A 57,671-nucleotide genomic window follows, 5' to 3' on the forward strand; every position below is an offset into this window, starting at 1 on the left:
ACAGCGCAGCAGCGGCGGTTTCGGCCAAATCAGCCGTACGTGGTGTCGGGTGACCGTGATCGGTTGCTGTGGCTCCCATTCTGCGAAAGAATGCACGCCGTGCACGATGCGCTTCGAGGTACCCCAGCCAAGAGCCCGTATCGCAGCCGGTGAGATCACCCAGCCGGGCCAGGTTCGCGGCGAAATCCTCGCTGTCAGGATCAATCACTGCATCGGGCCGGTAGGTCGGCACCACCCTGCCCTTCCATCCGCTTTCGCGCGCCATAGCATGCCAGCGCAGATCATCCAGCGCGGAATCGGTGGTGGCAATCACCTCTATGCCGAACCGGTCATAAAGTTCGCGCGGGCGATAATGCGGGCTCGCGAGTTGCTCGGCGATGGCATCATAATGCGCGTCGGCATTGGCCGGCGAAAGTCGCTCGGCAAGGCCGAACACGGTGGAGAGCGCATGGTCCAGCCAAAGCCGTGAGGGTGTGCCTTGGAAAAGGTGGTAATTGGCGGCAAAGCATCGCCATATCGTGCGAGGATCGCGCTCCGCCCCTTCCCCAATGCCCAGTTCCTCATAGCGCACCCCTTGGCTGACCAACATCCGCACGACATAGTGATCTGGAACGATGAACAGGTCGGCCGGATTGGAAAAGGCGGGATTCTCCCCCCACCAGCGCGGATCGGTGTGTCCATGTGGAGAGATTATCGGCCTATCTGCCACCGCGGCGTAAAGGCCGCGCGCAATGGCTTTTGTTGCGGGATCGGGGGGCAGCAAACGGTCGGGATGCAACAGCATGTCAGTGCCCGCCCATCATCAAATTGGGCAAAAACATAACGATATCCGGGAAGCAGATCATGATCGCCACGACCCCAAGCACCGCAGCGGCCAACGGAATGAGTTCGACGGTGTAATCCTTGTAGGAGCACTTGAGAATGCCGCAGACCGTGAACATCGATACCCCCACCGGCGGTGTCATCCCCCCGAAGGTGACCAGCGTCATCATGATCAATCCGAAGTGCACGGGATCGACGCCGGCAGCCGTGATGACCGGCACCAGGATCGGCGTCAGCAGCATAACAATCACCGTTGCCTCGACGAGCATGCCGAAGAACAGCAGAAATGCCGAGATGGTAAACAAGAGTGCGATCTTTGAGGAAAAGAGACCAAGCGTCAGTTCTGCGAGGGTCTGTGGGACGCGTTCGAAAGTGATGACATAACCGAACGCGCCCGAAAGCAAGATGATGAACATGATCATGCCGATATCGCGCACCGACATGATCAGTGCATCGATAACAGCGGCGAAGCTTAGTTCGCGATAGATCAGCATACCGACAATCAAAGCGTAAGCCACCGCAAAGGCGCCGGCTTCGGACGGCGTGAAAATACCGAAGCGAATGCCCACGATCAGCCAAACCGGAAACAGGATCGCCCAGAAGCTGGTTTTTACCGCTGAAATCACTTCAGAAAATGTGGGGAGCCGGTCATGGACAGGCTTATAGTCACGCCGCTTTGCTATCCAGGCGGTGGCGATCATCAAAGCAATAGTTAGCATGATGCCCGGCACGATGCCGGCGATAAAAAGCCGTCCGATCGATACCTCTCCCAGAAAGCCGTAAAGGATCAGGCCAAGGCTCGGCGGGATTGTTGCGGTAATCAGCCCGCCCACGGAAAGAAGCGCCGCCGTAAACCCCTTGGAATAGCCTTCCTTGATCATCGGGCCGCCCAGGATGCGGGATTGCATCGCCGCATCGGCGACGGCGGAACCAGAGATGCCGCCCATCAAGGCCGACAGAAGAAGGCTGACCTGGGCAAGGCCACCCCGCATCCAGCCCGCAACGGTCGAAGCCAAGGTCATCATGCGGGGCGTTATGCCTGATCCGTTCATCAGATGGCCGACAAGGATGAACAACGGCACCGCCAAAAGGGGAAAAGACTGGCTGGACGCTATTATCCGCTGCACCGCCGTCGCATCGGGCATGAAGGTTGAAGGCAGCAGGAAATAGACAAGGCTCGCCACACCGATGGCGAAAGCAACCGGCATTCCGATGACCATAAAGCCAAGTGCAAGGCACAGAAGAAGAAAGGAAATCACAGGAGTTGTTCCCCGTCACGGGTTTCGGGCTCAATCGAGTACAGCAGGCCATGGCCAAGAATCCGGCGCAGCAGCGACAGGATCATCAGGGCGCAACCTACCGGGAACGCCAGGGTCACCCAGCCGTAGGACAGGCCGGAGGCGCCCATCTCACGGGCCCAGTTCGACATTGCCAGCATCCAGCCCAGCCATCCGCAATAGCCCAAGAAGCCGAGCATGCATATGACACAGACGAGGTGCAGGACGCGGCGACCTATAGGTGGCAGTGCATCCGGCAAGGCCGAAATGCGGATATGCCCACCGCTCTTAATCATCAGGTCCGCACCCAACATACAGGTCCAGATGAGAAGAAGCTGGGCAATCTCGGGACCTGCCGGTACCGGATGACCAACTGAGCGCCCGATTGCCCCCGCCAAGACGGCAACGACCGTTCCAGCAAGCAAAGCGACCGCGGCAATTTCCTCTGTCCGGTCGAGAAATTTCAACATGATCTTCTCCTGGGCTTGGCATGTCGGCTGCAGGGCGCGGGCGGCCGTGCCGCCCGCGCCAGCCGCTCACGTCAGGGTTTGGCCGCGTCGATCGCGGGCTGTAGCGCGGCGCGTGCTTCCTCAAGCCCGAGTTCGGCGTAGACACCAGCGGTCAGCGCCTTGAAGTCCTCGGGATTGACGTCGTTCACCACCATTCCGCCCGCTTTCATCTCAGCAAGCACTTCCTTGCCCTTTGCAACGGTTGCCGCCGAAGCCTCATCGCCCGCACGCTCCAGTTCCTCGACCAGAATCGCCTGATGTTCCGGGGACAGCGACTTGAACCACTCTTCCGACGTCGTGAGGCCGGTGACGAGTTGTACATGGTTGGTGAAGGCAAGATTTCCCGTCACCTCGTGCAGCTTGATCCCGTAGGCGCCTGTCAATTGGGCCTCGGCGCCATCAAGCGCACCCAGCTGAAGAGCCGAATAGACCTCGGACCACGCCATCGGCACGGCGGTCGCACCCATGGCATTTACGGTGGCTAGCCAGCCGGCGGCGTCGATTGTGCGAACGCGTACGCCCTTCAGATCCTCGGGCTTCGTCACCGGGTTCTTGGAAAACATCTGACGGGTGCCCTGGAACCAGTTGTAGTTCAAAAGCCGCAGGCCGGAAGAGGCCGCCAGTTCTTCGACCCACGCCTTGTAGGGTTCGGATTTCGTGATGGCAGCGTATTGGGACCAGTCATCCACGAGATAAGGTGCCGAAAGGATGCCGAGCTCTTTCTTGAATGGCGCAAGGCGACCCGCATCGACAAGTACGGCGACAGCTGCGCCGTTGCGGATCTGCTCCAGAACGTCGTTGTCCGAGCCCAGCTGCGAGGATGGGTAAACGGTAACGTCGATCTCCCCCTTGGTCCGCTCTTCGATACGCGTCGCTGCCGCCTCCATCGCAATGGCCAGAGGGTCCGTTGCGTTCTGCGAAGTCGAAAGCGCGAACTTGATTTCGGCGATCGCGCCGGTTGCGGTTGCGGCAAGCAGTGCGGCCGCAATACCGATTGTCTTAATGTGGAACATGTCTTTCCTCCTTTGTTAAAGTCAATTCCCCCGGGGCACTGCCCACAGGCCCGCGCGCGCGCCCTCCGTCAGTGCAAGCGCGAGATGGTAGAAGAGGCGCGTCAGAGTTTCGGGCCATAGAACGAGGCCTGCACTGTCCACGCGATTGATCCAGAAGGGCGTGGCGCTGAACCAGCGATCGAATACCAGCGCCATGAGGTCCAGCGCGCGGGGGCCGGCCGCGATATCGCCATAGGCGTGGCGCTGCGCAAAGACCTTTATTGCTTCGGTCTGCGGCCAGAGAAGAAAGGCTTCTTCCTGAATCTCACCGGTTGCGGAAACGGCATCGAGGGCAGCACCCCGCATTCTTCCCGATTGCGCAAAACCATGACGGTCGGCAAAATTCATCAGGCGCACGGCAAGATCATCCAGGAAGGCATTTCCGCTGAAGGAGGCTTCACGGCGCAAAAGCCAGGCCCATTCACATTGATGACCGGGCTCGCGACGCAAGCCCGCAGCCCCGGGCAGGTCAGCAAGATCGGGTGCAACCCATTCTCGAATGCTTCCGGTTTCTTCATCCAAAAAATAGCGCAGGGCAACATTGCGAAGCATTGATGCCCGGTCGAGCCAAACCGCGGCACCGGTCATCTCAAACGCCTGAAGACATGCCTCATAGAGGTGCATATGTGGATTTTGCGCGCGCGGTGGTGCGTGCGGCGCAGCCGGATCAATGACGCCATCGTGCTCCAAAAGCAGGCCGGTCGCCGCATCCGTCAACTTTGAGCCAATTGCGCTCCAGCAGGCCTCGATTTCGGTTTCCGTGTCGACGGAAGGCGCAATCCGGTTCCATGTCACAAGTCCCAACAGCACAAAGCTCTGGTCGTAACTGCGGGCGATGCCGTCCTCCCGACGACCAGTCGGGGTGCCATCACGCCGCACCGCCCGACAGTACAACCCCGCTGCCTTCCGAAACGCAGCAAGCGCACCCGCCTGACGCTTTGCCAGTTCGACGAGTTGCGTTTCGCCACCCGTGATTAGTGCGAGGTGCGAAAGGGTGAATAGCATCCGGGCCTGCACGAGAATGGTCTTATCGGCCCGAAGTTGGGGCCTGCCCGCCGCATCCAGCGTATCGAAAAATCCGAAATGCTCGATATCTGCGGCCTGGGTCAGCCAACGGGAAAGCAGCAACGCCCATGCCCGCCCAACCTGCTCCGGCACATCCCCATCGCTTGCAGAACTCTGAAGCTGCCCGCTCACGTCGGCATCTCCAGCAAATCGGCGCCCAGGAAGCATTCAGGCTGCTGCTCGACGATACCCGGCAAATCGCTGACGATTTCCATCAGATGACGGCGCATTGCCGTTTCTGCCCGACCGGGATCATGGAAGCGAATAGCCTCCACGACCTCTCCATGCTGGGCGATCAACCGATCACGGGAGAAGTTGCGCGCACTGATGTGCCGAACGCGGTTCATCTGGGTTTTGAGCTCTTCCAAGTGATCCGCCACTGCCGCATGGCCCAGCAATTCGGCAAGGCAGCGGTGAAACTCCTCGTCCAGACGCATGAACGTCTCTCCGGATGCATCGGGAGCAAGACTGCGCTGTTCGGCCATGTTTGCATCGAGGCGGGCGATCATCACAGCGTCGGCCTTTTCGGCCAGCCTGCGGACGATATCGGCCTCGATCGCCTCGCGCATGAATCGCGCTGTCATCACGACGGGAAGCGATATCAGGGAGACAAAGGTGCCACGCTGCGGCCGAACTTCAACCAGCCCCTCCTCCGCAAGCTTGATAAAGGCTTCGCGCACAGGCTGGCGCGATACGGAGTATGCGCTGGCAATCTCGGTTTCGGAGATCCGCGCACCGGGAGCTAGCTCGCCGCGAATAATGCGATCACGCAATATGCGATGAAGCTGCGGCCCAACCGCAGCACCCAACTCCAGAACTGTCGCGAGCTTTGCTTCCATTCATTTCCTCCCTGACTGAACTTACCTCCATACTTCCATACTAGTCAACAAAAATGCCGTGTGCTAGATGGAGGAAACGTTTGGAGAGAGGAGAAAGCGCGCGATGCGGCAAACCTGGCGTTGGTTCGGTCCAAAAGATTTGTGTTCAGTCGACGATATGCGGCAGGCTGGCGTTGAGGGGGTCGTTTCTGCGCTGCACCATGTGCCGACCGGAAATGTCTGGTCGCCTGCCGCGATTGCCGAACGCCAGAGCGTCATCGCGCGAATGCGCGATGGCAGTCCTTCTGGCTTGGCCTGGGAGGTTGTCGAAAGCCTTCCGGTTTCAGAGGATATCAAGAAGCAGAAGGGCGACTGGCGCGCGCATATCGAGAACTGGAAGATCTCGCTTCACCATCTTCGCGATGCAGGGATCGAGGTCATCTGTTACAATTTCATGCCCGTTCTGGATTGGACACGAACCGATCTTGCCTGGCGCCTGCCCACAGGCGGTACCTGCATGCGCTTCGATATCATCGATTTCGCCGCCTTCGATATTCATATCCTGGCGCGCGATGGCGCCGCTGATGACTTTCCCAGCGAAGTGGTAGAGGAAGCCAGGCGCCGGTTCATCGATATGACGGATGAACGGCGCGGCGAACTTGCCCGCAATGTTGTCTTTGGCTTACCGGGTTCGGCGGAAAGTTTCAGCCTTGATGACGTGCGCCGCCACATCGCGGAGTATGATGGCTTGCCGGCCGAGCAATTGCGTCGTCACCTCATTGATTTCCTCTCCGAGGTCTGTCCATTGGCGGAAGAGCTTGGACTGCGCCTTTGCTGCCACCCGGACGACCCACCGTTCCCGCTCCTTGGCCTGCCACGGGTGATGTCGACGGAAGACGACTACGCCACGATCATGCGGGCGGTCGACAGTCCGGCCAATGGAATCACGCTTTGCTCGGGCTCTCTTGGCGTTCGTCCCGACAATGATCTGCCTGGCATGATGGATCGGCTGGGAAGCCGGGTGCATTTCCTGCATCTTCGAAATGTCCTACGCGAGAGCGCCGATCTGAAAGGCAGCTTCCACGAGGCCGAGCATCTTGGCGGGAATACCGATATGGTCGCGCTGATGGCTGCCGTCCTGCGCGAGGAACGCCGCCGCAAGGCAGCGGGACGTTCGGACATCTCCATCCCATTCCGCCCCGATCACGGGCAAGACATCCTCGACGATCTCGGACGCAAGGCGCAACCGGGTTATCCGTCGATCGGCCGGTTGAAGGGGCTTGCGGAACTACGCGGTATCATGACTGCCCTCGATCATCCCGCGGAGGGATTACGGTGAAACGGCTTACGTCCCCTGATTCCGTCACCGGCCCCGCAAAGGTGCCGGGCTACGACCCCGATGCGCATGGGCGGGGCATTGTCCATCTCGGCATTGGCGCCTTTCATCGCGCCCACCAGGCCGTCGTGACCGATGACGCGCTGGCAGCGTCAGGTGGCGATTGGCGGATCACCGGCGTCAGCCTTCGTTCGGTCGAGGTTGCCGAGGCGCTCAACGCGCAACACGGATTCTACACCTTGATAGAGCGTGGGTCGCAAGGTACCAGCGCGCGCGTTATCGGGTCGATCCGTGATGTGATCGCCGCGGATTCGACCGCCACGCTTGCCGCGCTTTGCGCGCCTGAGGTCCGCATTGTCACCCTGACGGTGACTGAAAAAGGATATGGCATCGACCGCTTAAGCGGCGGGCCGGATCTCACCCATCCTGCTGTTGGCGCCGATCTCGCCTCACCGGACACGCCCGCAGGCGTCTTGGGACTACTCGTGCGCGCCCTTGCCCAGCGGCGGTTGTCCGGGCACAAACCATTCACCGTGCTTTCCTGCGATAACCTGCCGGAAAACGGCCGCCTGGTTCGTAGCGGGGTTGTCGGTTTTGCACGGATGACCGATCCTGGGCTCGCCGACTGGATCGAGGCAGAAGTCGCCTTTCCGTCCTGCATGGTCGACCGCATCACACCTGCAGCGACACCGAAAACGCTGTCGGAAGCGGAACGTCAGACGGGCTGCATCGACCTCGCTGCGGTAGAAACCGAACCCTTTGTGCAGTGGGTGATTGAGGATCTGTTTCCAACTGGCCGCCCGGCGTGGGAAGCAGGTGGCGCTCTTTTTGTCACGGACGTAGCGCCCTATGAGCAGATGAAACTCACCATGCTCAATGGCAGCCACTCGATGCTGGCCTATGCTGGGTTCCTGTCCGGACGGCAGTATGTGCGCGATGTAATGGAGGACCGGGCGCTGGCACGGCTGGTGAAAAGGCATCTGGCGGCCGCCGCCGCCGTCCTTCCAAGACTACCTTCGATAGATCTTGCAGATTACGCCAGATCCCTCGAAATTCGCTTCCGTAACCCTGCCATCGCACATGAGACGCGCCAGATCGCGATGGATGGCAGCCAGAAATTGCCGCAGCGTATTTTCCAGCCGGCTCTTCTGGCGCTCGAACGGAACTTGCCGATCCAGGCTTTCGCTTTCGCGACGGCCGCGTGGATGCGCTACACCCTTGGCCGAAATGATGCGGGAGAAGTCTATCCGATCCGCGATCCGCGCGAAGCAGAGATCGCCGCCGCACTCAGCGATACTCCACTGGAGGCTCCGGCGATCGTGGCAGCGCTTTCCGCCCTGCCAGGATTGATTCCGCCGGCACTTGCAGAGCATGCCATATGGACTGCCGCCGTCGAGCGCGCGCTGGAGCGCATGCTCACCCAAGGAATGCTTGATGCTATCGATCTGGAAGCGTCAGATTGATCTTTCGATCACCTTCACCCACACGGCCGATCGCGTGAGCCGACTGTCTCGGGATCTAGTTGAGCTGCACAGAACGACGGTTGAGACGGGTAATTCTGCCCATGCTGCTGCCGAGTGGCAGGTCAGAGGCCGCCAGGATTGGCAAACGTTTCACGGCTTGACAGAGGGCTCATCGCGTATAGATCGGCACCATATTTTTCCTGTTGGAGCAAAGACGTGAAAGCACTGACATCCATTTCGACCTTCGTTGGCAAGACGTTTGCTGCCTGGGTCATCCTCTTCGCAGTCCTCGGCTTCTTCTTCCCCGATACCTTTAAGCAGTTTGGCCCGTGGATCGTCACGCTGCTGGCAATCATCATGTTCGGCATGGGCCTAACCCTGTCGATCGACGATTTCCGCGAAGTGGTGAGGCGGCCATTCGACGTCGCAATCGGGGTCCTCGGCCAGTTCCTCATCATGCCTCTTCTCGCTGTCCTGCTGACGCGCATCATCCCCATGCCACCAGAGGTCGCGGCGGGCGTAATTCTTGTCGGCTGCTGCCCAGGCGGGACCTCGTCCAATGTGATGACCTATCTGTCGAAAGGTGACGTCGCGCTGTCGGTCGCCTGCACATCCGTCACAACGCTGGCTGCACCGCTCGTAACACCTTTCCTCGTCTGGCTGTTTGCCAGTCAGTATCTGCCTGTCGATGGCTGGTCTATGTTCCTCAGCATCGTCAAGGTCGTGCTCGTTCCACTCGCCCTCGGCGCGCTCCTCCAGAAACTGCTGCCCGGCACCGTTAGGGCGGCGGTTCCTGCACTTCCCCTTGTCAGCGTCGTCGGCATCGTTCTCATCGTCTCGGCCGTCGTCGGTGCATCGAAGGCTTCCATCGTCCAGTCGGGCCTGATGATCTTCGCAGTCGTGGTGCTTCACAACGGTCTCGGCTACCTGCTCGGTTTCTTTGCAGCGAAAGCCACGGGGCTCTCGCTTGCAAAACGCAAAGCGATCGCCATTGAGGTCGGCATGCAAAACTCTGGACTGGGCGCTGCGCTCGCGACCGCTTACTTCTCGCCCCTTTCAGCCGTTCCCAGCGCCATTTTCAGCGTCTGGCACAACATTTCCGGCGCGCTGCTGGCCAATTGGTTCGCTGGGCGCGAGGAAGAAGCCTAACGGCGACGCATTCAAGCGTTGCGGGCTCACAACTATCGTGCAACGATCTGACTGCAATGACAACCACCGTGCCAAATCGCGCGGGGGTTGTCATGATGATCCAGCGTTCTTATCGAAAGAGTGCCGCCGTGACCGTTTTGAATGCAATCGTCGATTTTCTGAATACGATCTTTTGGGGCTATGTCCTCATTTACGGACTGATTGCCGTCGGCATCTACTTCACGCTGCGGCTGGGCTTCATCCAGTTCCGGCACTTCCCGGAGTTGTTCCGCTCGGTCATGCGCGCACCAGCCAGCGATACGAGCGGGATCACACCATTTCAGGCGTTATGCACGAGCCTCGCCTCACGTGTGGGCACCGGCAATCTCGCCGGTGTCGCCGTTGCCCTCTTCCTCGGCGGCCCTGGTGCGCTATTCTGGATGTGGGTCGTCGCTGCAGTCGGCATGGCAACGGCCTACTCAGAAAGTGCGTTGGCTCAGCTCTACAAGGTCACGGACCATAACGGGCAGTATCGCGGCGGCCCGGCATTCTACATCGCTCGCGGCTTGAACGCGCCGTGGGCCGGCATGATATTCTCGGTCTGCCTGATCATCGCGTTTGGTCTCGTCTTCAATGCCGTACAGGCAAACTCGATCGCGGACGCCATGCAGGGCGCCTTCGGGCTCGAAAAGATCTGGGTCGGCGTCGCCCTGGCAGTGCTGACGGGTGTGGTGATCTTCGGAGGCATCCGTCAAATCGCACAGGTGGCTGAGTATGTTGTCCCGTTCATGGCCGTTGCGTATCTCGGTATGGCCTTCTATGTCGTTATCGCCAACATCACCGAGGTTCCGGGTGTCATCGCGCTGATTGTCAAAAGTGCCTTCGGCATCGAGCAGGCAGCAGGCGGTGTAGCGGGGGCTATGCTCAACGGCGTGAAGCGCGGCCTCTTCTCCAATGAGGCCGGCATGGGCTCCGCGCCGAATATTGCAGCCGTCGCGACGCCGTCTCCACATCATCCGTCCAGCCAGGGTCTCGTGCAGGCGCTGGGCGTCTTCATCGACACGATCCTGATTTGCACGGCAACCGGCATCATGATTCTGCTGTCGGGTGTTATGACACCCGGATCCGAGCTCACCGGCACGCCGCTGACACAGGAAGCGATGGTCTCACATATCGGAGAAGCTGGGCGCTACTTCATCGCCATTGCTATCTTTTTCTTCGCCTTTACCTCGATTATCGGCAACTACGCGTATTCGGAAAACGCCATGGTGTTTTTGAAGCTCGACAACAAGGGCGCGGTCGGCACACTGCGCGTTGCCGTATTGTTGATGGTGATATGGGGCGCCTATACGACGGTCGCCGTCGTTTTCAATCTGGCCGACGCTGCAATGGGCCTCATGGCCTCTGTCAACCTAATTGCAATCCTGCTGCTTTCAGGAACGGTCGCCAAACTCACGAAAGATTATTTCGAGCAGAAGAAGACACGGGAACCGCGTTTTGATCCGGAGGCCTATCCGGAACTCAAAGGCAAGATCGAGCATGCCATCTGGGCGCGGGAGTGATATCCGCTACCAGCGCAACCAGCGCCGGCCAAGCAATGCGCCCACGGCGCTCACGCTGGCAATGGCTATCACATACCAGGTAGCCAGGAACAGCGGACTGTCATCCGGGCAGTGCCAGGCATAGATAGCGGCGGCGATGGCACCCGCAGCTAGCCCGGCCGCGGCGCCCGCGGCCGCCGGGTTCTCTGGCGCGCCTTTCTTCAAGGCCCAGAACAAGCCGGCGAACGGCGCAAGCGAAAGGACCGGGACGAAAAACAAGCAAAACAGCGCGTTTTGCCCGACGAGGCTCGCCCGCCAGGCATCCTCCGGCAAAACAGAAAGCTCTACGACAACAGCGGCGACGACCATGATGAGCGGCACGCCGAGCGACAGAGCAGTCAGGCGGATTTCCGCGCCTGGCCGGCCGATACGTACAGCAAGACGGGCGGCGAGAACCGCGAGCACGAGTGTGATGACGATCTTGAACAGTACGCGCCAAGTCTCAAAGACGCTCGCCATATTATGCCGCAGCCCGACGGTGCCGACGAGCAGCGCGGCAGAGAAAACGACGCTGGCGCCGAGCGCGAGCGCTAGAACTCGACTGTAGCGCATACTTACGGGGGCGTCGTGCGTCATCAGGGTGATCAGATCGTCCGTTTTCATTTCATTCGCTCCGATACAGGGCCGCCAACGATTTCAGCGCCCGGTGGAGGGCGACGCGCACCGCGACCTCCGTCATTTTCAGCCGTGCCGCCGTTTCGCGGATGCCTTGCCCCTCAATCGAGATCGAACGGACGATATCGCGTTGCGGATCTTTCAATCGCGCCAATATTGTTTCGGTGTCGATTCGGTCGGCGGCTTCATGCGTTTCATCGGCCGCCTTCAGGAAATCGGCAACGTCCTCGATCGGCACATTCACATGCCGGCCGCGACGCCTCAGGCTATCGACCAGCTTGTTGCGCACGATGGTCGCCAGCCACGGTCCGAGCGGTCGGGACGGATCCCAGGTGCCGCGCTTCAGGTGGATGGCGAGCAGCACTTCCTGCACCACATCCTCGGCTTCGCTTGCCGGCGCACCGAACTGATCGCAACGCCGACGCGCCATGCGGCGCAATTGCGGCGTCACGTCAACAAGGAAACGGTTGTAGGCCTGCGCATCGCCCTTGATGGCGAGGCGCAGCCAGGCTGCCCATTGCTCTTCACGCGTCGATTGTTTCACCGTTTCATACCCTACGCGAGGCAACACGAGTTTGTTACCTCCCGCGACAAGAAAACTGTGATGCGCCCAACAGCCTGAAGCGCAGGGTCTTTTTCCTATGCCGCGTGCCCATCCGCAAGAGGTGTCCGGAAAAATACACTTCAGCTCTGTAACGAAGCGCAATCGCTCTCCGTAGCCGTCTATGCACAGCCAATCGTGGCTGCCCCGAAAAACGGAGACAGAGAATGAAAACCTCACTCGCCACTCTCGCCCTTGCCGGTTCGCTCGCTACCGCAATTGCTGCCGTCGCAGCACCCGCAAACGCCGATGACAGCAAGGAGAAGTGCTACGGCATCGCGATGAAGGGTCAGAACGACTGCGCCGCGGGTGCTGGCACCACATGTGCCGGGACATCAAAGATCGATTACCAGCAGAACGTCTTCAAGCTCGTGCCAAAGGGCACCTGCGTTTCGATGACGACGCCGAATGGCCACGGCATGCTCGAGCCGGGCATGGCACCGACCTGACACGCACCGGCTGCTACCCGACGGGCGGCGCCATCCGGCGCCGTCACTTCCGTTTCAGAAAAGGTGTCCCATGCTTTCCTCCGCCCTTCCACGCCGCGTTGGCGTCGGCTTCAAGCCTGAGCATTTTGCTGACATCCTGACCGAGCCGCAGCCGGTCGGCTTCTTCGAGGTCCATGCGGAAAACTACATGGGCGCTGGCGGCCCGCCGCACGCCCAGCTTGGCCGACTGCGGGAGGATTATGGCCTCTCGGTGCACGGTGTCGGTCTCTCCATCGGCTCCATGCAACAACTCGACCGTCACCATCTCGCCCGGCTGAAGACGCTCTGCGACCGCTACCAGCCGGAGAGCTTCTCCGAACATCTCGCGTGGTCCAGTCACGACAGCGTTTTTCTGAATGACCTCTTGCCGTTGCCTTATACGGAGGAGACCCTCGCCCGCGTTGTCGAGCACGTTGATCAGGTTCAGATGACACTGGGCCGTCAGATGCTGCTCGAAAACCCCGCCACCTATTTGCTTTTCGCAGACAGTACGATCGAGGAGACGGCTTTCCTTGCGGAGGTGGCACGACGCACCGGCTGCGGTCTGCTACTCGACGTCAACAATGTGTTCGTTGCCGCAACGAACCATAATCTCGATCCCGGCGACTATATCGACCGCTTTCCGCTGGCGGCGGTGCGGGAAATCCATCTGAGCGGTCATTCCGAAACGGCGGACGAGCTTGGGGCACCGCTTCTGATCGACAGCCATGATACGCCGGTAAAGGATCCGGTCTGGGCGCTCTATCAGGAGGTCCTCGGTCGCATCGGCCCGGTCGCGAGCCTGATCGAATGGGACAATGACGTACCCGCTTGGCCAGTGCTGCGCGCCGAGGCAGCCTCGGCGCAGCACCTGCTTGATGCGGCCCACCGCAGCGTGGCTGCCTGACGATGTCCGCGACCCTCCAAAGCGCGTTCGCCGCAGGTCTTCTCGCCACCGGGCCCGCACCCGGGGGACTGACGGCATGGAACAACAAAACGCCGGAAAGACGCTATGGTGTCTACCGCAACAATGTCATGGCAAGCCTAACCGCGGCACTTGCGTCGCGTTTTCCAGCTGCTGAAAACATCGTCGGGCAAGCGTTCTTCCAGGCGATGGCACAGACCTTTATCGCGGCCCATCCACCGTCGTCGCCTGTCCTGCTGGCTTACGGTGACGATATGCCCGACTTCGTCGCCAACTTCGCGCCGGCCCGGGAGGTCGCCTACCTGCCCGACGTGATGCGGCTCGAAATCGCCCGTGGGCGGGCGTATCACGCGGCCGATGCCCCGCCGCTCGACCCAACGGCGTTCGCCGCAATCGACCCTGCCCGACTCGGCGGGCTGGTGTTTGAACCGAATCCCACTTTGTCTGTGCTCTCCTCACTCCATCCGGTGATAACGATATGGGCGATGAATGCCGGCGCGCGACCGCTGGCAAAAATCGATGTCTGGCATGGCGAACACGCCCTGATCGCCCGCCCGCAAATGACAGTCGAAATAACCTCGTTATCGCCGGGCGGTGCAGCGTTTTTTCACCAGCTTGTCGCGGGCGCGACGCTCGCCATCGCCGTGGAAAGCACCATCCGTAAACACGCCGATTTCGATCTTTCAGACAACCTGGCGACGTTGCTCCGCTCGGGAGCCTTCTCCGCCATCCATCAGGACAAAACCAATGAAGACCGAAACCATGTCTGACCACGGCCGGTTCTTGCCGCACCGGATCTTTGAGCAAGGCCTGAATGCCCTGAACGCCATCCCGAACAATGTGATATCGCTCATCGCCCGGCTCTCGATAGCCGCCGTCTTTTGGCAATCCGGGCAGACGAAAGTCGAAGGATGGCGGCTCTCCGACAGCGCCCTCTATCTCTTCGAGAACGAATACAAGCTACCGCTGGTCGACCCATGGCTCGCCGCCCACCTCGCCGCTTTCGCGGAACACCTTTTTCCAATCCTGCTGGTTGTCGGCCTCGCCAGCCGACTATCGGCACTGGCGCTCTTAGGAATGACGCTGGTGATCGAGATTTTTGTCTATCCTGCCGCCTGGCCAACCCATGGAACCTGGGCCGCCTGTCTCCTGTTTATCATCGCCCGAGGGCCAGGCTCGCTTTCGCTCGATGCTGTCCTGTTTCGCATCTGGTTTTTGCGGCGCGGGCTTTAAGACCATGACTGCGACAGGCTGGAATGTCCACCGCACTTAGGCAGACAGAGTACCCCTCCGGTTTTGGACGAAGGGTTCGAGCCGGAATTCCACAACGCTCATGGCACGACCTAGCCTATCGGCGCGGCAGACCGCCTAAAGGCCTGGCAGTATCTTCGCGCGTAGTTCGCAAATTTAGGAACTGGCGACTGGTCGCCACAAGGGATGAGCGCCCGGCAGTCAGTTATTCCGCAGCCGGGCGCATCCATCACACTAGGTTCTGGGAAAGACCGCGAGCGGGCCATTCCCAGTGCTTCATTCTACAGTTCAGAACTCTTCCCAGTCATCCTTTTCGGCGGCATTGCCACCAAAAGCGGATGACAGCCTACGGCTGAGCTTGCGAGCTGGCGAGGCGACAGGAGCGCGCTGTCTTCCCGTGCCGGCCTGCTGCACAGGTACCGGCCGATTGATCGCAGCGCCCGCCTGTGAGAGCTTGAATTGCCCCAACAGCTCGCTCAGGGAGCCCACCTCTCTGGCGAGGCCATGGGTGGCTGCGGTCGTCTCTTCCACCATGGCCGCATTCTTCTGCGTGTCCTGGTCCATCTGATTCACGGCCGTATTGATCTGCTGGAGACCGGACGCCTGTTCCTGCGCCGAATCCACGATCGCAGACACATGCCGGTTGATCTCCTGCACTTCGGACACAATGGTCTCAAGCGCACGACCCGTTTCTCCGACCAGTTGCACGCCCTCCTGCACCTGACTGTTGGACGCGGTGATCAACGCTTTGATTTCCTTGGCCGCGTGGGCCGAACGTTGCGCAAGCTCTCGGACTTCCTGCGCAACCACCGCGAAGCCCTTGCCGGCTTCACCTGCCCGCGCCGCCTCGACTCCAGCATTCAGAGCGAGAAGGTTTGTTTGGAAAGCAATCTCATCGATCACACCAATGATGTTACCGATTTCGTCAGACGATTTCTCTATACGCTCCATCGCGGTGACCGCCTTGCGAACCACCTCGCCCGACTGCTCAGCTCCGGCCCTGGCGCGGCCGACGAGCTGGCCCGCCTCCTGAGCCCGCTTCGTCGAATCTCTCATGGCTGTCGTGATCTCTTCGAGTGCGGCGGCGGTCTGTTCGACGGCTGCTGCCTGCTGCTCGGTGCGCTTGGAAAGATCCTCAGCCGCAGATCGGATTTCGTTCGTTCCCGCATCAATGCCACGGGCGTTATCCGCGACGTTTTTCAACGCGCTCTCCAGTTTTTCGGCAGAACGGTTGAAGTCCTGCCGGACATAATCGACTTGGGAAACGAATACGTCATGGATGCGATAGGAAACATTCCCATCGGCAAGCGCGGCAAGACCTTTGGCAACGTGGTTAGAAGCGAATTCGATATCAGCGGCATCTTTCGCAGCCTGGTCTTCTCGCTCGGAACGTTCCTTTTCCGACAAACTGCGATTGGCGGTGGCTTCTTCTTCCAGGCGAATACGGTCGCGAGCGTTTTGCAAAAACACTTCGACGGCCCTCGCCATTTCACCGACTTCGTCGGCGCGCTGTTTGCCCGGGATGTCGTCCGCGATATTTCCCTCGATGAGACTTTGCATACGAAGACGCAGTCGGTCGATAGGCTTGGTTACCCCCCGTGCTGCAACAAACAGCGACAACCCAACAAATGCAACGAACAAAAGAATCAAGACCGCGAGGGAATTGATGATCGTCGAATTGGTTTGCGCCGTGAGAAAATTGCTCTTTGCGACAATGGCATCCAGATTGGCATCGTTCCACTTCCGCAGATCGGCACGCCATTTTGCCACAGCAGGATCGCTCTGTGCCAGCAGAGACTTGGCCGCTGCTTGATCTCCCTTACTGGCGCTGGCGACAGCCTGATCGAGTGTCTTCAGAACATCGACTGCCTTCTGACGGAACACCGCCAGTTCAGCCTGATTTTGTGGCGTCAGGGCCGCCGCCGCGTCGAGAAACCTGACAAGGGCAATCTTGCTGGCATCATACTCGGTGCGGATATCAGGCACATAGGCGGAATGTGCATCATACTCGAGCAGCTGATAGGCGTTGTACGTTACGCCCACCAAGGACGTACTGGCGCGCGCAAGGAGCGTGGCAGCAGCATTGTCCTTTGCAATGAAGTCGGAATACGTCGTGTCGGCGTTCTTGTAGCTGTTGGCCACGACACCCAGTCCAACCAGTCCAATAGCGCTGACCGGAAGGATCAGTAGGAGAATTTTCGAACGGATTTTGATTTTTTCAAGAAGGGACAAGGAAACCTCTCAACTCAAGAGTTTACCGTGCTATCCCCGTGTCGGCAGCGATCGGAAAATGGAATTCAAACAGTTCACGGTCGACATTCAGTCATTGAATGTTGCGGTCTCCTCCCAAGCATCTGTCGGGTCGTCAGCGCACAACGACCGAGCCAAAAGCATGCGGGCGACGCTATCAAGGAAAAGATTAAAATTTTACTGATACGGGCACACCTGTGTTCAGGCCAAGCTTCCGTGGAGCGACCCAACCCGATGTGAATGCAGAGAGCTACCAAGAGGCCAAGTGTCCGTCATCCTATGATTTTCGACTTTCTTGAAGATGACCGCGTGGAGAAGCGGTAGGCGCACAGCTGGCGAAACAAAGGAATAGACACAGGACTCGCGACGGAGAAGTTCTTTATCTTTCAAATGACCAAAGAATGGGGAACTTGGATCGGGTACCCCCGCCTACTGCTATACGATCTCGACATTCAACTTGGAGGCGCGGATCAGGTCGAGTTTGGCGGGTGGGATGTCTCCGGTAAGAATGACCAGATCGAAATCCGTGATTTCAGCCACGTAGTTGAGAGCGCTGAACGTGAACTTCGTGGCATCTGCCAGCAGGATACGCCGTCTCGCAACCTTCATCATCGCCTGCTTGGCACGCACCACGATTTCGTCCGGTGTGTACATCGACAGCCCCTGGATCGTCGTCGTCGACAGGATGGCGACGTCGACATGATAGGAAAGGATCGCTTTTTCACAATTGGCGCCGAAATAGCCGTTATAGCCGGGATGATAGCGACCACCGGTTGAGATTAGGTCGATTTCTGGGAGATGACGCAGCCGCTCCAGAATTGGCGCAGCATTGGTAATGACTGTCAGCGGCGTGACCTCTGGCAGGAATTCGGTTAGATGATACGTGGTCGTGCTGTCATCAATGATCACCGCATTGCCGGGCTCAAGATGCGCGAGCGCAGCGCGGGCGAGCCGCCTCTTGTCCTCCACGTTCTTGCGGCCGCGATAGTTGTAGCTGCTTTCGAACAGCAACGACTTTTCCGCCGACACCGACCCACGAAGCCGGCGAACAAGCCCCTCTTTTTCGAGCACGGCGAGGTCCCGGTGGATCGTCATCAGGCTGACATTCAACGACTCCGCCAGATCCCGGATCAGCGTGGACGAGCCGCTCATCAAGGTCTGGATGATCGTTGTTCGCCGACGCTCGGCCTTGGATGCGGCCACCTCTTGATCGGAATTGTTATAATCACTCATCGCAAATCGCATTCAATTTAACATTTCCCCTTTTATCAGTTGATTCATCGCTGCTGTCCACACAATTCGCGCGCGCAGCACGAATCTACGAAATACGCGAAAAATACAGCAAGAACAGATATTTCTCCCACCAGAAGAAGCCGCATCGTGCATCCGCGCCAATTATAAGCACTCACTGCTATGCGGCATTGCAACATAAATTACGATATAAATAACAAAAATATTGATATCTACCGGGCGACTTGCTAGAGATTATGTCAGCGAGGTGGGAGGTCACCCGAAACCGATTACCATTTTGCCGAAAGGCGAACGGGCGCCGCCCAGCCGTGGATGAGAAAGCCCGGCCGAAGGGTGCGCACGACAACGGACGGCCGCCTTGAGGGCGGCGATTGAGAGGACGACATGGCAGATTTGGACGATATCAAGGATGGCAAGGACTGGGGCCGCGACCGCCCGGCGGACACATCGCGCTTTTTCCTGAAAGGCAACGCGCATCAGGACTGGGGTATGAAAGCGCGGCTATCGCAGGTGTTCCGCCCGGATACCGGCCGCACGGTTATGCTGGCCTTCGACCACGGCTATTTCCAGGGACCGACCACCGGCCTGGAGCGCCTCGACCTGACGATCGCACCGCTTGCCGAGCATGCCGATGTCCTGATGTGCACGCGTGGTGGTCTGCGCACGTCTATACCGCCGGAAGCGCGAAAGCCGGTGGTCCTTCGTTGCTCGGCCGGCAACTCCATCCTGACAGAACTGTCCAACGAGCTGGTGAGCGTCGACATCGAGGACGCCATCCGTCTCGGCGCGTCCGCCATGGCTGCACAGGTCTATATCGGCGCGGAATACGAGCACAAGTCCATTGCCAATGTCGTCAAGTTGATCGATGCCGGCACGCGTTACGGCATTCCCACAATGGCCGTGACCGGCGTTGGCAAGTCCATGGCGCGCGATGCCCGCTATTTCGGCTTGGCAACACGCATTGCCGCCGAAATCGGCGCGCAGTTCGTAAAGTCATACTATGTCGACGAAGGCTTCGAGCGCATCACCCTCGGCTGCCCGGTTCCGATCGTAATTGCCGGCGGCAAGAAGTTGCCGGAGCGCGAAGCGCTGGAAATGGCCTATCGCGCGATCGACCAAGGCGCCGCCGGTGTCGACATGGGCCGCAATGTGTTCCAGTCGACCGATCCGGTCGCCATGCTGACCGCCCTCGCTGCAGTCGTTCATGAAGGCCGCACGGGTGCAGAAGGCTACGAGCTGTTCCAGGACCTGAAGGCCAAGGCCTGACGCCATCACCGCATTGGCGAAGAACCGGGCCAACATTGGCCCGGCAACCAAATCGAGGATCATTGCATGGACAATCTCTGGAACGAGGCAGAGGCCGCAAAGGCTGGAACGGGGCTAGACCTTCGGGTCTACTCATCGCGGCTTATCGGGAGCGACCCTGCGATGGTGCTGCACGGCGGCGGCAACACGTCCTACAAGGGCACCGTTACAGATCGGTTTGGAGCAGAGCGCCCGGTTATATGGGTCAAGGCCAGCGGTTTCGATCTTGGTACGATGGGCGCCGAGGGGTTCACCGCGCTCGACCTCCCCGCTGTGCTGGCGCTAGCCGAGCTTGAAATCCTGTCCGACAGCGACATGGTGGCGGAAGTCAAACGCGCCCGCCTTGATCCACAGGCCGCCGCCGCCTCCATAGAGGCCATCGTACATGCCCTGTTTCCCGCCGCCTATGTTGACCATTCCCATGCTGATGGCGTTCTAACCGTCTCAAACAGCCTCAATGGCACCGCACTGCTTCGGGAGATTTACGGCCCGCGGGTGATGATCCTTCCCTATGTAAAGCCGGGTTTCGATCTGGCGCGACAGATGCGCGAGGCTTTGCTTTCACCGGCTTTCGCGCAGGCCGAGGCCATCATCCTCGAACATCACGGCGTCTTCACCTGGGGTGACACGGCGCGCGAAAGCTATGAACGCATGGTGGAGATCTGCGCGCGGGCCGAAACGTGGCTTGCCGGCCGTGTACCCTCTCTGCCAGCGTCCCAGCGGATCGAAACCGATCCGGTCCTTATCGCCCGGTTGCGCGGTGCAGCAAGCAGACTGGCCGGTCGCGCACTGGTTTCGCGCCCGGTGGCAGGCGTACCGGTTGCGGAGATCGCCGATATCACACGGCTTTCCCGTCACGGCACATTGACGCCGGAACATGTCATCCACAACAAGCCCTTCCCCGCCATTGTCGATGACGACCCGGAAACCGCGCTGGAAGACTTCGCGGCCGAATACCGGGCCTATGTCGCACGCGCCGACGATGCGGGTCTGACACCCTTGCCGCCGCATCCCCATTGGGCGCTTCTCGCCGATGGCGCGGTGCGCAGCTTCGGGCCGACGCTGGCGCGCGCGCGCATCTCGGCGGATGTCGCCGCGGCCAATCTGAAGGCGTTGCGTTATTCCTCCCGTCTCGGCGGCTGGCAGGGATTGGCTGAAGGCGATCTACGCGCACTCGAATATTGGGAACTGGAACAGGCCAAGCTGCGCGCCCAGGGGGCGCTGCCGCCGCTGGCAGGTAAGATCGCCGTCGTGGGCGGTTGCGCAACTGGCATCGGCCGCGCGACGGCAGAGGCCTTGCGCGACCGCGGCGCGGTTGTCGTGGGGCTGGATATCAATCCCGCCGTAAAGGACCATATGAACCGTCCCGGCTATGACAGCATCCTTGTCGAACTGACAGACGAGGTTAAGGTGCGCGCCGCCGTGCATCAAGTGGTCGCCGATTACGGTGGCATCGACATTCTGGTGTCCAATGTCGGCATCTTCCGTGCCGGGGCCAATATCGAGTTGCTGGAGGACGCCGCCTGGGATGCATCGCTGGCCGTTAACCTGACGTCGCACCGAAAGCTCCTCAAGCAGGCAATCCCCTTCCTGCGCCACGGCGTCGATCCGAGCGTGGTTCTGATCGGTTCCCGCAATGTGCCGGCACCCGGCGCAGGCGCTGCCGCCTATTCCGTCTCCAAGGCGGGGCTAACGCAGTTGATGCGCGTTGCCGCACTTGAACTCGCGCCAGAGGGTATCCGGGTGAATGCCATCCACCCCGACGGCGTGTTCGACACCGACCTCTGGACTCCGGAAGCGCTCGCGACATCCGCCCGGCGCTATGGACTGACGGTCGAGCAATACAAGGCGCGAAACCTGATGCGCACGGAGGTGACGTCGAAGGATGTCGCCCGTGCCGTTGCAGCGCTCGCCGACGCCACGTTCTCCCGAACCACGGGGGCGCAAATTCCGGTGGACGGTGGCAATGACCGGGTCGTCTGAGCCGAGAGGAGCACACCACCAGAAAAGATGGCTGCGCGAAGCCAGCCATCGAGAAGCAACAGCAGGATGATCCGGTTGTGAAGCAAGCACCAGCACTATGGAGGATATGATGCGAGGCTTTTTGAAAATGACAGCGGTATCGGCGCTCTGCCTGATGGCAGGCACCGCCATGGCCAAAGACTACAAGGTTGCCGTCATCCGGTGGGAACCGAACGATATCTATTTCAACGGCGTGGCGCTGGGCCAACAGCAGGAGGCCAAGCGCATCCAGGCTGAAAACGGTGACACTATCACTTTCAACGTCTTTGGTGCGAACGATGCGGGCCAGCAGCTCAAGGCCCTACAGGCACAGTTCGACAGCGGCGTTGACGGCGTACTCTTGACGTCCTGGCGCGGCGAGGCAATGCGCAGCATTGTCAAGCAGTTACAGGAGGCCAATATCCCCGTTGTAACGACCAACGCTTGGGTTCCCGGCGTCAAGCAGACCTTCGTTGCTTTCGACAATGAGACTGCGGGACGCCTGGGCGGCGAGGCCTTGATCAAGCGTCTGGACACGCTGCGCGGCAAGGATTGGCCGGAAAAGGGCGGAGTCTTCATCGAGCTGCGCTGCATCATCACCGCCTCCTTCGACATTGCCCGCCACACAGGTTACCGCTCTGCGCTCGATCCGATCGCCGCCAAGTATCCGGGCGTCAAGATCGTTGAGCAGGAAGCGGGCTGCGATGGCGGCAAGGCACGCAAGATCGTCGATGACGTGATCTCGCGTGAAGGTGCGGACAAGATACTCGGTATTGCCAGCATCGACGGTACGATGGGTATCGGTGGTGCCGTTCCAGCCTTCAAGGCGCAGGATTTGCTTTTCCCGCTCGACGATCCCAAGCATATTCCGGTCGCCACGATTGATGGCACCGTACCGGAATTCCAGTCTATGGCGCGTGGTGAAATCGACCATATCTCCGTACAGCCGGCAACCGGCGAAGGCATCATCTCGATGCGCATGCTCTACACGTTGATGACAGGCAAGGAACTGCCCGACGAGGCCAACGTCCTCTTGAACGGCGAGGAGCCCGTCTGGGCGCCGGTCAAGGTGCTGAAGCCCGAAGCAATCGAGGGCTCTTGGTATCAGACGCAGGCCTATAGTGTGCCAGGTGACGCTACTTATGACGACAAGCGCAACTGGGCGAATGAAATGACGGTCGAGCAGACGGGCAACATGCCCAACTTTGGCAAGTAACAGCCACAAGGCTGCGAGCGCCCTGGCGCTCGCAGCCGAACCGCAACAGGAGTTTCCATGACACTGGACCCTTCGCTGAGCTTTGCCGTGCAAGGCGTTACGCGCCGCTTTCCAGGCGTTCTGGCGGTCGACTCGGTTGATCTCGATGTACGCAAGGGCGAGATCCATGGTCTGATCGGCAAGAATGGTGCGGGGAAATCGGTGCTCGTCTCTATGGTAGCTGGATTGCTGGCGCCGAGCCAGGGGCAGATCGTCACCAGCCGCGGCGGCCTCACGCCATCCCAGTCCGGGCCGTCTCGTGCCAAGAAGCTCGGCATCGCGCTTGTCACCCAGGAGCCGGCCTTCGCCGCGGACCTGTCGGTCGCGGACAATCTATTCATGGGTCGCCATCCGGCGAGCCGGCTGAATTTCCTGTCCCCAGCCATAACGCGGCGGCAATCTTCCGAGGTGCTCGCGCAACTCGGCCTGCGCGCCCGGCCGGAGGATCGCATGGGCGACCTGCCGCTCGAAACCCAGCAGCTTCTCGCCTTCGGCCGCGCTGTCTTCATCGAGAAGGCAAGCACCATTCTGTTGGACGAGATTACCGCGTCGCTGACCAGCGAGCGCAAGGACAGCCTGCTTAAGCTGCTGCGCCGTCTGATCGTTGAGCAGCCCGATCTGTCTTTCACGCTGATCTCACACCATGTCAGCGAAGTCATGGGCTTTACGGATCGTGTTTCGGTGATGCGCGACGGCGAGCGCGTCGCAACGCTCGAGACCTCGAAAACCACCGCGAGGGAACTGGCCGACTGGATCGTCGGCGACGTCGCACGCACCGAGATCAACTATACCGACGAGCCCGAATTTGCGTCCCCGCCCGTCTTGACGGTGCGCGCGCTCAAGGCCGGACGCTCGCTTTCCCAACTTGATTTCCAACTTCATCGTGGCGAGGTGCTGGGCTTTGCCGGGCTGGAAGGGTCCGGCAAGGACGCCGCCATCGAAGCGCTCTACGGGCTGGTCCCGACCTACAGTGGTTCGATCGTGATGGACGGCAGGGACGTCCGTCTTAGAAGCCCGAAGATGGCGCAAACGGCGGGTGTTTCCTTCCTGCCCAAGCACCGCGAGGAGCAGGCGGTTATCCAGAACCGTTCGGTGCTGGAGAACGCGATCATTGCGGGGCTTCCCGTGCTCACCAACCGCCTGGGCTTCGTGCGGCGCGCGGAATGCGAGGCTGTCGCCCGCTCCATCGTCACGCGCCTCAAGGTCAAGACACCGGGGCTCGACGTGCCCATCGACGGCTTGTCGGGCGGCAACAAGCAGAAAATCCTGCTCGGACGGCTGTCCCTGACGGCGCCGCGGCTGGTGCTTTTGAACGAACCGACGCGCGGCGTCGATATTTCCGCCAAGCCGGACATCCTCAAGATGATCCGCGAGGACCTGTCGGCCAATGCCGGCGTCATCATGATCTCGGAAAGCGAGGAAGAGCTGGCCGAGATCTGCGACAGAATCCTGATCTTCTATCAGGGACGTGTGATCCGGGAGTTGAAGCGCGGCAAGCCGGGTTTCGACGTCGAAACGATCTACAAGGCGATACAGGGTGTTGAGGTGCCAGCATGACTTCGGTGAATAAATTCGTTTTCCTGGTTCTGGAAAAGCATCTGATCTGGGCCCTTCTCGCGCTTCTGTGCCTCGCGGGGCTGGCCGTTCCGGGCTTCTTGTCGACGCGCAACATCCTCAATGTGATGTGGGCGGCCGCACCGCTTGGGTGCATGGTACTGGGGCTGTTCTTCGTGCTATTGACCGCCAATGTGGACCTGTCGCTTGAATCGACTTTCGCGCTGGCGCCTGCACTGGCCATCGTTATGTTCTTCCAGGGCATGGGTCTGGAGAGCTACCCAATCCTCGCCGTCATTGCCACGCTCGTGTTCGGCGCACTGGCGGGATTGGTGAACGGGGTTTTCTCCGTAAAGCTTAGGGTAAGCTCGTTCCTTGTCAGCCTCGGCACCATGTTGTTGATGCGCGGCATTGTGGTCTATCTCATCCCGGAAGGCATCTACTACCTGCCGGAAGGCTATGTTTATCTCGGTTCGGCCAAGCTGTTCGGCATCGTGCCGGTGGCCGTTCTGGTGTGGATCGCGATCTTCCTCGTGGCCTGGCTGCTGATCGACCGCCATCGCCTCGGCAAGGATATCCTCGCACTTGGCAACAATGAGCACGCCGCCTTCGTGGCCGGGGTTAACATCGAGCGGACGAAGGTCGTCTGCTTTGTCATAGCGGGCTTCCTTGCCTCGCTCGGTGGCCTTCTCGAAGTCGGCCGTCTGGAGTCCGTGGTCGCCGACATGGGTCAGGGCGATATTATGATGGTGTTTGCGGGCACCATTCTCGGCGGCACTGCGATGACCGGTGGCAAGGGCAATGTCGGCGGGGTCTTCGCAGCGGTGCTGGTGATCGCAATCATCGAGAACCTGATGAACCTGCACGGCGTGCCGCCATCGATCCGCCAGGTCGTCTTCGGCGCCGTGCTTCTCGTGGCGATCTATCTGGCGAGCCTTCAGGAAAGGCTGCGTCACGCGAGGCTGGAATCCTGACATGACCGCCTATCTTCTGGGGCTGGATAGCGGGCTTACCGTCACCAAGGCCGTTGTCTTCCGGGACGACGGAGAGGTGGTGGCGCTGGCCCGGCGCGAGGTCGCGCAGATCAAGACTGTGCCCCGCCATGTTGAACGCGACATGGCGGGGCACTGGCAAGCCTCTGCAGCGGCTATTCGCGAGGCGCTGGAGCTTGCAAGCGCAAGCGTCGGCAGTGAGGTGCGCCCGGCCGCCGTTTCGGTGGCTGGGCATGGCGACGGGCTCTACCTGCTCGACCGCGCCGGCGCACCGCTTGGCCTTGCCGCCACCTCGCTCGACAGCCGGGCGCAGGCCCTGCTGCGGCGCTGGGACGAAACCGGCGTCTCGGCTCGCGCGCTGGAGCTGACCGGCCAACGCCCCTTCCCCTCCTCCCCTGCACCGCTGCTCGCCCACCTGCGAGAGGAGGAGCCCGAACGCTACGACCAGATCGCCGCGATCCTCTCCTGCAAGGACTGGCTGCGCTACTGCCTGACCGGCAAGGTGGCGACCGACTTCACCGAGGCGAGTGTCGCGTTCTCCGACATCCGAACGCAGCGCTATAGCGACGAGGCGCTAGCCCTCTTCGGCCTGGGTGCGATTGCCGGCGCCCTGCCGCCGGTCTTCATGCCGGGTGACGTGGCGGGCCATATAACCGAGGACGTCGCGCAACTGACCGGTCTTGCCATCGGCACGCCCGTTGCGGCGGGCCTGCACGACGTGACCGCTTGCGCCGTCGGGTCGGGCGTGACGGAAACGGGCACGATCGCGGTGATCGCCGGAACTTATTCGATCAACGAAATGCTGGTTGATACACCCAAAACCTCTATCGGCTGGAACGCGCGCAACGGGCTGCGTGCCGACCAATGGATGAACATGTCGGTCTCACCGGCCTCCAGCGCCAATCTCGACTGGTTCGTGCAGACATCCGCTCGCGACGCGCTGGCGAACGGCAATCCCTTCGCCACGCTGCAAGCCGAACTGGATGCCGTTGCTGGCGATCCGTCCGATGTCGTCTACCTCCCCTACCTCTACGGCTCCCCCCATGCCGAGGACGTGCCGGCCGCCTTTGTCGGGCTGCGGGGGTGGCACGGGCGCGGCCACATGCTGCGCGCCGTCGCAGAAGGCATCGTCTTCAATCACCGGCACCATATCGACCTGATTGATCCGCATGGCGCGGTCGGCCGTGTACGGCTTACGGGGGGCAGCAGCCGAAATCCGTTCTTCGGGCAGCTCTTTGCCGACGCGTTGAACCGCCGCGTCGAGGTGCCGGAAATGCCGGAGGCTGGTGCCTTGGGCGCAGCCATCGCCGCAGGGATCGCAGCCGGCGTGTACAACGGCTGGGAGGAGGCATGCCTTCGCACAAGGCCGCAACTTCGCATCTACGAGCCGGGTGATGCTGTTGCGCGGCTCGGTGCCGGTTATGGCCGCTACTGCGATGCCATCGACACGATTATGCAACGGCGAGACGAGAAGGCAGTGCCATGACCGCAGTGAAAATCACCCGGGAAAACGCCCTGGCAGCCCTGCGCACGATCGGTCATGTTCCCGTCCTCATCGTCGGCGGCGGCATCAACGGCATGGGCACGTTTCGCGATCTCAGCCTGCAAGGTGTCGGGTGTCTTCTCGTGGAACAGAGTGATTTTTGCTCGGGCGCCAGCCGAGCGCCGTCGCGGATGATCCATGGCGGGCTCAAATATCTGGAGACGGGCGAGTTCCGCCTCGTGCGCGAATCCGCGGCCGAGCGCAACCGGCTGCTGCTCAACGCTGCGCACTATGTCCGCCCGCTGGAAATGATTATCCCGATCCATTCTTGGTTCGACGGCATCGTACCGGCCCTGCGCAAGTTCCTACGCATGCCGGCGAAGATCACCGAACGCGGCGCTTTGGTCATCAAGCTTGGCCTGTGGCTCTACGATCTATACGGCGCCTTGAACCGGGCCATGCCCCGCCATCGCATGATCGCGCGCCAGGACATCCTGCGCGAAATTCCCGATCTCGATCCCTCGTTGAAGGTTGCGGCCTCCTATTACGATGCCTGGATCACCTCGCCTGAACGTCTCGTGCTTGAACTGGCGCTCGATGGCATGGCCGCGCATCCCGGCAATCTCGCCCTCAACCACGTTCGCTTTGTGAGGGTCGAAGGCAATGAGGTCGCGTTACAGGATGTGGAAACCGGCGAGATGTTTTCCATGACCTGCGATATCATGGTGAATGCCGCCGGCGCGTGGATCGACCGCGTGAATTCAGGGGCCTCGTCGGCTCGTCGTATGATCGGCGGCACCAAGGGCAGTCATCTCATGCTGGAGCTGCCGGCACTTGCCGAAACGCTGAACGGCCGGATGATTTATTTCGAAGCCGCAGGCGGGCGCATCTGCATCCTGTCGAACTTCATGGGCCATGTACTGCTCGGCTCAACCGACATACCGGTCGACAATCCCGACGGGGTAATCTGCGATGATGACGAGGTGGATTATCTCCTCAGCGCGTTTCGGCGCCTGTTTCCGCAAGTTTCCGTTGATCGTTCCAGCATCTTCTTCAGCTATGCCGGCGTGCGTCCGCTACCGGCAAACGATGCGAGCGATCCCGGCCGGATAAGCCGCGATCATTCCATGCCCGAATTGCCGCCAGAGGGAGAGCGGCGCTTCCCGATCCTCTCGCTGGTCGGTGGCAAATGGACGACGTTCCGCGCTTTCTCCGCTGAAGTCACAGATGAGATCCTCAAGCGGCTGGGCAAGCGCCGTTTGTCTTCAACCGAAAACACGCCGATCGGCGGTGGCGCCGGGCTCTCGCAGGCATCGACACATACGGAGCGGCTGCTGACCACGATCGCACAGGAACACAGGCTCGATAGGAGCAGGGCGCGCCAACTTGTGTCCCGATACGGCTCGCGCGCGAAAAGCATTGCCGAGGCGCTTGCCGGAGGCGAGACGTTCCTGGCTTCGCTTCCAGAGTTTTCGAGAGAAGAAATCGCCTTCGTCAGCAACACAGAACTGGTCCTCCACGCCGAAGACTTCCTGTTCGGCCGAAGCTCGGTCTTCATGGAGCGCCCGCTCAGGCACGCTGCCCTTCGCGAGCTTGTCGAGACCATCGCGGCATTTCGTGGCTGGGATGCCGCAAAGCAGTCTGCGGAGCTTGGGCGGCTGGTGGACCGGTATCGAAGACTTCACAGGATCGACATTTCCGCGGCAACGGCACCGCATCCACGCTTCATCTGAGGCCCGCGGTTCAAAGCTGCGAGCGTCGCCAATGCGAGGTAACAACTGAAGTGTGGATCCGGCCGAATTGCTCTAAAAGGTCTAGGACCAGCCTGGAAAACCACGCGAAGGTCATGAGCAATTGAGGCCGGGTTGTCGGTGAGTGCCTTGAGAGATATTCGAACCTACGACCCCTCTGATATTCCACGCTGATCTCATCTGAACTCTTAGAAATGTCCCGCACCCGAATTTGTCGTTCGATCACCCATGAATTACGAATAGACGTAACAGGGAAGTCTCAACGCGACGATAGTTATCGAAAAAGCCCTTCGGTGAGACCATGTTTGGATCGGTTGTCGTGGGAGGCGGGTAACGCCCGAATTCTTCTGTTGATCTTACACCAGACAGGCTCCTGCGATCAGGCGTGTTACGATCCTGGATACGCTGGATGGTGTGTGCCACCTCGATCTAAACTTACCGTCCCGGCAGTCGCGAGTTGGCCGTCGGGTATGGCAGCGCGTACAGCTCTGCCAAATGCGATGGAAATTCATGATGAACCATCATCAAGTCTGCGGCCTGAATTGGCCTAAACTACACTTTTCCACTATCATGGCGCTCTCCGCAGCAAAAAGCGACTTAAACTTACAATACTCTTCTTGAGATTAATATAATTGAAGGAAATTGCCCCTATATCTGGGGTGTCCTCTTGGACGCGCGATGGACGGCATGATGTCGATCCGGCACAACAACGGCGCCGATATGCCGCTACCACGTTTGTGCCAGCAACTCTTGGCCTTTGGGCACTTCCCTGAAGATATTGACGCTGAAGCGCGCGTGAAATCGCGCGGGTTGCCGCGTAAAAGTGGAGTTCATGATGCAAATTCGCATGCTTTTTACGTCTTTGGCGTTAACAGCCTTATGCTTCCCGACCTTGGCTTTCGCGCTCGACAAGCCAAAAGGGGAAGTCATTTTGACGATATCTGCTGCCCACCTGGACCATCCCAACATAGACGAGACGGCACAATTTGACCTTCCCATGCTCGAGGCTCTCACAAGCCGCACAGGGGAGATGGAAACACCCTGGACCGAAGGCAAAGTAAAGTTCTCCGGGCCGCTCCTCAGAGCCGTCCTGGAGGCGGCTGGCGCTCATGGCACGACAATGAAAATCATTGCCTTGAATGATTACTCGGCCGAAGTTCCGGTCGAAGATGCTGCAAAGCTCGACACCATCCCGCGCAATCAGTTCACTTGCTTACGAGTACTACCACGATAAGAGACCGTGTGATCGTCTCTTCTACAGGATCGCCAGAGGAGAGATCTGAAAATGTTCGGCAGTTCTAAAATTACGCAAATGCAGACAAGGTCTTTGAACTCCATTACTGCCAATATCATGATCGCCGACGCCGATCTGAACATCCGATATATGAATGAGGCCGTCACTGCGCTGCTCAAAGAAGCCGAATCTGACCTGAAGAAGGAATTGCCGCGGTTTGTCTTTGACAAACTTGTAGGAAGCAACATCGACATTTTCCATAAGAATCCGTCCCATCAGCGAAACATGCTCGCGGCGCTGAAGACCCAGCACCGAGCCACGATCTGGATCGGCCACCGTGCCTTCGACCTGATTGTCACACCGCTGCTTGAAGGAAACAGGACGACGGGCTTCGTCGTGGAGTGGGCAAACGCGAAAGAACGGTTGCAGAATATCGATTTCGCAGGCCAGATGGTGGCGATCAGCCGTGTTCAAGGGATCATCGAGTTTACCATCGACGGTGAAATCCTGACCGCGAACGATAACTTCCTGAGAGCGATCGGCTATCGTCTGGACGAGATCAAGGGTCGTAGCCACAGCATGCTGGTTGATCCGGAATACGCCCGAACACCGGCTTACAAGGAATTTTGGGACGCGCTGCGCCGTGGGGAGTTTCAGGCTGCCGAATTTACCCGCTATGGCAAGAACGGTAAACTTGTCGTCATCAACGCATCGTATAATCCAATCTTGGATTCCAAGGGCAAAGTCACCAAGGTCGTGAAATTCGCGACCGACGTGACAGAGCGAGTGCATGCGGTGAAGACCATCGGCGCAGCGCTGACCAAGCTTGCACAGGGAGATCTCTCATTCAGCATCGAACATCCGTTTGCGCCCGATTTCGAGGGGCTGAGGAACACGATGAACGAGGCGCTCAGCCAGATGCGGAACACCCTTGGCGATGTCGCGCATGCGACCGATCAGATTGATACTGGCACGCGCGAAATCAGCCAAAGTGCGGAAGACCTTTCCAAGCGGACCGAACAGCAAGCCGCGTCACTTGAAGAGACCGCCGCAGCACTTGATGAGATCACAGTCAATGTGAGCAACGCCGCAAAGCGCGCCGACGAAGCCCGTCATGCTGCTGCAACGGCGAGTGAAAATGCAGCACGCTCCGGGAACGTTGTTGCCGACGCGGTGGGCGCGATGTCGCGGATCGAAAGTTCGTCCAACCAGATCTCCAACATCATCGGTGTTATCGACGAAATTGCCTTTCAGACGAACCTTCTCGCGCTGAACGCCGGGGTCGAGGCTGCACGTGCCGGCGAAGCCGGAAAGGGGTTCGCTGTAGTGGCGCAGGAGGTGCGCGAACTTGCGCAACGCTCTGCTCAGGCTGCAAAGGAAATCAAGGGGCTGATCCGTAACTCCTCGGAGGAGGTCAGCACCGGCGTCAGGCTCGTCAGCGAAACTGGCGAAGCTCTGCGTACAATCCAGCAGAACATTGTGGCGGTTAATGACCACATGGAGGCGATCACCAGTTCGGCCAAGGAACAGGCGACTGGACTGTCGGAAGTCAATTCCGCGGTCAATCAAATGGATCAGGTCACGCAGCGCAATGCCGCCATGGTCGAAGAAACCAACGCTGCCAGTGCAACGCTTGCTCAGGAGACAGCGCGTCTGCGGGAACTAATCGAAGGCTTCCAGCTCGGTGGGGTTTCAGGCAGGCCTTCGCTGGACAAAACATCAAGCCGCAGACCTGAGATTGCCAAGCCGGCTCATCGACCTGTTCCCTCGCCGGCAAGGCAGATGCTCTCCAAGATATCTGGGAAAGTCGGGAACGGAGTTGCAGCCGAAAGCTGGGAAGAGTTCTAAGGGGCCTGTCGCAAATTTTCTTGATTAAAGGCGTGTTGACCATCAGCTGAGACATTCTCGCCCCAATGTGGCGGATCGTAGCCATGATTTTCAATGCCATTGCCGAAAAGCCGAAGCGCCAGTCGACGGACGACTTCAAAGGGCGGCATTTCGAGGCACGGCTCCATTGTTCGGGCCGTTGCCTGGTACTTGCGCCCTTCGCTGAGCTATCGCGTTTTGGAGGAGATATTCCGAGAGCGCGGCTTCGAAGTGGATCACTGCGCGATCGACCGCTGAGTCCTTGCCTACGCGCCGATGATCGAGAAGCGGCTGCGGAAGGGTTTTGGCTTCACTGGCGATTGGACCGTCAACGAACGACCTGTTCGCGTGGCTCGTCGGCCTTCCAAAAGTTAACAAAGCATAAACGCAGGGTGTACTTCGCTCCAATGCGTCCCATCACCAGCTTCGCGACACGCCTTATCGCACCTGTTGAAGTCGGATCAGATTGCCTTGACCAACCAATCCGCAAACATGCGCGATTTGGCGGTGGCCTTGGCATGGATTCTCAAATGGAACGGCACGGGTGAGGAAACCGATTGTGGCACCAGCGCAATAAGCCGCCCCGCCGCCATCACGCTGCTCACCAGCCCGTCCCAGCCCAACACGGCGCCGACGTCGTCCTGGGCTGCTTGTAACGCGATCATATAGTTGTTCACGAAAAAGCCCCGCCCTTTCGGCGCCGCATGTCCGAGCGCCTCGAACCAGTCGGTCCAGGTCGTCCAGCCGTTCTCCTCGTTGTTCATATGGATGAGCGGCACTTTGCGAAGGTCCGCAATGCTCGAAACACCGTGCTGCGCGGCGAAAGCAGCGGTCCCCAGCGCTACAATACGGTCCTGAAAAAGAAGGCGGTGCTCCACGCCGCTCTCGTCGGGATCGCCATAGTGGATGCTGAGATCGCAGTGCCCGCTGGTGCTAGGAACATCACTCGTAACCTGGGAGACACTCACGGATGGATGGATTTTCCAGAACGCCGAGATTTTGGGCATGAGCCACAAGGAGCTTATCGCCGTGGTCGTACGGATTGTCACGTCGACCGTCTCATGCCGGTCGCGGATCTGTGTCACCGCCTCCGATATTCCCTCGAAACCACGACGGATCGAAAGAAACAGGAAAGCGCCCTTTTCCGTCAGTTCGACACCGCGGCTGCGCCGAACGAACAGGCTGCACCCGAGATCCAGTTCAAGTGCCTTTATTTGATGGCTGACCGCCGCCGGCGTTACGCTCATCTCCTGCGCGGCATCCTTGAAACTTGCCTTGCGAGCAGCGGCTTCGAAACAGGACAGAGCCGTCAGGGACGGAAGATCGTAAGGACGGCGCATCGATCACCTTATCAGTCACTGACATTAATCCATCTAATCTCACTTCAAAAAAAGTGCTGTTGTCAATTGGTCTTACCATGATGACACTCTCGGCGAGTTGAACCATTCGAATGCTCGCCCTCCAAGAGGTCTGTTCAGATTTCTTCCCAACCTGGCCGTTTTGTCGACCATGGCCACTTTCTTGAGGCTTCCATGAAGATCACGGAAATCCATATTTATTCGCATGCCCTGCCTGTCGTGAACGGCCCCTATACGATAGCCAGCAGTAAAGTGTTTTCGCTCGATACCACACTGGTCAAGATCGTCACCGACAACGGCCTTGTGGGTTGGGGCGAGACCTGTCCCGTCGGCCCCACGTACCAGCCGCACCATGCTGAAGGTGCCAGATCGGCACTGGCGGTGGTCGCTCAGGGTCTCATTGGCGCGAACCCGCTTCAGCCCGTCGTGCTCCGCCGCACCATGGACGGCCTTCTGAACGGCCATCAGTATGCGAAAGCCGCCATCGATATCGCCGCCTACGACCTCATGGGCAAGCATTTCGGCATGCGCGTAGCTGATCTTCTGGGTGGCGTTGTAACCGAGCGGGTGCCCTCCTACTACGCCTCCGGTGTCGGTGAACCAGATGACATTGCGCGCATTGCCGCAGAGCGTGCGGCAGAAGGCTATCCGCGCATGCAAATCAAAGTAGGCGGCCGACCAGTTGAGATCGACATCGCGGTCGTGCGGAAGGTCTGGGAACGTGTGGGGAGCAGAATGCGCCTCGCCGTCGATGGCAATCGATCGCTAACAACGCGTGATACGCTGCGTCTCAGCCGCGAATGCCCTGACATCCCATTCATCCTGGAACAACCCTGCAACACGCTCGAGGAAATCAAAGCTATTCGCGGACAGCTTCACCACGGCGTCTATCTCGACGAGAACGGAACCGATCTCTCGACCGTAATCCGCGCTGTCGGCGAGGGCCTTTGCGACGGTTTCGGTATGAAGGTCACCCGCATCGGCGGTCTGCAACAGATGGCGGCTTTTCGCGATGTCTGCGAGGCCCGCTCGATGCCCCACACGTGCGACGACGCATGGGGTGGCGACATCATCGCTGCCGCCTGCACCCACATTGGCGCAACGGTCCTGCCGCGCCTCAACGAAGGTGTATGGCTGGCTCAGCCCTATATCGAAGGTCATTACGACCCTGAAAACAGCGTGGCCATTGGGGGCGGCTATATAGAGCTTCCGATTGGACCGGGCCTGGGCGTGGTACCCGATGAATCGCTTTTTGGAAGTCCTGTCAGTTCCTACGGATGATTTTTGTGAGAATGAATAAGCAGTTCCTTGGCTAGAGGGGATTGCAGTTGGATAAGATAAAGGGGCTCTTGATGGGTGTCGAGCCGCTGGTCTGGCGCCACTATGACTAAGCTCGCGGAGTGGATCCCGCTAGTCACCGAACTCGCTCAGGTTGCCCGATCCGCTTCCACAATCCGTAGATCACGAGCAGTCGCCGGCGCTGGCCGCCTGGCCAGGCGAGACGGAGGCGCATGAGATGAGATCATGCATCGGGGCACCGCATGGGCGGCATTGCCCGGCTCCGTCTGGCGGCGGGCGGCGGCAAGACGATACCGATATCCCGGCGATGGGGGCTCGAATGTGATATCCCGATCGCCAAGATGGATCGCCCCCGAGGTCGGCTGCACGCGAGGCGAACGGCAGGCATCACATGGCCAGCGTGAACGGAAGATCGTTTTTGAAGATCAGCCGCTCAGCCGTTTTTCAGGCCGTTGCACGCCCGGAACGCTCCGACATCAGTTTCCCGGCGATTGCCATAGCCTCTTCGCGAGAGGAAGCGAGCTTCAACGGGTAACCCCAGAACTTGGCGAAGGCGATGCCGAAGGGCTTGAATGCCAGACGCTTGGCGGCGCTCGGTTCGATCACGATCATCGCCAGCACCAGCGTTCGAAGTTCGGCCTTATGCTTCTTCATCCAAAGCGACGTGCGCTTCTTTTCTTCCTGGCTGTGCTGGTGCTCTTCGGTCGGCGCTGAATCCGTCAGGAGCACGAAAGGTGTGCCGCGTTTCAGATTGGCTTCCAGCGCCTCGAAATCCTCATCGTGATCGTGGTCCGGGCCCTCGTCATACGTCATCCAGACGAAGGGGAAGTTGGTGCTGTCCAAAGGCATATGTTGTTTCCTTGCCGAGATGAATGGGGTTCAATTCGAGCGGATGTGTTGCCACGACATGATCACCGCGACCGCACCCGGGAGCGTTACGGCCAGCAGCTCCAGGCCAACGAGGTGGCCGCCGTCGCGCAAGCCATCCCAGACGCCGCCAAGCGTGCTCATGGCGAAAAGCAGACCGCCGATGACGAGCATTGCCCAGTCGGTCGCGCGCCTTGCGGCAAGCGCCAGCAATGGCGGGATGACCCAGGCACCGTAAACGATGGAGATTGCCCACAATTCAGCTGGGCCGAATGTAATGGCCTGCATTGTCCCGCCGCTTCTGACGTAATCGTTCAGAAAAGAGAAACACTGGATTGTGACAAAGATCGCGGCTCCGACCGCCGGGACCAGCCAAACAATTGCAAGGCCAACTGGCTTCTTTTCGCTCACTGCAATACTCCTACCTGAATTTTTTTGATTTGGCAGTCATGATCTGCCCACATGAAAAAGAGCGTGATCACACGCGCTGTATTTTCTTCTGTTTGAAAGCAATAAGTCAGTCCATAAGTGACGTCATTGCGCAATCGTGACATTGTATTGTTCGATCCCGCCGCAATGAAACGCGGACTCCGGTCTCACGAGGGGCGCTCTTCACCCAGACTGTAGGCCTGATGCATGAGGTAGCGCGCCGGAGGTTTTCCCAGGGTCTTTCGAAACATTGTCACGAAACTGCTCGCACTTTCATACCCGAGATCGATCGCGACGTTCTGAACGGTTTCGCCGTCACCAAGTCGTTGAAGAGCAATGACAACATGCAGATGGCGTCGCCAGCGACCAAAGCTCATACCAGTTTCTACGAGCAGTGACCGGCTTAAGGTGCGCTCACTCAATCCGATCCTTGCTGCCCATTGGGCGAGGGTCGCCTTGTCCATAGGATGTCTGAGAAGCAAATCTGCAAGCTGGCGAAGAGGAGCCGATTTCGGCATGGGAAACGTGAGTTTCACTTCCTGAGCCGCATCAATTTCATCCAGCAGGACCGCCAGGATGCGAAAATCCGCGTCGAAAAATGGCGCATCGACAGGCGACTGCGCGCATCTGAGAACCAGTTCCCTCAAGAGAGGAGAAACGGAAAGAGTTGCGCACGAATTTGGCTGCTTGGTGATCAATTCGGGTTCGATGAAAACCGCATAGCATTCGATGTTACCGGACAGACGCCCAGAATGAGCTTTCCCAGCGGGCATCCACAACGCAGAGTGGGGAGGAACGATCCAAACACCATCGTCTGCTTCGCACGTCACCATTCCGCGTAGATTCAGTAAAAGTGAAGCCTTTCTGTGCGCGTGTTTTCCCTTCTCCCAGTAGGATACCGCTCTTTTGGCACCAACGACGATGAGAGGTTTATCCACCGTATCAGGATCAAATCCGGTCTCGAATTCTTCCAAGATAGGCATTGAAAAACCTCTCATCTTCAGTCGGCATTGGCGAGACGTACATGCCATCAAAGCGCTGATATAGTGTGATCAGCTAAAAGGACTTTGAAATCCCGACCCCCAGGACGCGGCCCTGGCTCACAGAAACAACCTGGCTTCCGAAATAACCGGCGGCGCCGAACGTTTCATAACGTTCGTCAAACAGGTTGCGTCCGAAACCATAGATTTCAAAATCACCGCTCGCGTCTTTCCAGCCAACCCGTGCATTGACGATGCTATATGCATCAAGGTTGAATGTGGATTGTACATCAGCGGGGCGAGAGCTTCTGTACTGATAATCGATGGCGGCACTGAACGAGCCGGGCAGGCCTACCACTTCAGCATCCGTTTCATAAGCCAGGCCCGCCGAGACACTCCATTCTGGAATATTGGGAACCCGGTTCCCTTCGAAAATCGAGCTCGCTCCGTCCGAGCCGAGCCGGGTATGTGTATAACCCACGCCCGCATTGAAGCTTAATTCGTCCGTAATTGCAGCACGCGCCTGCAGCTCGAACCCCGACGTCTCGTAACTCTGGAAAGTCGTGGCAAAACCTCCAAGGCGCGGATCATAATAGCTCAGGACACCGTTCTTAACGTCGTTATAAAAGATACTCCCGTCCAGTTCGAGACGGTCGTCGAAAAGCGCAACCTTGGTGCCAATCTCATAGGTCCAATTCTCGGCCGCCGGGTAAGCGTCGGCCACAATGCCATTGTTCGGATAGGAAAACAGCGGGTAGATTCTGGTCCCATGGCCCCGAGCGATGGAGACGTAGCTCTGTGCGGTGTCGTTCCATTTGTAAGCGAGCGCAGCGCGTCCCGTGAGATAGGTCCCATCCGCATCGCTGCCGCCCGTGAGGCCGGGCACCCCAAGATCGTTGGTCTGTTTGAGTTTAATGTCATCATGGCTCAGTCGCCCGCCAAATGACACTTCCCATTTCTCGCCAAGCGGGATGGAGGCGTCACCGAACAGGCCGAGATTCAAAGCTCGAAGATTCGTGTCCATGGTGACGAGACCGGAATAAGGAAATGGCGCGCATTGTGAAGCCTCGCAGCTATGGTCGAGATCCGAATAGTTAAGGCTCCCTCCCACGACCCACCTGATATCATCTCCTTCAAGGGAGTTAAGCCGGATCTCCTGACTGAAGATCTTTTCCTTGTCGACCCCGTGCCAGACATTGCTTCCTACCAACGGGAATGGCGACGGAATGAGGACATCATTTGCTTCGGTCCGGGCCGTCATCTTGTTATTCTGAAAGCCGGTGATGGACGTGAGGGAAAAGTCCTCGAACTCGTGCTTGATAGTCAATCCCACATCCGCATGCGTCGTAACATAGTCAGGTTCTGTTACGACCCCACTGATCGGGAACCCAGGCGCTCCGCGCAAAAGCGAAAACGGGGCGTTTGAGTTGTCACGAAGATAGTTGCCCGTCAGTGTGACAGTCGTGTCATCGAAGCCATTGAATTGCAGCCCTCCGCGGAAGGCCCCGATTTTTCTTGCGCCGAGATCGTCGGTGGACAGGCTGTCGATATCACCGTCGAAGCGGTTGAAACGAATTGCCATTCGCCCGTTCAGAGCATCTGGGATCAGGACGCCGCCGAGTGTGGCTTCGCCCATGGCGTAGCCATGTTCTCCATATTCCGTTGTGATTTTGGCCTCGTGTTCGCCGTCCGGCTGTTTGGTGGTCACATTGATTGCGCCGCCAAGCGCATTCGTGCCCCATAGCGTTCCCTGCGGCCCACGAAGAACTTCCACATGATCGATGTCGAAGAGCATATTCTGTGAACTCAACATGCTCTGGGGCATGCCATCAACCGTGAAGCCGATGGTGCCATCGGAGAAATTGTTCGGCACACCGAGAGAACTGATGCCGCGGATCGAAAAGAACTGTCTGCCTACGGATGCACTCTGCCACACAACGTTTGGAGACTTCGCCGCGATCGCTCCGCTTGGGTCGAGCGCATTGCTGTCGATGTCTTGGGATCGTACCACGGTTATGCTTTGAGGTACGTCCTTTATCCGTTCTTCCGTTTTTCGGGCGGTTATGATGATCGGCTCAAGCACGGTAGATTCCTGTTCGGACGCTTCCTGAGCGTTTGCAGGCACACCCGCCGTGGCCACGATTGCAAGCATCGACACGCGAGCTAGGCATTTGAACTCATATTGCTTTTTAAAATTATTCTGCTTGATTTTCTGGCCACCCAAATTGCCGCTCATGCCTATCGCCCCGATTAACCTGACCATTTAGTCTTCTAATCGGGTTGATGATCGCGAGCATGTCGATATTTGGACAAAATATTTTTCATTCCGGCCAACTTAGATCCGGAGACGAACCTTTTGGCATTTTCGACGACACCAAGGGCTGCGGCATTCAATCTTTAAGCTGCGGCTGAAAAGTCTGATTTGAGACGCGCAGACTTCCACCTATGGCATAATCACACCGAAAATTGCGTGTGGCGACAGCTTAACTTTCGGCGCAGAACTCCTCCACTGGCCGGCTTTCAAGCTCCGTTGCACCACCCTGGCATAGGGATTGGAACAAGGCTTTTTCGAAACCGGCCTTGCCGGACTGCGAGCTGTTGCACCAGCGCGGCGCGGTGACGCTTGCCCAACTCGACATAGTGATCCGGATTGTGCATCCATTGCAGCACTTCGTCCGGTGTCATCACCCGCACGAGACGCGCCGGATTTCCCAGCCACAATTCGCGCGGTCCGATACGCTTTCCGGGCGGCCATAACCCGTTGGCACCGAGTATGCCTTCTTCTTCAATCACGGCGCCATCCAATATGATAGCGCCCATGCTGACAACGGCATAATCGCGCAACGTGCAAGCATAAATGATGCATGCATGCCCGACAGTAAAGTCATCACCGATGATCACTGGAAGCGTTCCACGGGCTACGTGGACGACTGTCCCGTCCTGGATATGCTGCGTGCTCCAACGCGAATAATATTCGTGTTACCGAGCAACACCCAATACTGATTTTAGCGTCGCCAATGACCGCTGCAGTCGGTGCGATGAACGCGCTGGGGTCGATGGTCGGGAGGCGTCCTCGAACAGTATCATGTTGTTCATGTCATGATCTTCCCACCGGTGCAGGATGAAGGTTCTGGAATGACCAGCATCAGTAAATGCTCGTAAGGTAGTGGCCTGCCCGCATGAGGCGACCCCTTTACAATGTCAGGCTCAGGCTTCGTTGCTCATAGCCAGAAGATGACGGTTGCAGCGAGAGCGATGGCGGAGAGGAAGGCCGTTGAGCACCTGTCGTAGCGCGTAGCAACACGCAGCCAGGCTTTGAGCCGCCCGACATGGTCTCGATCTGGTTGCACCGTCAATTGAGGCATTTGTCGTATTTGATGGTCTTTCTGCGGGATTTCCGACCCGGAATGCAGGGAGTGATGCCCTTCGTCAGCAAAGGGTCACCATACCAGCCGGCATCATAGCAACGGTCGGCCAGCCGCCTTTTGATCTTAAGAAGCTCATCAAGCAAGGCGGCAGCACCGGGGTAATCGCTGACCTGCCGGCCGTTATGAAGAAACCGATCGGGCGAACGCTCGCATACGTTACGACATGAAGCTCGGTGTTCATGCAGCCTTTCGTGCGTCCAATCAAGCGGTCCGTACCCCATTTTGCCCGCAGGCTGGAAGCCGTGCGGTGGGCCTTGAGATAGATCGCATCGATCATGATGGTCTTGTGCTCTGCAGCGTCAGGCACAGCCAGGCCCTCTATCATCCGGATAAAGATGCCCTTGTCGCCCCAGCTTTTCCAGCGATTATAAAGCGTCACCGCGCCGAAATCGGCCACCGGCTGAAGGTGTCTACCCAGGACATCGTTGGCCTGCTTGGCCATATCGGACGGGATACGGCGGGCGCATTGTCAATTGGCGCACCCCGCAAGTCGGGTATTCGTCTCCAGCCCGTGCCGGATGCGGCGGCGCTGGAGCGCATTCTGGACGAGCTTCCCGCAAAACCTTTCCTGGTTGGCCAACGCGGCGATGTCAGGCCGGTACGGAGCGCGGCCTCAGTATATGAATACAATCTTTTAATGCTTTAGGATCTGGCTAAGGAAGAGTTTTGTGCGCTCATGTTGAGGGTTTGAAAAGAAGTCGTCGGGCTTGCCCTGCTCGACGATCTGGCCTGCATTCATGAAGATCACTCGGTCGGCCACCGCGCGCGCGAATGCCATTTCGTGGGTAACGCAGACCATGGTCATGCCGTCGCGTGCCAGGCTGGTCATCGTGTCAAGCACTTCCGACACCATTTCTGGATCGAGGGCGGATGTCGGCTCGTCGAACAGCATAACGGCCGGCTGCATGCAGAGCGAACGAGCGATAGCCACGCGCTGCTGCTGTCCGCCGGAGAGTTGAACAGGAAATTTGTCCGCCTGTTCAGGAATGCGCACGCGTTCCAGGAATTGCAACGCCGTCTTCCGGGCTTCGGCCTGTGAAACTCCCTTGATCCACATCGGCCCGACCATGCAATTCATCAGAACGGTCATGTGCGGGAAGAGGTTGAAGTGCTGGAAGACCATTCCAACGTTTTTGCGCACCTCGGCGACATTGCGCATCTTATCGTGCAGCGGGATGCCGTTGACTACGATGTCGCCCTCCTGATGCGCCTCCAGCCGGTTGAAGCAGCGGATCAGCGTCGACTTCCCCGAGCCGGAAGGGCCGCAGATGACGATGCGCTCGCCTTTCTCGACGGTAAGGTTCACATCGGTGAGCACTCGGAAAGAGCCATACCATTTTGAGACGTTGCGGACGTCGATGATCTTTTCGCTCATCGGATTTTGCTCCTCGCATAATGACGCTCAATGCGTGACTGGATGAGTTCGAGGCAGATCGAGACGACCCAGTAGAGCATCGCGGCGGAGATCAGCATTTCCATATGCTGGAACGACTTCTGGCCAAGCGTGCGCGCCAGGAACATCAGTTCCCACACGCCGATGACCGAGACGAGCGAACTATCTTTCAGCATCGAGATGAACTGGTTGCCGGTGGGCGGGATGATGACGGGCAGCGCCTGCGGCAGGATGATCTTGCGCATGGTGATACCGAAGCCGAAGCCGATCGAGCGCGAGGCCTCCCATTGACCGCGGTCGATGCTTTGGATGCCGGAGCGAAAGATTTCCGTCATATAGGCACCGTAGCAGAGCGACAGCGCGAGGATGCCGGCCGGCACCGCATCGATGACGAAGCCGAGCTGCGGCAGGCCGAGATAGATGAGGTAGACCTGCATCAGGAGTGGTAGGCCGCGGAAGAACGAGGTGTAAAAACTTGCGATCGCATAGGCGAACCCGTTCGTCGAAAGCTTCGCCACCGCGCCGAGAATAGCGATGGCGGACGCGATGACGATGGAGATCGCCGAGACGTAGATCGTCGTGAAAAGCCCCTGCGTGACGAGGAAGGGCAATTTCTCGGCCATGAACGGCAGGCTGAGATTGAACGTCTTGAAGAAGGCGAGGAACAGCAGCAGGAGTTCAAGCCAGACGATCGTGATCTGCACCCTAAGCGAGGCGAAGCCGATCAGGACGACGTTCAGGCAGAACAACGCTGCGATCACGAAGGCGATGGCGAAGCGGCCGTAGATGCCGCTTTCTAGGGGCTCGCCGATCACTGGGCGCATCAGCTCGCCCAACAACGTTCCCGAGAGATCGAAGGCAAGGAAAAGGGCGAAGATCGCCGCAAACATCACCCCAACGAACCACGGCTTGTGAACGAGCACTTCGGACTCGACGGTATCCGGATACAGCATCTCCGCTCCCTGAATGTAAGGCGCGGCCCGGCATTGCGGGCGCGCGCGAACGGATGGCTCTTTTACTGCGTGACCGTGTAATCGACACCGTACCACTTGACCGACAGCTTGCTCAGCGTGCCATCGGCACGGATCGCATCCACAGCCTCCGCGATCTTCTCGCTCAGCTCCTTGTCACCATGTTCGACAGCAACGGCAAGAGGCTCGAAGAAGACCGGCTTGCCGAGCTGCTTGATCGGATAACCGGCCTTTTCCGCATCGAGAATGCTCGGCAGCGTCGAGACGACGGCGTCAAGGCGCGTTCCATCGCCCAGACGCAGATCGTCAAAGGCGGTGGTGGAGTTGGCGTAAGATTTCACCTCACCCGCTTTGAATTCATAGGTGAAAGGCGGTGCGCCGGCGGCGTCCAGCGTAAGGTCCTGATTGGCATAGGCCTCAAAGGTCGAGGTTGCCGTCACGCCGACGACCTTGCCTTCGAGATCGGAGAGCTTTTCCGCCTTGCTGTCCTTGTGCACGGCGACGGCGGCGGGCGTGTAGTAATAGACCGCCGGGAAATCGAAGATTTCGGCGCGTGCCTTGGTCGGCGTCATCGAGCCAACATGCATGTCCCAGCGGCCCTGCCACTTGCCGGCCGTGATAATGTCCCAGCCAGGCGTCACAAATTCGACGGAGACGCCGAGGCGCTTGCCGATCTCCTTGGCAACGTCAATGTCGAAACCGTCCATCTCGTTCTTGTCGTTGACGAAGGATTGCGGTGCCCAGTTGGCATCGGTCGCGACCTTCAGGGTTTTGGCGGCGAGCACCCGGTCGAGAACGGCGCCGGCCTGAGCCGGCACGGCGGCGAGCGAAAGCGAGAGAGAGGCGACGAGCGCCGCGAGTGTCGATGTCTTCGTCATGTGTTTGTTCCCTCTGACCATTGTCGTTTCTGTTGACGGCGCGGGTTCCTCTCCCTGCCGATGGTAACAATCTTGAGGCTTATCGCCCCTTCCCGTCTTCCGGCGTTCCCAAGCAGCGCGCGGCCCCTGGCTTCATCGAAATGACGGAAATCAAGTCGTGCCCTCCCCGCCCACTTCCGCGCGGATGGCGCGGGCCACCCGGAACGCCTCAACGCCCGCCGGTACGCCGCAATAGATCGCGATCTGGAGAAGGGCCGCCTGCAATTCCCTGTCCGTCAGGCCATTGCGGATGGCGCCGCGGAAATGGATGCCGAATTCATGCATGCGGTTGCTGGCGGCAAGCATGCCGAGGTTCAGAAGGCTGCGCTGCTTGAGGTCGAGGCCATCGTCCGTCCAGCCCACGCCCCAGCAATATTCGTTGAGCAGGTCCTGCAAGGGTGCGGAGAAGGCGTCCGCGCCTGCCCTGGCGCGGTCGACATAGTCGTCGCCGAGCACGCGCCGCCGGACGGCCTCCCCGTCTTTCCGCAAAGTCTCATCCATGGGCCGCCTCCGTCTTGGATACGAAATTGTCGATGGTTTCGGCCACGACATCCGGCGCCTCGATGAGGATGGAATGACGCAGGCCCGAAAAGAGGGCGAGTTGCGATCCCGGGATGCGGTCGTGCATGTAGCGGGCCATGCGCGGGTTGGAGCCGACATCGTCCTCGCCGGTGGCAATCAGGGTCGGGCAGCGGATCTGGTCGAGGAAGCCGCCGAAATCCGTCTCGGCCAGCACCCGATAGGCGGCCGCGTAGCAGTCCGGATCGTTTTCCGCGTCGCGTGCCCGCAACCAGGCGATCACGTCGGGATGTTCCTCCTGAAACGCTTCCGTCAGCCAGCGCGAGAGGGATGCCGTGTGGTGATCCGCCGGCGTTCCGGCCTGAAGCGCCGCGAGGCGGCCGAGGACCCGTTCCCGCTCTTCAGGCGTGCGGCCCGCAACCGTGGACAGTAGCACGAGCCGGCGCAGGCGCGGCAGATGTGTGAGCGCGAGGCGTTGTGCGATCAGGCCGCCCAGCGAAAACCCCGCGAGATTGAAGGTCGAAAATCCGGCCCTGTCGGCAAGCGCCAGTGTCTCGGCCACGAAGTCGTCGATCTCGTAGCGGCCCTTGACGCGGCTCGACCGGCCATGGCCCCGCAGGTCAAAGGTGAGGATCGTGAAACGGTCCCTCAACCGCTCCACCGCGCCCGACCAGGCCTCCAGATAGGAGCCGACGCCGTGAATGCAGACGAGCGGCTCACCGCCATTGCCATCAATGCGATAGTTGAGTGTAACCTCGCCGACCGTATGCTCTCGTGCCTCCGCCATGATCAGCCCCCCGCAGCCGCCCGCTTCCGGTCGTTCTCGCGCGCAGCAAAGAACGGCATGACCTCTTTTACGAAAAGCTCGATCGTGCGCTTCTGCAATTCGAAGGGCAGGTTAAAGGTGAGGCCGAGGCAATATTGGTCGACACCTGCCGCTTCGAAGACGAGCAGCTTCTCGATCACTTCTTCCGGCGTGCCGAACATGAGGTTCTTGCGGATGCTCTCAGGATTGTAGTTCTCCTTGCCCTTTACTGCATCATAAGGCACGGCCTCAGGGAAACCGTTCTGCACGGTGCCGGCATTCTGCATGAGGTTCTCGAAAGCGCGGCCATAATCCATGCTGTGCTGTACGGCCTTTTCCCAGCCGTCCGGCCGGTCGTAGACGCAGGTGCGCCGCTGCATCATGAAACGCGGGCGCGGCACCTCCGGATGGTCGGCCACGGCCTTGTGGAACTTGTCGGAGAGCACCTGGATTTCGGCGGCGGGTGCCGAAAGCGGCGTTGACAGGATACTCGCTCCGTTCGCAATCGCCCAGTCGAAGGTGCCGGGATCGCGCGCGGCGACCCAGATGCGCGGATGCGGCTGCTGCAAGGGTTTCGGCACGGAGGTGGCCAGAGGGAATTTCCAATAATGCCCATCATGGGCGTAATCGCCGGCCCAGAGTTTCCTCACCGCCGGCACGATCTCCTTCATATACGCGACGCCTTCCTGCTGCGGCATGCCGCCCGCCATCCGGTCGAACTCGTACTGGTAGGAGCCGCGCGCGATGCCGAATTCCAGCCGGCCGTTCGTCAGGTGGTCGCAAAGCGCCGATTCGCCGGCAAGCCGGATCGGGTCCCAGTAGGGTGCCACTAGCGTCGAGGTGCCGAGCCGCAGTTGCTCGGTGTGCTGCGCGAGCCAGACGAGCGTCTGAAACGGATTGGGAGAGATCGTGCATTCGATTGTGTGATGCTCGGCGGTCCAGAGCATCTCGAAGCCGCCCTCGTCGGCCATGCGGGCCAGCGTCAGCAGGTTGTTCTTCGCGGTCGCCATCGGCACATCCGGCGAGAAGCGTTCCATCGTGAGCGAGACTGCGAACTTCATGGTTCTGCCTTTCGATGCTTGTTACTTGAGGCGGATGACGAAGGGGTCCTGCATCGCGCCGGAATAGTCGATGATCACGTTCTTCAGCCGCGAGAACTCGTGCATCACCTCGAAGCCACCGCGCCGGCCGTAGCCACTTTCCTTAAAACCGCCATTGGCGGACATGAAGGAGGCGGAGCGATAGGTGTTGACCCAGACGGTGCCCGCCTCGATCTCGTTGGCGAAACGCAGCGCCCGGTCGATGTCCTTCGTCCAGATGCCGGAGGCGAGGCCGTAGCGCGTATCGTTGGCAAGCCGGATCATCTCCCCCTCGTCGCGGAACGGCATGACGCCGACAACTGGGCCGAAAAGCTCGTCGCGCATGAAGGTCATGTCGTTTTGCGCATCGACCATCACGGTCGGCTCGAAATACCAGCCGCCGGGCGCAAGCCCATCCTTCTGCGGCCGCCGGCCGCCGGCAGCCACCTTCGCGCCCTCCTTCACACCCGAGGCGACGTAGGATTCGACCTTGGAAAGCTGGTCGGCGAGCGCCAGGGGGCCGATATCGGTGTCATCGCCGGTCGGAAGGCCGACGCGGATACGCTGTGTGCGGGCGACGAGGGCGTCGATGAACCTGTCGTAGACGCTCGCCTCGACGAAACAGCGCGAACCGGCCACGCAGGTCTGGCCAGCCGCGGCGAAGACGCCGGAGACGACGCCGTTCACCGCGTGCTCGATATCGACGTCGCCGAAGACGACATGGGGCGACTTGCCGCCGAGCTCCATCGAGCACGGCACGAGGTTTTGCGCGGCGTTGCCGGCGATGCGGCGACCGGTGGCGGTGCTGCCGGTAAAAACGTATTTCGCGACGCCCGGATGGCGCGTCAGCGCCTCGCCGGCGCTCTTGCCGGTGCCCGTCACGACGTTGACGACGCCGGCCGGGAAACCCGCCTCGTGGATGAGTTCGGCGAGCGCCAGCGTGGAGGCCGTCGCATGTTCCGAAGGCTTGATGACGATGGTGTTGCCGATCGCAAGGCAGGGCGCCAGCGTGCCGGTCAGCAGCATCAGCGGGGAGTTCCATGGCGTGATCATGCCGATGACGCCGAGCGGCTCGCGCAGGTTGATGTTCAGCGTGTCGAGCCGGTTGATCGGGATCGTGTCGCCCTGCAACTTGTCGGCCATGCCGGCGAAGTAGTGGTAGCTGTCCGGCATGGCGCGCATCTGCGCCCGGGTTTCCTTGAGAAGCTTGCCGTTGTCGCGCGTCTCGATGTCGGCGAGCGTATCGGCATTGGCCCGCACGAGTTCGGCGAGACGGCGCACCAGCGCACCGCGATCGGTCTGCGTCATGCGCCGCCATTCGGGATTGCGGAAGGCGGCATTGGCAGCCGTGACGGCCGCCTCGACATCGTCCGCATCTGCCTCGGCAAATTCATACCAGGGCGCGCCCGTCGTCGGATCGTAGCTCGGGATGTAGTTGCCGTTCTTCGGGGCCACGAACCGGCCGTCGATGAACAGCAGCTGGCGGGAGCCCTCGATTGAGCTGGCTGTCGTCTTCATGTCATTGTCCTTGGTCTTGGGAGGCCTGAAGCCAGGTGCGAGCTTCGCCGTCGATCATCGCGACACGGCCGCCGTCGTCGGAATCCATGTAGATGCCGAAGCGGCCCGCCAGCCGCTCGCGCCCATAGCGCCGCAGCATCGAGCGCAGTTCATGGGTCGCGATCGTATCGTAGGGCAGATCGTCGATTGGGAAGAAGCGGAGGTCGGCGGGGAGATTGCCCGCGGCGCCCTCGCCCGCCAGGCGCGCCCGGTAGACGAGATAACCGGGATCGCTGTCGGCGACATCGAAGACGGAATAGAGGAAGGTTTCCTCCGGCACGAGACGCAGCGCATCGCCGCCGTCGAGCACCAGCTGGCTGTCCGCCTTGCGCCGGCGCGCCGACGGCAACACCCAGCCGCCTTTGCCATCCGAGCGCAGCAGCAGGCTGTCGCCCGCCTCGATGAGATAGCCGATGATCATGCCGTGCGAGGCGAGCCAGCCGGTCGGCAGCGGGTCCTTCACGCTGGCATAACGGCCCCGGCAGAAGCCGAGCGGCGCGGTCGGGCTGGTGCCGAAGGCGCGCACCTGGCCGATCAGGATGGCGTGGTCGCCGGCGTCCACCGCGCTGTAAAGGCTGCAATCGAACCAGGTCAGGCTGTCGGTGAGAACAGGTGCGCCGGTGTGCACCCGGTCGTGGTTGACCGACTGGAACTTGTCCTGCGCCTTCGAGGCGAAGGTCGCCGATACCTCGACCTGCCCCTCATGCAGGATGTTGACCGCAAAACAGTCCGCCGCCTTGAACACCGCATAGCTGGACGCCGACTTGGCGACGCAGACGAGCAAGAGCGGCGGATCGAGCGACACGGATGTGAAGGAATTCGCGGTCATGCCGCGCGGCGTTCCGTCCGCTTCGAGCGTGGTGATGACCGTCACGCCGGTGACGAATGTGCCGAAGGCCCGGCGCAACGCGATCGGGTCGATCGGTGCATCCTGTGCTGCCGCTTGCTCCACCATCCCGACCTCCTGTCCGGTTCATTGAGGGGAAGCTACCGCCGCCGGCGGGCGGCTTCTTCCTCCTAGGCGGAGGAGAGTGGCAAAGAGTTCTCCTGCGTTTCGAAGGAGAGCCCGAAGGCGTCAGCGGTCGCTGAAGGCGTGGTTCTCGATGACGCCGTAGAGACGCAGGGCGAGCTCGACGGAAAAGCGTCTTTCCGCTGTTTCAACATCGATGCCGAAGAGCTCCTGGATGCGTGAGAGCCGGTAGCGCAACGTCGTCACATGCAGGCCGAGGCGGTCGGCGCAGGCCTGGCTGCGGCAGCCTTCTTCGAGATAGGCCGACAGAGTTTCCAGATAGGGCGTGCCGTTTTCGCGGTCGTGCTCGGCAATGGCACCGATGCTTTCGCGGACGAAGCTGCGCACGTCGCCCACATCGGCGGCGGAAACCAGCATGGGCAGCGGACCGAAATCCTGCGTGGAGAGCGCACCCGTCAGACCGAACGACCGGCCGATGCGGATCATCCGGCTGCACCGTTCCCAAGCGGCGGGGTAGTCTTCCAGCCCGGCGCAGCGGTCTCCGGCAACGATGACCGGCGCCTCGTCGAAATAGCGTCCCAGTTCATCGGCCATGCGGCGCATGAGTTTCGTGGTGCGCTCCTGCTTTCGCCCTGCCTCATGCCGTACGAGGCAGACGACACCGCCATCAATGGCGACGAGGCTCGCCTCCAGCGACGCTTGCCGCATGATGCGCGACAGGGTGTGCTCGACATCGACGGAAGCGCCGCCGAAGGCCTTTGCCTTCTCCGGAAAATCGACGACGATCATCTGCTGGGGCGTGGAAAAATCGAGCCCGAGGCGCGTGGCGCGCTGGGTGACATCCGCAGCATCGCGCCAGCGCCGCTCGACGACTTCGAAAAACAGCTCGCTTTGCGTGCGCGTCTCGAAACGGAAGCGCAGGAAGGAACGCATCATCTGCACGCTCAGCGCAAACTTGGCGCTGTCGAGCATAAGTTGGTCCAGTTCGCCCTGGGCGACAGCACCGGGGAAGATGACTAGCGCACCGACCAGTTGCCGGTCCACCGTTAGAGCCTCAGTTCGCGCTAAAACCCGCTGCCGCCGCGTGCCATCGTCCAGCAGGATTGGCGCCGTTTCCAAGGCGCCACGCTCGACGGCGTCGCGGGCCGCCTTGATGATGGTGCGACCAAAGACTGTCTGGGCCGCGTCTTGCCAAGCCGCATCGTCGAAGACCGCTATCAGTGGCGAGCGCCCAGCGATCACCTGATTGACAGTAAAATCGACGACGACCAGGGGGTTGGGCAGGAGCCTGTCGACCATGACGGCAAGTGAGGAGACAGAGCCGTCGCTTAGCACATGTTCCAGCAGTGAGGTATGAGCTGAGAGCGCCCGGTCCAGTCGCACTGAGGCGCGCTTTTCCGCTGCGAGACGGTGTTCCTTTTCCACCGCAATCGCGCCGAGATGGATAATGGTTCCGAGAAAGGCGAGATCGTCTTCCGTTACCTCCGTCACCGCCCGGGCGATGACGCTCAGCACCATTGGCCGCCCCTCGGCGTCGGCGCAATTCATCGGCATAACCAGCACGGTGCGGTAATCCCGCTCGAAGGCTTCCTTGCGGTAGCCTGGAAACTCGGCACTTTCGCGCGCATCCCGCAGATAAACCGGCTCGTTGCGCTGGAGCGCGATAAGCGATGGGCTGGTTGCCAGTTCCCAGCGATCCGGCAGGTCGCGTTGGATAAGCGTGGGGTCATGCCGCACGATGACATGCGCATAGCCATGCGCGGCGTCGATGCCCATAATTGAGCCGAGCGCCCAATTCGCGTGTCGGCAGGCAGCCGCAATCAAATGTCGCAGCACGGTCGTCAGATCGCCGCCACTGTTGATTTGGCTTGCAACGTCGCGAAGCGAAAGTATCCGTGATTTGTTGTCCAACCTGCCCCACACTCCCTCTCAGCCCCGCGATAATGCGGCGCGAAATCCACGAATGCTACTACTTTTCAGAGGAGAACCACGGCCCCATTTCCTCCGAATGATAGGAAGATCGTGAGCTGCTAAATACTAAGTTTGTGCAACGTTCAACAAACGGCGGAAAAAACATGGCGCTCAGCATAAGAAAGTTCTGCACCTTCCTTGAAGAAACCCACATCGAGGGTGGCAAGGCCGCGCCGCGCTGTCTCAATCTCGTCGTGGTCGCCGCCGTCATAAAAAATCCGTGGTCCGGCAAGGGCTTTGTGGAGAACCTGCGGCCCGAGATTATCGACATTGCAGGGCCTTTAAGCGAGGAGATGACCCGCCGGCTGCTGGTGCAAATGCCAGCCGAAAAAATCGAGGCTTGCGGCAAGGCGGCAGCGGTCGGCGTGAATGGAGAGATTGAGCATGCCTCGGCAATGATCCACACACTGCGCTTCGGCAATCCCTTCCGCGAGGCGATTGGCGGCACGAACTATCTGGAATTTGCCAACACCCGTAACGCGCCAGGTGCGCTGCTCTCTTTGCCGATGATGCATAAGAGCGAAAACGGCAAGCGTTCCCACTTCCTCACCGCCAATTTCCAAATTGCCGATGCGCCCCATCCAGACGAGATCGTCATCGCCATCGCCGCCGCCGATGGCGGCCGCCCGCACGCACGCATTGCCGATCGGTTCCAGGATATCGCAGAAATGGAAGCAGAGGCCGCCAATGCAGCTGCCCGAAATTGAACCACGGCGGGTGGAGCCCTTTTGTGGAGATACGGCACTCATAGCCGCGCTATTCCGATCTGGCGCCGGGACTGGTGTTCGGCCTGAGACTGCGCCAGACCGAAGACTTTCTGGCTTCGACCTTACAGCTGATGAGCCTCGATCTGGCGACCCCGATCACTCGATCGCTGATCTATGCACCAACGCCACTCTATGCAATTCTTCCCGCCTGGCGCGACAGCGACAACTCATTCCGTCTTAGGAGGTCCTTCAGGCGTGATGGTTTCCCGGCACCAGCCGCTTGGCGGCAGCGACGGTGCGGCCAAGCCAAACATGCTCCATCTGGCGCGTTTCTTCCATATCCCCGGACTGCGGCAACCAATGTTCAAGGATGACACTCATATCGTCAGGGCAGTGCGTGAGCATAGCGAGGATTTCTTCAATTTCGGCCCTGCCTTCAGACAACGGCGTGCCATGGATACCGAACCCGACACCATAGGGGTCAGGTGTGATATCGTAATCCTTGAGATGTAGGTTGATCGTGTAAGGCGCCAGCATCTTCACCGTGGTGATCGGCCATTCGCCGGCGCAGATCGAATTGGCGACGTCAAGGCAGACGCCAAGCGCTTCGTCGGACACAGCATCAAGAAGTGCGACCATGCGGGGCGATGGATAGTTGAAGTGGTTTTCGATGGCAAAGCGCAGCCCGGCGCGCTTGCCGTCCGGCAGAAGCTCGCGGATTTGCGCAGCAAGCTCCGGAATCGGAATCAGGGCGTCCTCGGCATCGAGCGCCACCCGCAGGATTTTCGAACCGATTCGCTCGCCGATGGGGATGTATCGGGCGAGCTCTTCCGCATCGAAGGACTGGGTTCCGAGTTCCAACGTCATGTCGTAGCTGTCAGCGCGCGCCTTCAGGGCAAGATGGTCTTCAGCGGTCAGCCGGTCGAGCGGGAGGTTATCGGCATATTGCACGAGCGACAGCCCATGTTGATGCGCGATTTCCAGAACCTCCATTGCGGTCATCGGTTTTGCGGGCCGTAGATCCTTGATCCCGATCGACCAACGAAAGGCGTAGCTTCCCAATCCCAGTTTCATGCATTCCTCCTCGGACGCGGGGCCGGCACATCGAAACGTGCCGGCCGGCAATATCAATGAATGAGCGAGCCGCCGTTAACATCGACTTCTGAGCCCGTGACATAGGCCGAGAGATCGGATGCCAGGAACAGCGCGCAGCCAGCAACGTCATCCGCCGTCCCGGCGCGGCCCATCGGGATGCCAAGCTTGATCTCTTCCAACTTTTCCGGCGTCAGCATGCCGCCAGTGATGTCGGTAGCGATGAAACCCGGGCAGATCGCATTGACACGAACATTGTCCGGCGCCAGTTCACGCGCCATCGCCTTTGTCAGGCCCAGCACGCCCGCCTTGGCCGCGGAGTAGTGCGGACCGCCGAAAATCCCGCCGCCGCGCTGCGCGGAAACCGACGACAGGTTGACGATCTTGCCTTCCTTGCGTGAACGCATATGCGGAATGACCGCCTGGCTGCAATAAAGCGTGCCGCGCAGATTCACATCAAGGACCGCGTCGTAGTTCTTCGGCGCGATGTCCATGATCTTCAGCGGCTGAGTGATGCCGGCATTGTTAACGAGGATATCGATCCGGCCCCATTTGGCGGCCAGCGCGTCGAAGACTTTCTTCACTCCTTCGAGATCGGTGACGTCACACGCCATGCCGACATGCTGCGGACCGAGATCGGCGGCAGCCTCCTTCGCCGCTTCCTCGTCGAGGTCGAGGATGGCGACGGTCGCGCCGTGTTCGGCAAAAAGCTTCGCCGTCGCCTTGCCGAGACCGCGCTTGGATGCCGCGCCGGTGACAACGGCGAATTTGCCCTGAAGCAGAGCAGTAGCCATGAGGTTTCTCCCTGGGTAGCCGCGCCCGGCCTTCTGCCGGGGCGCAATTCGTTGAAATGAAGGTCAGACCCAGCCGCGGATCTGCGTGATTATGGCGGCGGTCGAGATGCCGTAGCGATCATGCAGAGTCGGAAGCGCACCGGCATCGAGAAACTGGTCCGGCAGGCCAATCATGCGGAAGGCAGGTGTCACGCCATGCGTCAGCAGAATCGATGCGACCGCCTCGCCAAGACCGCCCACCTTCGTGTGGTTTTCCGCCGTGACGACCAGGCGTCCACCTTTGCCGGCTTCCGAGAGGATCGTCTCGGTGTCCAGGGGCTTGATCGTCGGGCAATGCAGCACGGCGGCGGATATACCCTGCGCTTCCAGTTCGACGGCCGCATCAAGCGCGCGCATCGTCATGAAGCCTGAGGCGATGACGAGCACGTCCTTGCCGTCTCGCAGAAGCTTGGCCTTGCCGAGCTCGAACTTATAGTCCGGGCAATGCTGGCGGATGACCGACGGCACCTTGCCGCGCGGCAGGCGCATATAGACTGGCCCTTCATGCGCCGTAATGGCAGGAACGGCTTCCATCACGTCGATGGCATCGCACGGGTCGACGATCGTCAGATTGGGCAGGCCGCGGAAGATCGCAAGGTCTTCGGTCGCCTGGTGGCTGGGCCCGTAGCCGGTCGTCAGGCCCGGCAGGGCGCAGACGATCTTGACCGGCAGATACTCTTCGGCGATGGCCATGGCGATGAAATCATAGGCGCGGCGCGAGGCGAAGACGGCATAGGTGGTGGCGAAGGGAATGAAGCCCTCCCGTGCCATACCGGCGGCAGCCGAGATCATTACCTGCTCGGCCATGCCCATCTGATAGAACCGTTCGGGAAAGGCCTGGGCGAAGATATGCAGATCGGTGTATTTTGAAAGATCGGCGGTGAGGCCGACGATGCGGTCGTTCTTCTTCGCTTCCTCGACCAGCGCATGACCGAAGGGTGCGGAAACAGTGTCATAGCCCTCGGCAGCCAGCGAGGCGATCATCGCCGAGGTGCGTCCGCCTTCGCCGGGCTCCGGCGGCGTGCGGGCTTCCCACTTGCGGTGTGGGTCGTATTTATGTGTGGCGCTCATGGCGTCATCCCTCCCTCATTCCGGCCGGTTCGCATCGAGAACGGCGAGCGCTTTTTGCCACTCGTCCGCCTCGACCCGCACGAAATGCGTAATCTCGCGCTGTTCGAGAAAAGGCACGCCCTTGCACATGATCGTGTCACAGATGATGACACGGGGTTTGGCCTCCTTGAGATGGCGGGCCGCATCGAAAGCCGCGACGAGCGCGGCGATGTCGTTGCCATCCACGCGCTGGACATGCCAGCCAAAGGAGGCCCACTTGGCGCCTAGCGGCTCGGAGCACAGCATGTCCGTCGACCTACCGTCGGCCTGCTGGTCGTTGAAATCGACGATGCAGACGATATTGTCCAGCTTGTGATGGGCCGCCGACATGGCGGCTTCCCAGGTGGATCCCTCACCGAGTTCGCCATCCGACATGAGGTTATAGACGAAGGCCGGGTTGTTCTTGGCCTTGAGGCCGAGCGCCATGCCGACGCCGATACCCAGCCCCTGGCCGAGCGATCCACCAGTGATCTCCATGCCGGGCGTATAGGCTGCCATGCCGGACATCGGCAGGCGGCTGTCATCCGTCCCGTAGGTCTCAAGTTCCTGCTCCGGCAGGATGTCTGCCTCGATCAGCGCCGAATAGAGGGCGATCGCGTAGTGGCCGATGGACAGCAGAAAGCGGTCGCGGCCTTCCCATTCCGGTTCCTCCGGACGATAGGCGAGCGCGTGGAAGTAAGAAACGGAGAGGACGTCGGCAACACCGAGCGCCTGCCCGACATAGCCCTGCCCCTGCACCTCGCCCATGCGAATGGCCTTGCGGCGGATTTCCCAAGCGCGACGCGCAAGGCTCATGTTCGACAGCGTCGCCGTCGTGGCCTGAATGGTCATGGTTCCTCCCGTGTCGTCCGGCGCAATCACGGCGCCAACGAGCGACACTACTGCCGCGGAAAAAAACGACCTTCAATTAAGTTATTCGAACAATTTGTTTAGAAACACTTAGGTGACGCACCCCTTAAGATAGGCGAGGTTCGTGGGAGCGGGCGAGGAGGACGTTCCGCTGCATGACCTGGCTGATCGCCGCCGCCGCTCTGACGGCACGATCGCGGATCACGCAGTGTCGGAGGCTTCCCTTTCGCGTAGACAACCCACGCCCTAGGGAGGAGCGACATGAAATTTCGCCATCTATTGACCGCCGTTGCCTTTGCGTTCTGCGCCAGCATGGCCAATGCCCAGACCTTCCAGCTGTCTCACAATGCAGGCGCCGGCAATCCAAAGGATGTTGCTTCGCTGAAGTTCTCCGAGATCGTCAAGGAAAATTCGGGCGGACGCCTTCAGGTCGATGTAGGCGGTGCCGCGCAGTTCGGCGACGACGCCGAGACCATAACCAACATGCGCCTCGGCACCATTGCGTTCTCGGCGAATTCACAGGGCACCACCTCGGCCGTTGTGCCTGAGATCGCGCTACTGGGACTGCCGTTCCTCTTCCAGAATCTCGAGCAGGCCGAAGCCGTGATGGACGGTCCTGTCGGCGACAAGATCGCAGCGGCGGCCGAAAAGCAGGGTCTGGTCGTACTGGGCTGGTGGAACAACGGCATTCGCGAAGTATCCAATTCCAAGAAGCCGATCGTGGCGCCGGATGACCTGAAGGGCATGAAGATCCGCACGCCGCCGGATCCGATGACCATCGACATTTTCGAAGCGCTCGGCGCGTCACCCACTCCCATGGCCTTCTCCGAGCTTTACATCGCGCTCCAGCAGGGCGTGGTTGACGGTCAGGAAAACCCGCTGATCAACATCTACTCGTCGAAATTGCATGAAGTTCAGCCCTTCATCTCGATGACAAACCACAAGTATGAGGCGACTCCCTTTCTGGCTTCCAAGATCGTCTTTGACGGTCTGTCCGCCGAAGACCAGGAAATCGTCCGCGCAGCCGCAAAGGAAGCTGGAGAGTTGAACCGAAAGATGGTGCGCGACCAGTCGAACGAACTGCGCACCACGCTTGAGGCCGCTGGCATCAAGTTCAATGAGGTCGATCCCACACCGTTCGTCGCAGCCACGCAGCCGGTCTACGAAAAGTGGCGTGCCCAGTACCCGGAACTCGTCGATGAACTCATCGCAGCGGCCAAGGAAGCCGCCAAGTGATGACGGCAGCTCCTGTTCGGGCACCTGATGGCAAGGCGGGTTCTCCCGCCTTGCGCTTCACCAATCTGATCGGCCACGTACTCGACCGACTTGCGATCCTCATCGCCGTCTCAGCGATCGTCGTCATCTTCCTGGCGCTGATGGCGGAGGTCGTCGTGCGCTATTTCACCTCCGCAGGCCTCGGCTGGCCGAACGAAGTGCCCAACCTGCTCTTCCCGTGGCTCATCACGGGCGGTATCGTCGTGGGCGCGCAACGCGGTGCCCATATTGCGGCCGAAGCCCTGCGCTCCGTGCTGGACGCGGCAAAGCTGCGCCTTCTGCTGATGGGCATCAATATGCTCGTAGCCGTTTCGTTCGCCTATCTCGCGTGGCTTTCGCTGCAGGTCATCCAGATCACGAAGGTTCAGGTCTTCCCCATGACCGGACTTGGTCAGGCCTGGGCGTACAGTTCTCTTCTTTTCGGTTTCGGCGGCATAGCGCTGGCGGCCGCCGTCAATCTCATTCGGGTGGCCTATGCAGCGGATCCGCGCCTTGTCCACCAGACGGAAACGGAGCACATGACATGACAGCCGTCATGACTGGCATTTTCGCCGTCCTTCTGACCCTGTCCGTGCCTGTCGGCTATGCGCTGATCATCGCCGCCGGTACGGCCATTCTCTTCCATGGCGGAACACCCACGGTGCTTGCCGTCGTCAAGCTGTTTCAGCCGACCCAGAGCTTCCCGCTGCTGGCCATTCCCTTCTTCATCCTGTCCGGCTCGCTGATGATGTCGGGTACGCTCGGCCAGAAGCTCGTGCAATTCGCCGCCGCTCTCGTCGGCCGCTTTCATGGCGGCATGGGCCAGGTTACCGTCGTCGGTTCCACCATCTTTGGCGGCGTCTCCGGGTCCGCTGTAGCGGAAGCATCGGCGCTCGGTTCCATGCTCATCCCGTGGCAGAAGCGTGAAGGCTATCCGGCCGGCTTTGCCGCCGCAGTCACAGCCTCGTCCTCGACAATCGCGGGCCTCATTCCGCCGTCGATCCCGCTCATCCTCTATTCCACCGTCTCCAATGCCTCCATCGCGGCACTGTTCTCGGCTGCCGTCCTGCCCGGCCTGATGCTCGCCGCCGGCATGATGGTGGTCTGCTATCTGTCAGGCCGTATCCGGAATTTTCCAAGGCTAACCGACCAGACACATCTGCGCTCCATCGGCAAATCGATCCTGTCTGCCCTACCCGCGCTGCTGATGCCGTTCTTCATCGTCGTACTGCTGCGCGCCGGCATTGCCACGCCGACCGAGGTCAGCGTCATCGCGGTGTTCTACGCGCTGGTCGTCAGCGTCATCGTCTACCGTGACCTGACCTGGACCCGCCTTCATGAAGCGCTGGTGGGCACCGTGATTACCACCGGCATCGTCATGCTGGTCATCACCGCGTCGAGCTTGGTCGGA

At 60.0% G+C, this 57,671-nt stretch carries 51 protein-coding genes and 3 pseudogenes (2 of these 54 running past the window's edge); 24 read left to right on the forward strand and 30 right to left on the reverse strand.

Annotation, left to right across the window (positions count from 1 at the left end; genetic code table 11):
• The 6 genes from uxaC to MNR02_RS19975 form a co-directional block, all read right to left on the reverse strand.
• Window positions 1–784 carry the 5' portion of a glucuronate isomerase gene (uxaC, locus tag MNR02_RS19950; protein WP_241949054.1) on the reverse strand. It extends 608 nt beyond the left edge of the window, so 784 of the gene's 1,392 nt are visible here — the first part of the coding sequence; it begins with the start codon at window positions 782–784; its stop codon lies beyond the left edge, outside the window.
• A gap of 1 nt (window position 785) precedes the next feature.
• Entirely contained in the window at window positions 786–2,081 is a 1,296-nt protein-coding gene (locus tag MNR02_RS19955; protein WP_241949055.1) for a TRAP transporter large permease, read from the reverse strand.
• Entirely contained in the window at window positions 2,078–2,569 is a 492-nt protein-coding gene (locus MNR02_RS19960; protein ID WP_241949056.1) for a TRAP transporter small permease, read from the reverse strand. Before MNR02_RS19960 ends, MNR02_RS19955 begins: the two co-directional genes overlap by 4 nt.
• A gap of 71 nt (window positions 2,570–2,640) precedes the next feature.
• A complete protein-coding gene (locus tag MNR02_RS19965) occupies window positions 2,641–3,621 on the reverse strand; it encodes a C4-dicarboxylate TRAP transporter substrate-binding protein (protein ID WP_241949057.1) in 981 nt (326 codons plus the stop codon).
• A 21-nt stretch (window positions 3,622–3,642) separates the two neighbouring features.
• Window positions 3,643–4,857, reverse strand: coding sequence for an AGE family epimerase/isomerase (locus tag MNR02_RS19970; protein ID WP_241949058.1), 1,215 nt, complete (start codon window positions 4,855–4,857; stop codon window positions 3,643–3,645).
• Window positions 4,854–5,564: a GntR family transcriptional regulator gene (locus MNR02_RS19975; protein WP_241602710.1), complete on the reverse strand. Its 711-nt coding sequence runs from the start codon at window positions 5,562–5,564 to the stop codon at window positions 4,854–4,856. Before MNR02_RS19975 ends, MNR02_RS19970 begins: the two co-directional genes overlap by 4 nt.
• A gap of 103 nt (window positions 5,565–5,667) precedes the next feature.
• Between MNR02_RS19975 and uxuA the strand changes: the two genes are divergently transcribed.
• From uxuA to MNR02_RS19995, 4 genes are all read left to right on the forward strand, one after another.
• A complete protein-coding gene (gene uxuA / locus MNR02_RS19980) occupies window positions 5,668–6,882 on the forward strand; it encodes a mannonate dehydratase (RefSeq protein WP_241949059.1) in 1,215 nt (404 codons plus the stop codon).
• The gene (locus tag MNR02_RS19985) at window positions 6,879–8,342 is read left to right on the forward strand and encodes a mannitol dehydrogenase family protein (protein ID WP_241949060.1); all 1,464 of its coding nucleotides are present in this window, start codon (window positions 6,879–6,881) and stop codon (window positions 8,340–8,342) included. The genes uxuA and MNR02_RS19985 overlap by 4 nt, the downstream gene beginning before the upstream one ends.
• Window positions 8,343–8,558: 216 nt before the next feature.
• Window positions 8,559–9,491, forward strand: coding sequence for a bile acid:sodium symporter family protein (locus tag MNR02_RS19990; protein WP_241949061.1), 933 nt, complete (start codon window positions 8,559–8,561; stop codon window positions 9,489–9,491).
• Between the two features lie 95 nt (window positions 9,492–9,586).
• Window positions 9,587–11,032, forward strand: a complete 1,446-nt coding sequence (locus MNR02_RS19995) for an alanine/glycine:cation symporter family protein (protein WP_371746776.1) — start codon at window positions 9,587–9,589, stop codon at window positions 11,030–11,032.
• Window positions 11,033–11,038: 6 nt separating this feature from the next.
• Here the strand turns inward: MNR02_RS19995 and MNR02_RS20000 are convergent, their stop codons facing one another.
• Both MNR02_RS20000 and MNR02_RS20005 read right to left on the reverse strand, forming a co-directional pair.
• Window positions 11,039–11,674 (reverse strand): NrsF family protein, encoded by a 636-nt coding sequence (locus MNR02_RS20000; RefSeq protein WP_241949062.1) that lies wholly within the window; start codon window positions 11,672–11,674, stop codon window positions 11,039–11,041.
• Window position 11,675: 1 nt separating this feature from the next.
• A complete protein-coding gene (locus MNR02_RS20005; RefSeq protein ID WP_241949565.1) occupies window positions 11,676–12,230 on the reverse strand; it encodes a sigma-70 family RNA polymerase sigma factor in 555 nt (184 codons plus the stop codon).
• Between the two features lie 224 nt (window positions 12,231–12,454).
• On the opposite strand from MNR02_RS20005, the gene MNR02_RS20010 reads away from it, so the two are divergent.
• From MNR02_RS20010 to MNR02_RS20025, 4 genes are all read left to right on the forward strand, one after another.
• Window positions 12,455–12,736, forward strand: coding sequence for a DUF2282 domain-containing protein (locus tag MNR02_RS20010; protein ID WP_241949063.1), 282 nt, complete (start codon window positions 12,455–12,457; stop codon window positions 12,734–12,736).
• A gap of 70 nt (window positions 12,737–12,806) precedes the next feature.
• Window positions 12,807–13,661: a DUF692 family multinuclear iron-containing protein gene (locus MNR02_RS20015; RefSeq protein WP_241949064.1), complete on the forward strand. Its 855-nt coding sequence runs from the start codon at window positions 12,807–12,809 to the stop codon at window positions 13,659–13,661.
• Window positions 13,662–13,663: 2 nt separating this feature from the next.
• On the forward strand, window positions 13,664–14,449 hold the full coding sequence (locus MNR02_RS20020) for a DUF2063 domain-containing protein (protein WP_241949065.1): 786 nt from the start codon (window positions 13,664–13,666) through the stop codon (window positions 14,447–14,449).
• Window positions 14,427–14,912, forward strand: coding sequence for a DoxX family protein (locus MNR02_RS20025; RefSeq protein ID WP_241949066.1), 486 nt, complete (start codon window positions 14,427–14,429; stop codon window positions 14,910–14,912). Before MNR02_RS20020 ends, MNR02_RS20025 begins: the two co-directional genes overlap by 23 nt.
• A gap of 306 nt (window positions 14,913–15,218) precedes the next feature.
• On the opposite strand, the gene MNR02_RS20030 is transcribed toward MNR02_RS20025, so the two are convergent.
• Both MNR02_RS20030 and MNR02_RS20035 read right to left on the reverse strand, forming a co-directional pair.
• Window positions 15,219–17,162 (reverse strand): methyl-accepting chemotaxis protein, encoded by a 1,944-nt coding sequence (locus MNR02_RS20030; RefSeq protein WP_241949067.1) that lies wholly within the window; start codon window positions 17,160–17,162, stop codon window positions 15,219–15,221.
• A gap of 453 nt (window positions 17,163–17,615) precedes the next feature.
• The gene (locus tag MNR02_RS20035; protein WP_241602739.1) at window positions 17,616–18,413 is read right to left on the reverse strand and encodes a DeoR/GlpR family DNA-binding transcription regulator; all 798 of its coding nucleotides are present in this window, start codon (window positions 18,411–18,413) and stop codon (window positions 17,616–17,618) included.
• 402 nt (window positions 18,414–18,815) lie between these two features.
• Between MNR02_RS20035 and lsrF the strand changes: the two genes are divergently transcribed.
• From lsrF to MNR02_RS20085, 10 genes and pseudogenes are all read left to right on the forward strand, one after another.
• Window positions 18,816–19,697 (forward strand): 3-hydroxy-5-phosphonooxypentane-2,4-dione thiolase, encoded by an 882-nt coding sequence (gene lsrF, locus MNR02_RS20040; protein WP_241949068.1) that lies wholly within the window; start codon window positions 18,816–18,818, stop codon window positions 19,695–19,697.
• Window positions 19,698–19,763: 66 nt separating this feature from the next.
• On the forward strand, window positions 19,764–21,719 hold the full coding sequence (locus MNR02_RS20045; RefSeq protein ID WP_241949069.1) for an SDR family oxidoreductase: 1,956 nt from the start codon (window positions 19,764–19,766) through the stop codon (window positions 21,717–21,719).
• Window positions 21,720–21,846: 127 nt separating this feature from the next.
• Complete coding sequence (locus tag MNR02_RS20050; RefSeq protein WP_241949070.1) at window positions 21,847–22,953, forward strand: sugar ABC transporter substrate-binding protein; 1,107 nt, start codon at window positions 21,847–21,849, stop codon at window positions 22,951–22,953.
• 57 nt (window positions 22,954–23,010) lie between these two features.
• Entirely contained in the window at window positions 23,011–24,549 is a 1,539-nt protein-coding gene (locus MNR02_RS20055; protein ID WP_241949071.1) for a sugar ABC transporter ATP-binding protein, read from the forward strand.
• Window positions 24,546–25,520 (forward strand): ABC transporter permease, encoded by a 975-nt coding sequence (locus MNR02_RS20060; protein WP_241602755.1) that lies wholly within the window; start codon window positions 24,546–24,548, stop codon window positions 25,518–25,520. The genes MNR02_RS20055 and MNR02_RS20060 overlap by 4 nt, the downstream gene beginning before the upstream one ends.
• Window position 25,521: 1 nt before the next feature.
• Window positions 25,522–27,024: an FGGY-family carbohydrate kinase gene (locus MNR02_RS20065; RefSeq protein ID WP_241949072.1), complete on the forward strand. Its 1,503-nt coding sequence runs from the start codon at window positions 25,522–25,524 to the stop codon at window positions 27,022–27,024.
• A complete protein-coding gene (locus tag MNR02_RS20070) occupies window positions 27,021–28,754 on the forward strand; it encodes a glycerol-3-phosphate dehydrogenase/oxidase (protein WP_241949073.1) in 1,734 nt (577 codons plus the stop codon). The genes MNR02_RS20065 and MNR02_RS20070 overlap by 4 nt, the downstream gene beginning before the upstream one ends.
• 850 nt (window positions 28,755–29,604) lie before the next feature.
• Window positions 29,605–30,006, forward strand: a complete 402-nt coding sequence (locus tag MNR02_RS20075; protein ID WP_241949074.1) for a hypothetical protein — start codon at window positions 29,605–29,607, stop codon at window positions 30,004–30,006.
• A 51-nt stretch (window positions 30,007–30,057) separates the two neighbouring features.
• Window positions 30,058–31,854 carry a methyl-accepting chemotaxis protein gene (locus tag MNR02_RS20080; RefSeq protein WP_241602770.1) on the forward strand — a complete coding sequence of 599 codons (1,797 nt, stop codon included), beginning with the start codon at window positions 30,058–30,060 and terminating at the stop codon, window positions 31,852–31,854.
• An 83-nt stretch (window positions 31,855–31,937) separates the two neighbouring features.
• Window positions 31,938–32,127: pseudogene (locus tag MNR02_RS20085) on the forward strand (IS6 family transposase); the annotation flags it as partial.
• Window positions 32,128–32,333: 206 nt separating this feature from the next.
• On the opposite strand, the gene MNR02_RS20090 reads toward MNR02_RS20085, so the two are convergent.
• Window positions 32,334–33,212: a LysR substrate-binding domain-containing protein gene (locus MNR02_RS20090; RefSeq protein WP_241602773.1), complete on the reverse strand. Its 879-nt coding sequence runs from the start codon at window positions 33,210–33,212 to the stop codon at window positions 32,334–32,336.
• A gap of 192 nt (window positions 33,213–33,404) precedes the next feature.
• Between MNR02_RS20090 and MNR02_RS20095 the strand changes: the two genes are divergently transcribed.
• On the forward strand, window positions 33,405–34,511 hold the full coding sequence (locus MNR02_RS20095; RefSeq protein WP_241949075.1) for a mandelate racemase/muconate lactonizing enzyme family protein: 1,107 nt from the start codon (window positions 33,405–33,407) through the stop codon (window positions 34,509–34,511).
• A 462-nt stretch (window positions 34,512–34,973) separates the two neighbouring features.
• Here the strand turns inward: MNR02_RS20095 and MNR02_RS20100 are convergent, their stop codons facing one another.
• From MNR02_RS20100 to MNR02_RS20170, 15 genes and pseudogenes are all read right to left on the reverse strand, one after another.
• Entirely contained in the window at window positions 34,974–35,378 is a 405-nt protein-coding gene (locus tag MNR02_RS20100) for a hypothetical protein (RefSeq protein WP_241949076.1), read from the reverse strand.
• A 30-nt stretch (window positions 35,379–35,408) separates the two neighbouring features.
• Complete coding sequence (locus MNR02_RS20105; protein ID WP_241949077.1) at window positions 35,409–35,807, reverse strand: hypothetical protein; 399 nt, start codon at window positions 35,805–35,807, stop codon at window positions 35,409–35,411.
• Window positions 35,808–35,992: 185 nt separating this feature from the next.
• Complete coding sequence (locus MNR02_RS20110; protein ID WP_241949078.1) at window positions 35,993–36,808, reverse strand: helix-turn-helix domain-containing protein; 816 nt, start codon at window positions 36,806–36,808, stop codon at window positions 35,993–35,995.
• 73 nt (window positions 36,809–36,881) lie between these two features.
• Entirely contained in the window at window positions 36,882–39,041 is a 2,160-nt protein-coding gene (locus MNR02_RS20115) for a TonB-dependent receptor (protein WP_241949079.1), read from the reverse strand.
• A gap of 284 nt (window positions 39,042–39,325) precedes the next feature.
• Complete coding sequence (locus MNR02_RS20120; RefSeq protein ID WP_241949080.1) at window positions 39,326–39,706, reverse strand: hypothetical protein; 381 nt, start codon at window positions 39,704–39,706, stop codon at window positions 39,326–39,328.
• 320 nt (window positions 39,707–40,026) lie between these two features.
• Window positions 40,027–40,615 (reverse strand): annotated as a pseudogene (locus MNR02_RS20125) (IS5 family transposase); the annotation flags it as partial.
• A 252-nt stretch (window positions 40,616–40,867) separates the two neighbouring features.
• The gene (locus MNR02_RS20130; RefSeq protein WP_305854554.1) at window positions 40,868–41,608 is read right to left on the reverse strand and encodes an amino acid ABC transporter ATP-binding protein; all 741 of its coding nucleotides are present in this window, start codon (window positions 41,606–41,608) and stop codon (window positions 40,868–40,870) included.
• Window positions 41,605–42,579 carry an amino acid ABC transporter permease gene (locus MNR02_RS20135; protein ID WP_241949081.1) on the reverse strand — a complete coding sequence of 325 codons (975 nt, stop codon included), beginning with the start codon at window positions 42,577–42,579 and terminating at the stop codon, window positions 41,605–41,607. The genes MNR02_RS20130 and MNR02_RS20135 overlap by 4 nt, the downstream gene beginning before the upstream one ends.
• A 62-nt stretch (window positions 42,580–42,641) precedes the next feature.
• Entirely contained in the window at window positions 42,642–43,475 is an 834-nt protein-coding gene (locus MNR02_RS20140; protein ID WP_241602791.1) for a transporter substrate-binding domain-containing protein, read from the reverse strand.
• Between the two features lie 150 nt (window positions 43,476–43,625).
• On the reverse strand, window positions 43,626–44,015 hold the full coding sequence (locus tag MNR02_RS20145; protein ID WP_241949082.1) for a carboxymuconolactone decarboxylase family protein: 390 nt from the start codon (window positions 44,013–44,015) through the stop codon (window positions 43,626–43,628).
• Entirely contained in the window at window positions 44,008–44,820 is an 813-nt protein-coding gene (locus tag MNR02_RS20150; protein ID WP_241949083.1) for an alpha/beta fold hydrolase, read from the reverse strand. Before MNR02_RS20150 ends, MNR02_RS20145 begins: the two co-directional genes overlap by 8 nt.
• 2 nt (window positions 44,821–44,822) lie before the next feature.
• Window positions 44,823–45,899: an LLM class flavin-dependent oxidoreductase gene (locus MNR02_RS20155; RefSeq protein WP_241949084.1), complete on the reverse strand. Its 1,077-nt coding sequence runs from the start codon at window positions 45,897–45,899 to the stop codon at window positions 44,823–44,825.
• A gap of 21 nt (window positions 45,900–45,920) precedes the next feature.
• On the reverse strand, window positions 45,921–47,435 hold the full coding sequence (locus MNR02_RS20160; protein ID WP_241949085.1) for an aldehyde dehydrogenase: 1,515 nt from the start codon (window positions 47,433–47,435) through the stop codon (window positions 45,921–45,923).
• A gap of 1 nt (window position 47,436) precedes the next feature.
• Window positions 47,437–48,429: a flavin reductase gene (locus tag MNR02_RS20165; protein WP_241949086.1), complete on the reverse strand. Its 993-nt coding sequence runs from the start codon at window positions 48,427–48,429 to the stop codon at window positions 47,437–47,439.
• 120 nt (window positions 48,430–48,549) lie between these two features.
• Window positions 48,550–50,355, reverse strand: a complete 1,806-nt coding sequence (locus MNR02_RS20170) for a helix-turn-helix domain-containing protein (RefSeq protein WP_241949087.1) — start codon at window positions 50,353–50,355, stop codon at window positions 48,550–48,552.
• Window positions 50,356–50,519: 164 nt separating this feature from the next.
• Here MNR02_RS20170 and MNR02_RS20175 point away from each other — a divergent pair, with 164 nt between their 5' ends.
• The gene (locus MNR02_RS20175; protein ID WP_241602845.1) at window positions 50,520–51,122 is read left to right on the forward strand and encodes an amino acid synthesis family protein; all 603 of its coding nucleotides are present in this window, start codon (window positions 50,520–50,522) and stop codon (window positions 51,120–51,122) included.
• Between the two features lie 44 nt (window positions 51,123–51,166).
• Window positions 51,167–51,277: pseudogene (locus MNR02_RS20180) on the forward strand (IS5/IS1182 family transposase); the annotation flags it as partial.
• A gap of 94 nt (window positions 51,278–51,371) precedes the next feature.
• Here the strand turns inward: MNR02_RS20180 and MNR02_RS20185 are convergent.
• The 4 genes from MNR02_RS20185 to MNR02_RS20200 form a co-directional block, all read right to left on the reverse strand.
• Window positions 51,372–52,196, reverse strand: coding sequence for a sugar phosphate isomerase/epimerase (locus tag MNR02_RS20185; protein ID WP_241602849.1), 825 nt, complete (start codon window positions 52,194–52,196; stop codon window positions 51,372–51,374).
• Window positions 52,197–52,249: 53 nt separating this feature from the next.
• Entirely contained in the window at window positions 52,250–53,008 is a 759-nt protein-coding gene (locus MNR02_RS20190; RefSeq protein ID WP_241949088.1) for an SDR family NAD(P)-dependent oxidoreductase, read from the reverse strand.
• A 63-nt stretch (window positions 53,009–53,071) separates the two neighbouring features.
• Entirely contained in the window at window positions 53,072–54,118 is a 1,047-nt protein-coding gene (locus MNR02_RS20195) for a transketolase family protein (protein ID WP_241949089.1), read from the reverse strand.
• A 15-nt stretch (window positions 54,119–54,133) separates the two neighbouring features.
• Complete coding sequence (locus MNR02_RS20200; protein ID WP_241949090.1) at window positions 54,134–54,988, reverse strand: transketolase; 855 nt, start codon at window positions 54,986–54,988, stop codon at window positions 54,134–54,136.
• A gap of 279 nt (window positions 54,989–55,267) precedes the next feature.
• Here MNR02_RS20200 and MNR02_RS20205 point away from each other — a divergent pair, with 279 nt between their 5' ends.
• The 3 genes in view from MNR02_RS20205 to MNR02_RS20215 are tightly spaced (each overlapping or abutting the next) and all read left to right on the forward strand, a layout consistent with a single transcriptional unit that may run on beyond the window.
• Window positions 55,268–56,242 carry a TRAP transporter substrate-binding protein gene (locus tag MNR02_RS20205; RefSeq protein ID WP_241949091.1) on the forward strand — a complete coding sequence of 325 codons (975 nt, stop codon included), beginning with the start codon at window positions 55,268–55,270 and terminating at the stop codon, window positions 56,240–56,242.
• Entirely contained in the window at window positions 56,242–56,808 is a 567-nt protein-coding gene (locus MNR02_RS20210; protein WP_241949092.1) for a TRAP transporter small permease, read from the forward strand. Before MNR02_RS20205 ends, MNR02_RS20210 begins: the two co-directional genes overlap by 1 nt.
• Window positions 56,805–57,671, forward strand: the 5' portion of a protein-coding gene (locus MNR02_RS20215) for a TRAP transporter large permease (RefSeq protein WP_241949093.1). It continues 393 nt past the right edge of the window; the window shows 867 of its 1,260 coding nt (coding positions 1–867); the start codon lies at window positions 56,805–56,807; its stop codon lies beyond the right edge, outside the window. The genes MNR02_RS20210 and MNR02_RS20215 overlap by 4 nt, the downstream gene beginning before the upstream one ends.

Origin of the sequence: Shinella sp. H4-D48 (assembly GCF_022637395.1) — a bacterium.
Lineage (GTDB): Bacteria > Pseudomonadota > Alphaproteobacteria > Rhizobiales > Rhizobiaceae > Shinella > Shinella sedimenti.

What these genes read in the sequence shown, in the direction of transcription:
- MNR02_RS20015 (WP_241949064.1), top strand. Translation starts at nt 12,807, where the DNA reads ATGCTTTCCTCCGCCCTTCCACGCCGCGTTGGCGTCGGCTTCAAGCCT.
- MNR02_RS20195 (WP_241949089.1), bottom strand. Translation starts at nt 54,118, where the DNA reads ATGAGCGCCACACATAAATACGACCCACACCGCAAGTGGGAAGCCCGC.
- MNR02_RS19965 (WP_241949057.1), bottom strand. Translation starts at nt 3,621, where the DNA reads ATGTTCCACATTAAGACAATCGGTATTGCGGCCGCACTGCTTGCCGCA.
- lsrF (WP_241949068.1), top strand. Translation starts at nt 18,816, where the DNA reads ATGGCAGATTTGGACGATATCAAGGATGGCAAGGACTGGGGCCGCGAC.
- MNR02_RS20075 (WP_241949074.1), top strand. Translation starts at nt 29,605, where the DNA reads ATGATGCAAATTCGCATGCTTTTTACGTCTTTGGCGTTAACAGCCTTA.
- MNR02_RS20045 (WP_241949069.1), top strand. Translation starts at nt 19,764, where the DNA reads ATGGACAATCTCTGGAACGAGGCAGAGGCCGCAAAGGCTGGAACGGGG.
- MNR02_RS20110 (WP_241949078.1), bottom strand. Translation starts at nt 36,808, where the DNA reads ATGCCTATCTTGGAAGAATTCGAGACCGGATTTGATCCTGATACGGTG.
- MNR02_RS20070 (WP_241949073.1), top strand. Translation starts at nt 27,021, where the DNA reads ATGACCGCAGTGAAAATCACCCGGGAAAACGCCCTGGCAGCCCTGCGC.
- MNR02_RS20090 (WP_241602773.1), bottom strand. Translation starts at nt 33,212, where the DNA reads ATGCGCCGTCCTTACGATCTTCCGTCCCTGACGGCTCTGTCCTGTTTC.
- MNR02_RS20135 (WP_241949081.1), bottom strand. Translation starts at nt 42,579, where the DNA reads ATGCTGTATCCGGATACCGTCGAGTCCGAAGTGCTCGTTCACAAGCCG.
- MNR02_RS20000 (WP_241949062.1), bottom strand. Translation starts at nt 11,674, where the DNA reads ATGAAAACGGACGATCTGATCACCCTGATGACGCACGACGCCCCCGTA.
- MNR02_RS20055 (WP_241949071.1), top strand. Translation starts at nt 23,011, where the DNA reads ATGACACTGGACCCTTCGCTGAGCTTTGCCGTGCAAGGCGTTACGCGC.
- MNR02_RS20010 (WP_241949063.1), top strand. Translation starts at nt 12,455, where the DNA reads ATGAAAACCTCACTCGCCACTCTCGCCCTTGCCGGTTCGCTCGCTACC.
- MNR02_RS20175 (WP_241602845.1), top strand. Translation starts at nt 50,520, where the DNA reads ATGGCGCTCAGCATAAGAAAGTTCTGCACCTTCCTTGAAGAAACCCAC.
- MNR02_RS20035 (WP_241602739.1), bottom strand. Translation starts at nt 18,413, where the DNA reads ATGAGTGATTATAACAATTCCGATCAAGAGGTGGCCGCATCCAAGGCC.
- MNR02_RS20100 (WP_241949076.1), bottom strand. Translation starts at nt 35,378, where the DNA reads ATGCCTTTGGACAGCACCAACTTCCCCTTCGTCTGGATGACGTATGAC.
- MNR02_RS20050 (WP_241949070.1), top strand. Translation starts at nt 21,847, where the DNA reads ATGACAGCGGTATCGGCGCTCTGCCTGATGGCAGGCACCGCCATGGCC.
- MNR02_RS20150 (WP_241949083.1), bottom strand. Translation starts at nt 44,820, where the DNA reads ATGGCGGAGGCACGAGAGCATACGGTCGGCGAGGTTACACTCAACTAT.
- MNR02_RS20205 (WP_241949091.1), top strand. Translation starts at nt 55,268, where the DNA reads ATGAAATTTCGCCATCTATTGACCGCCGTTGCCTTTGCGTTCTGCGCC.
- MNR02_RS19975 (WP_241602710.1), bottom strand. Translation starts at nt 5,564, where the DNA reads ATGGAAGCAAAGCTCGCGACAGTTCTGGAGTTGGGTGCTGCGGTTGGG.
- MNR02_RS20095 (WP_241949075.1), top strand. Translation starts at nt 33,405, where the DNA reads ATGAAGATCACGGAAATCCATATTTATTCGCATGCCCTGCCTGTCGTG.
- MNR02_RS20080 (WP_241602770.1), top strand. Translation starts at nt 30,058, where the DNA reads ATGTTCGGCAGTTCTAAAATTACGCAAATGCAGACAAGGTCTTTGAAC.
- MNR02_RS20200 (WP_241949090.1), bottom strand. Translation starts at nt 54,988, where the DNA reads ATGACCATTCAGGCCACGACGGCGACGCTGTCGAACATGAGCCTTGCG.
- MNR02_RS20025 (WP_241949066.1), top strand. Translation starts at nt 14,427, where the DNA reads ATGAAGACCGAAACCATGTCTGACCACGGCCGGTTCTTGCCGCACCGG.
- MNR02_RS19995 (WP_371746776.1), top strand. Translation starts at nt 9,587, where the DNA reads ATGATCCAGCGTTCTTATCGAAAGAGTGCCGCCGTGACCGTTTTGAAT.
- MNR02_RS20020 (WP_241949065.1), top strand. Translation starts at nt 13,664, where the DNA reads ATGTCCGCGACCCTCCAAAGCGCGTTCGCCGCAGGTCTTCTCGCCACC.
- MNR02_RS20060 (WP_241602755.1), top strand. Translation starts at nt 24,546, where the DNA reads ATGACTTCGGTGAATAAATTCGTTTTCCTGGTTCTGGAAAAGCATCTG.
- uxuA (WP_241949059.1), top strand. Translation starts at nt 5,668, where the DNA reads ATGCGGCAAACCTGGCGTTGGTTCGGTCCAAAAGATTTGTGTTCAGTC.
- MNR02_RS20160 (WP_241949085.1), bottom strand. Translation starts at nt 47,435, where the DNA reads ATGAAGACGACAGCCAGCTCAATCGAGGGCTCCCGCCAGCTGCTGTTC.
- MNR02_RS20190 (WP_241949088.1), bottom strand. Translation starts at nt 53,008, where the DNA reads ATGGCTACTGCTCTGCTTCAGGGCAAATTCGCCGTTGTCACCGGCGCG.
- MNR02_RS20165 (WP_241949086.1), bottom strand. Translation starts at nt 48,429, where the DNA reads ATGGTGGAGCAAGCGGCAGCACAGGATGCACCGATCGACCCGATCGCG.
- MNR02_RS20210 (WP_241949092.1), top strand. Translation starts at nt 56,242, where the DNA reads ATGACGGCAGCTCCTGTTCGGGCACCTGATGGCAAGGCGGGTTCTCCC.
- MNR02_RS20155 (WP_241949084.1), bottom strand. Translation starts at nt 45,899, where the DNA reads ATGAAGTTCGCAGTCTCGCTCACGATGGAACGCTTCTCGCCGGATGTG.
- MNR02_RS19960 (WP_241949056.1), bottom strand. Translation starts at nt 2,569, where the DNA reads ATGTTGAAATTTCTCGACCGGACAGAGGAAATTGCCGCGGTCGCTTTG.
- MNR02_RS20130 (WP_305854554.1), bottom strand. Translation starts at nt 41,608, where the DNA reads ATGAGCGAAAAGATCATCGACGTCCGCAACGTCTCAAAATGGTATGGC.
- MNR02_RS20065 (WP_241949072.1), top strand. Translation starts at nt 25,522, where the DNA reads ATGACCGCCTATCTTCTGGGGCTGGATAGCGGGCTTACCGTCACCAAG.
- MNR02_RS20115 (WP_241949079.1), bottom strand. Translation starts at nt 39,041, where the DNA reads ATGAGCGGCAATTTGGGTGGCCAGAAAATCAAGCAGAATAATTTTAAA.
- MNR02_RS20140 (WP_241602791.1), bottom strand. Translation starts at nt 43,475, where the DNA reads ATGACGAAGACATCGACACTCGCGGCGCTCGTCGCCTCTCTCTCGCTT.
- MNR02_RS20185 (WP_241602849.1), bottom strand. Translation starts at nt 52,196, where the DNA reads ATGAAACTGGGATTGGGAAGCTACGCCTTTCGTTGGTCGATCGGGATC.
- MNR02_RS20145 (WP_241949082.1), bottom strand. Translation starts at nt 44,015, where the DNA reads ATGGATGAGACTTTGCGGAAAGACGGGGAGGCCGTCCGGCGGCGCGTG.